The sequence below is a fragment of the Nonomuraea sp. NPDC050786 genome (assembly GCF_040654115.1).
In the GTDB taxonomy this organism is placed as follows: Bacteria; Actinomycetota; Actinomycetes; order Streptosporangiales; family Streptosporangiaceae; genus Nonomuraea.
In genome coordinates this window covers 1-55421 of the sequence record NZ_JBFAHJ010000035.1, presented here as the reverse complement: position 1 = coordinate 55421, position 55421 = coordinate 1, and the positions used below count along the sequence as shown (strand labels likewise).

The 55421-nt window shown below is 68.9% G+C and carries 55 protein-coding genes and 5 pseudogenes; 25 read left to right on the top strand and 35 right to left on the bottom strand.

Annotation, left to right across the window (positions count from 1 at the left end; all coding sequences use genetic code 11):
• Positions 1–57 precede the first annotated feature (57 nt).
• The gene (locus AB0H84_RS43675; protein WP_357618137.1) at positions 58–906 is read left to right on the top strand and encodes a LysR family transcriptional regulator; all 849 of its coding nucleotides are present in this window, start codon (positions 58–60) and stop codon (positions 904–906) included.
• A gap of 85 nt (positions 907–991) precedes the next feature.
• On the opposite strand, the gene AB0H84_RS43670 is transcribed toward AB0H84_RS43675, so the two are convergent.
• The 5 genes and pseudogenes from AB0H84_RS43670 to AB0H84_RS43650 all read right to left on the bottom strand — a co-directional run.
• The gene (locus AB0H84_RS43670) at positions 992–1387 is read right to left on the bottom strand and encodes a VOC family protein (protein ID WP_357618134.1); all 396 of its coding nucleotides are present in this window, start codon (positions 1385–1387) and stop codon (positions 992–994) included.
• 367 nt (positions 1388–1754) lie between these two features.
• Entirely contained in the window at positions 1755–2210 is a 456-nt protein-coding gene (locus AB0H84_RS43665; protein WP_357618132.1) for an SRPBCC family protein, read from the bottom strand.
• Between the two features lie 137 nt (positions 2211–2347).
• Entirely contained in the window at positions 2348–3229 is an 882-nt protein-coding gene (locus AB0H84_RS43660; RefSeq protein ID WP_357618129.1) for a helix-turn-helix transcriptional regulator, read from the bottom strand.
• A gap of 5 nt (positions 3230–3234) precedes the next feature.
• Positions 3235–3654, bottom strand: a complete 420-nt coding sequence (locus AB0H84_RS43655) for an FCD domain-containing protein (protein WP_357618304.1) — start codon at positions 3652–3654, stop codon at positions 3235–3237.
• 62 nt (positions 3655–3716) lie between these two features.
• A pseudogene (locus AB0H84_RS43650) lies at positions 3717–3896 on the bottom strand (GntR family transcriptional regulator); the annotation flags it as partial.
• 243 nt (positions 3897–4139) lie between these two features.
• Here AB0H84_RS43650 and AB0H84_RS43645 point away from each other — a divergent pair.
• Complete coding sequence (locus tag AB0H84_RS43645) at positions 4140–4562, top strand: MerR family transcriptional regulator (RefSeq protein ID WP_357618126.1); 423 nt, start codon at positions 4140–4142, stop codon at positions 4560–4562.
• 448 nt (positions 4563–5010) lie between these two features.
• Here the strand turns inward: AB0H84_RS43645 and AB0H84_RS43640 are convergent, their stop codons facing one another.
• Both AB0H84_RS43640 and AB0H84_RS43635 read right to left on the bottom strand, forming a co-directional pair.
• Complete coding sequence (locus AB0H84_RS43640) at positions 5011–6681, bottom strand: MBL fold metallo-hydrolase (RefSeq protein WP_357618123.1); 1671 nt, start codon at positions 6679–6681, stop codon at positions 5011–5013.
• Positions 6678–6995, bottom strand: coding sequence for a hypothetical protein (locus AB0H84_RS43635; RefSeq protein ID WP_357618120.1), 318 nt, complete (start codon positions 6993–6995; stop codon positions 6678–6680). The genes AB0H84_RS43640 and AB0H84_RS43635 overlap by 4 nt, the downstream gene beginning before the upstream one ends.
• 104 nt (positions 6996–7099) lie before the next feature.
• Here AB0H84_RS43635 and AB0H84_RS43630 point away from each other — a divergent pair, with 104 nt between their 5' ends.
• The 3 genes from AB0H84_RS43630 to AB0H84_RS43620 all read left to right on the top strand — a co-directional run bounded on the left by AB0H84_RS43630 (position 7100) and on the right by AB0H84_RS43620 (position 10546).
• A complete protein-coding gene (locus AB0H84_RS43630; protein WP_357618118.1) occupies positions 7100–7738 on the top strand; it encodes a helix-turn-helix domain-containing protein in 639 nt (212 codons plus the stop codon).
• Positions 7739–8712: 974 nt separating this feature from the next.
• A complete protein-coding gene (locus tag AB0H84_RS43625) occupies positions 8713–9861 on the top strand; it encodes an aminotransferase class I/II-fold pyridoxal phosphate-dependent enzyme (protein WP_357618115.1) in 1149 nt (382 codons plus the stop codon).
• A gap of 31 nt (positions 9862–9892) precedes the next feature.
• A complete protein-coding gene (locus AB0H84_RS43620) occupies positions 9893–10546 on the top strand; it encodes an O-methyltransferase (protein WP_357618112.1) in 654 nt (217 codons plus the stop codon).
• Positions 10547–10811: 265 nt separating this feature from the next.
• On the opposite strand, the gene AB0H84_RS43615 is transcribed toward AB0H84_RS43620, so the two are convergent.
• The 3 genes from AB0H84_RS43615 to AB0H84_RS43605 are packed head-to-tail and all read right to left on the bottom strand — an operon-like array spanning position 10812 to position 13014.
• Positions 10812–11774 (bottom strand): hypothetical protein, encoded by a 963-nt coding sequence (locus AB0H84_RS43615; RefSeq protein ID WP_357618109.1) that lies wholly within the window; start codon positions 11772–11774, stop codon positions 10812–10814.
• Positions 11771–12616: an ABC transporter ATP-binding protein gene (locus AB0H84_RS43610; protein WP_357618106.1), complete on the bottom strand. Its 846-nt coding sequence runs from the start codon at positions 12614–12616 to the stop codon at positions 11771–11773. The genes AB0H84_RS43615 and AB0H84_RS43610 overlap by 4 nt, the downstream gene beginning before the upstream one ends.
• Positions 12613–13014, bottom strand: a complete 402-nt coding sequence (locus AB0H84_RS43605; RefSeq protein WP_357618103.1) for a GntR family transcriptional regulator — start codon at positions 13012–13014, stop codon at positions 12613–12615. Before AB0H84_RS43605 ends, AB0H84_RS43610 begins: the two co-directional genes overlap by 4 nt.
• Before the next feature lie 162 nt (positions 13015–13176).
• Here AB0H84_RS43605 and AB0H84_RS43600 point away from each other — a divergent pair, with 162 nt between their 5' ends.
• Together AB0H84_RS43600 and AB0H84_RS43595 are read left to right on the top strand one after the other, a co-directional pair.
• A complete protein-coding gene (locus AB0H84_RS43600; RefSeq protein ID WP_357618101.1) occupies positions 13177–14727 on the top strand; it encodes a serine hydrolase domain-containing protein in 1551 nt (516 codons plus the stop codon).
• Between the two features lie 114 nt (positions 14728–14841).
• Complete coding sequence (locus AB0H84_RS43595; protein ID WP_357618098.1) at positions 14842–15627, top strand: MerR family transcriptional regulator; 786 nt, start codon at positions 14842–14844, stop codon at positions 15625–15627.
• Between the two features lie 6 nt (positions 15628–15633).
• Here the strand turns inward: AB0H84_RS43595 and AB0H84_RS43590 are convergent, their stop codons facing one another.
• From AB0H84_RS43590 to AB0H84_RS43570, 5 genes are all read right to left on the bottom strand, one after another.
• The gene (locus AB0H84_RS43590; RefSeq protein WP_357618095.1) at positions 15634–16587 is read right to left on the bottom strand and encodes a CU044_5270 family protein; all 954 of its coding nucleotides are present in this window, start codon (positions 16585–16587) and stop codon (positions 15634–15636) included.
• Positions 16580–17209, bottom strand: coding sequence for an RNA polymerase sigma factor (locus AB0H84_RS43585; protein WP_357618092.1), 630 nt, complete (start codon positions 17207–17209; stop codon positions 16580–16582). The genes AB0H84_RS43590 and AB0H84_RS43585 overlap by 8 nt, the downstream gene beginning before the upstream one ends.
• Positions 17210–17275: 66 nt before the next feature.
• Positions 17276–18541, bottom strand: a complete 1266-nt coding sequence (locus AB0H84_RS43580; RefSeq protein WP_357618089.1) for an FAD-dependent monooxygenase — start codon at positions 18539–18541, stop codon at positions 17276–17278.
• Positions 18542–18845: 304 nt separating this feature from the next.
• Positions 18846–19280, bottom strand: coding sequence for an ester cyclase (locus AB0H84_RS43575; RefSeq protein WP_357618086.1), 435 nt, complete (start codon positions 19278–19280; stop codon positions 18846–18848).
• A 541-nt stretch (positions 19281–19821) separates the two neighbouring features.
• On the bottom strand, positions 19822–19995 hold the full coding sequence (locus AB0H84_RS43570; protein ID WP_357618315.1) for a hypothetical protein: 174 nt from the start codon (positions 19993–19995) through the stop codon (positions 19822–19824).
• On the opposite strand from AB0H84_RS43570, the pseudogene AB0H84_RS43565 reads away from it, so the two are divergent.
• Positions 19948–20133: pseudogene (locus tag AB0H84_RS43565) on the top strand (FAD-binding protein); the annotation flags it as partial. The gene AB0H84_RS43570 and the pseudogene AB0H84_RS43565 overlap by 48 nt on opposite strands.
• Positions 20134–20153: 20 nt before the next feature.
• Here AB0H84_RS43565 and AB0H84_RS43560 read toward each other — a convergent pair.
• Positions 20154–20327 carry a hypothetical protein gene (locus tag AB0H84_RS43560; protein ID WP_357618313.1) on the bottom strand — a complete coding sequence of 58 codons (174 nt, stop codon included), beginning with the start codon at positions 20325–20327 and terminating at the stop codon, positions 20154–20156.
• 39 nt (positions 20328–20366) lie between these two features.
• Here AB0H84_RS43560 and AB0H84_RS43555 point away from each other — a divergent pair.
• Positions 20367–20686 (top strand): annotated as a pseudogene (locus tag AB0H84_RS43555) (response regulator transcription factor); the annotation flags it as partial.
• A gap of 36 nt (positions 20687–20722) precedes the next feature.
• Here AB0H84_RS43555 and AB0H84_RS43550 read toward each other — a convergent pair.
• Entirely contained in the window at positions 20723–21709 is a 987-nt protein-coding gene (locus tag AB0H84_RS43550; RefSeq protein ID WP_357618084.1) for an aldo/keto reductase, read from the bottom strand.
• 33 nt (positions 21710–21742) lie between these two features.
• On the bottom strand, positions 21743–22072 hold the full coding sequence (locus AB0H84_RS43545) for a carboxymuconolactone decarboxylase family protein (RefSeq protein ID WP_357618081.1): 330 nt from the start codon (positions 22070–22072) through the stop codon (positions 21743–21745).
• A gap of 464 nt (positions 22073–22536) precedes the next feature.
• Between AB0H84_RS43545 and AB0H84_RS43540 the strand changes: the two genes are divergently transcribed.
• Positions 22537–24621, top strand: a complete 2085-nt coding sequence (locus AB0H84_RS43540) for a prolyl oligopeptidase family serine peptidase (protein ID WP_357618079.1) — start codon at positions 22537–22539, stop codon at positions 24619–24621.
• A gap of 311 nt (positions 24622–24932) precedes the next feature.
• Here AB0H84_RS43540 and AB0H84_RS43535 read toward each other — a convergent pair whose 3' ends face one another.
• The 3 genes and pseudogenes from AB0H84_RS43535 to AB0H84_RS43525 all read right to left on the bottom strand — a co-directional run.
• Complete coding sequence (locus AB0H84_RS43535; protein WP_357618075.1) at positions 24933–25379, bottom strand: hypothetical protein; 447 nt, start codon at positions 25377–25379, stop codon at positions 24933–24935.
• A 26-nt stretch (positions 25380–25405) separates the two neighbouring features.
• Positions 25406–25552, bottom strand: a complete 147-nt coding sequence (locus AB0H84_RS43530; protein WP_357618072.1) for a hypothetical protein — start codon at positions 25550–25552, stop codon at positions 25406–25408.
• Positions 25553–25972: 420 nt separating this feature from the next.
• Positions 25973–26143, bottom strand: a pseudogene (locus tag AB0H84_RS43525) (transposase family protein); the annotation flags it as partial.
• A 520-nt stretch (positions 26144–26663) separates the two neighbouring features.
• Here AB0H84_RS43525 and AB0H84_RS43520 point away from each other — a divergent pair.
• Both AB0H84_RS43520 and AB0H84_RS43515 read left to right on the top strand, forming a co-directional pair.
• Complete coding sequence (locus tag AB0H84_RS43520; RefSeq protein WP_357618069.1) at positions 26664–27098, top strand: hypothetical protein; 435 nt, start codon at positions 26664–26666, stop codon at positions 27096–27098.
• Entirely contained in the window at positions 27091–28710 is a 1620-nt protein-coding gene (locus tag AB0H84_RS43515) for a multicopper oxidase domain-containing protein (RefSeq protein WP_357618066.1), read from the top strand. Before AB0H84_RS43520 ends, AB0H84_RS43515 begins: the two co-directional genes overlap by 8 nt.
• A 179-nt stretch (positions 28711–28889) precedes the next feature.
• Here the strand turns inward: AB0H84_RS43515 and AB0H84_RS43510 are convergent, their stop codons facing one another.
• Positions 28890–29354 carry a MarR family winged helix-turn-helix transcriptional regulator gene (locus AB0H84_RS43510; protein WP_357618063.1) on the bottom strand — a complete coding sequence of 155 codons (465 nt, stop codon included), beginning with the start codon at positions 29352–29354 and terminating at the stop codon, positions 28890–28892.
• 136 nt (positions 29355–29490) lie between these two features.
• Between AB0H84_RS43510 and AB0H84_RS43505 the strand changes: the two genes are divergently transcribed.
• From AB0H84_RS43505 to AB0H84_RS43490, 4 genes are all read left to right on the top strand, one after another.
• Positions 29491–30846 carry an MFS transporter gene (locus AB0H84_RS43505; protein ID WP_357618060.1) on the top strand — a complete coding sequence of 452 codons (1356 nt, stop codon included), beginning with the start codon at positions 29491–29493 and terminating at the stop codon, positions 30844–30846.
• A 14-nt stretch (positions 30847–30860) separates the two neighbouring features.
• Positions 30861–31508 (top strand): nitroreductase family protein, encoded by a 648-nt coding sequence (locus AB0H84_RS43500; protein ID WP_357618057.1) that lies wholly within the window; start codon positions 30861–30863, stop codon positions 31506–31508.
• A 203-nt stretch (positions 31509–31711) separates the two neighbouring features.
• Positions 31712–32311, top strand: coding sequence for an RNA polymerase sigma factor (locus AB0H84_RS43495; protein WP_357618054.1), 600 nt, complete (start codon positions 31712–31714; stop codon positions 32309–32311).
• A gap of 2 nt (positions 32312–32313) precedes the next feature.
• Positions 32314–33210, top strand: coding sequence for a CU044_5270 family protein (locus tag AB0H84_RS43490; protein WP_357618051.1), 897 nt, complete (start codon positions 32314–32316; stop codon positions 33208–33210).
• Positions 33211–33265: 55 nt separating this feature from the next.
• Here the strand turns inward: AB0H84_RS43490 and AB0H84_RS43485 are convergent, their stop codons facing one another.
• Positions 33266–34063 (bottom strand): hypothetical protein, encoded by a 798-nt coding sequence (locus AB0H84_RS43485; RefSeq protein WP_357618048.1) that lies wholly within the window; start codon positions 34061–34063, stop codon positions 33266–33268.
• A 105-nt stretch (positions 34064–34168) separates the two neighbouring features.
• On the opposite strand from AB0H84_RS43485, the gene AB0H84_RS43480 reads away from it, so the two are divergent.
• A complete protein-coding gene (locus tag AB0H84_RS43480) occupies positions 34169–35089 on the top strand; it encodes an aminoglycoside phosphotransferase family protein (protein WP_357618045.1) in 921 nt (306 codons plus the stop codon).
• 155 nt (positions 35090–35244) lie between these two features.
• On the opposite strand, the gene AB0H84_RS43475 is transcribed toward AB0H84_RS43480, so the two are convergent.
• Positions 35245–36549, bottom strand: coding sequence for a vanadium-dependent haloperoxidase (locus tag AB0H84_RS43475; protein WP_357618042.1), 1305 nt, complete (start codon positions 36547–36549; stop codon positions 35245–35247).
• Between the two features lie 9 nt (positions 36550–36558).
• The gene (locus AB0H84_RS43470; protein ID WP_357618039.1) at positions 36559–37263 is read right to left on the bottom strand and encodes a hypothetical protein; all 705 of its coding nucleotides are present in this window, start codon (positions 37261–37263) and stop codon (positions 36559–36561) included.
• Positions 37264–37504: 241 nt separating this feature from the next.
• On the opposite strand from AB0H84_RS43470, the pseudogene AB0H84_RS43465 reads away from it, so the two are divergent.
• A pseudogene (locus AB0H84_RS43465) lies at positions 37505–38170 on the top strand (cytochrome P450).
• A gap of 15 nt (positions 38171–38185) precedes the next feature.
• Here AB0H84_RS43465 and AB0H84_RS43460 read toward each other — a convergent pair.
• A complete protein-coding gene (locus AB0H84_RS43460; RefSeq protein ID WP_357618037.1) occupies positions 38186–38977 on the bottom strand; it encodes a phytanoyl-CoA dioxygenase family protein in 792 nt (263 codons plus the stop codon).
• A 101-nt stretch (positions 38978–39078) separates the two neighbouring features.
• Between AB0H84_RS43460 and AB0H84_RS43455 the strand changes: the two genes are divergently transcribed.
• The gene (locus AB0H84_RS43455) at positions 39079–40005 is read left to right on the top strand and encodes an AraC family transcriptional regulator (protein ID WP_357618034.1); all 927 of its coding nucleotides are present in this window, start codon (positions 39079–39081) and stop codon (positions 40003–40005) included.
• On the opposite strand, the gene AB0H84_RS43450 is transcribed toward AB0H84_RS43455, so the two are convergent.
• Positions 39978–40712, bottom strand: coding sequence for an aminoglycoside 3'-phosphotransferase (locus AB0H84_RS43450; RefSeq protein ID WP_357618031.1), 735 nt, complete (start codon positions 40710–40712; stop codon positions 39978–39980). The two genes, AB0H84_RS43455 and AB0H84_RS43450, sit on opposite strands and share 28 nt — an antisense overlap.
• Between AB0H84_RS43450 and AB0H84_RS43445 the strand changes: the two genes are divergently transcribed.
• Complete coding sequence (locus tag AB0H84_RS43445; RefSeq protein WP_357618028.1) at positions 40711–40890, top strand: hypothetical protein; 180 nt, start codon at positions 40711–40713, stop codon at positions 40888–40890. The genes AB0H84_RS43450 and AB0H84_RS43445 overlap by 2 nt on opposite strands.
• A 21-nt stretch (positions 40891–40911) precedes the next feature.
• Here the strand turns inward: AB0H84_RS43445 and AB0H84_RS43440 are convergent, their stop codons facing one another.
• From AB0H84_RS43440 to AB0H84_RS43415, 6 genes are all read right to left on the bottom strand, one after another.
• Complete coding sequence (locus AB0H84_RS43440) at positions 40912–41685, bottom strand: alpha/beta hydrolase (RefSeq protein WP_357618025.1); 774 nt, start codon at positions 41683–41685, stop codon at positions 40912–40914.
• Between the two features lie 185 nt (positions 41686–41870).
• Complete coding sequence (locus tag AB0H84_RS43435; protein WP_357618022.1) at positions 41871–43061, bottom strand: hypothetical protein; 1191 nt, start codon at positions 43059–43061, stop codon at positions 41871–41873.
• Positions 43062–43459: 398 nt separating this feature from the next.
• A complete protein-coding gene (locus AB0H84_RS43430) occupies positions 43460–44722 on the bottom strand; it encodes a cytochrome P450 (RefSeq protein WP_357618020.1) in 1263 nt (420 codons plus the stop codon).
• A 43-nt stretch (positions 44723–44765) separates the two neighbouring features.
• Positions 44766–46169 carry an FAD-dependent oxidoreductase gene (locus tag AB0H84_RS43425; protein ID WP_357618017.1) on the bottom strand — a complete coding sequence of 468 codons (1404 nt, stop codon included), beginning with the start codon at positions 46167–46169 and terminating at the stop codon, positions 44766–44768.
• Positions 46166–46384: a ferredoxin gene (locus tag AB0H84_RS43420; protein ID WP_357618014.1), complete on the bottom strand. Its 219-nt coding sequence runs from the start codon at positions 46382–46384 to the stop codon at positions 46166–46168. Before AB0H84_RS43420 ends, AB0H84_RS43425 begins: the two co-directional genes overlap by 4 nt.
• 317 nt (positions 46385–46701) lie before the next feature.
• Positions 46702–47349 carry a TetR/AcrR family transcriptional regulator gene (locus tag AB0H84_RS43415; protein WP_357618011.1) on the bottom strand — a complete coding sequence of 216 codons (648 nt, stop codon included), beginning with the start codon at positions 47347–47349 and terminating at the stop codon, positions 46702–46704.
• 329 nt (positions 47350–47678) lie between these two features.
• Here AB0H84_RS43415 and AB0H84_RS43410 point away from each other — a divergent pair, with 329 nt between their 5' ends.
• The 5 genes from AB0H84_RS43410 to AB0H84_RS43390 all read left to right on the top strand — a co-directional run bounded on the left by AB0H84_RS43410 (position 47679) and on the right by AB0H84_RS43390 (position 51858).
• Positions 47679–47939, top strand: a complete 261-nt coding sequence (locus AB0H84_RS43410) for a hypothetical protein (protein ID WP_357618008.1) — start codon at positions 47679–47681, stop codon at positions 47937–47939.
• An 86-nt stretch (positions 47940–48025) separates the two neighbouring features.
• On the top strand, positions 48026–48793 hold the full coding sequence (locus AB0H84_RS43405; protein ID WP_357618005.1) for a HAMP domain-containing sensor histidine kinase: 768 nt from the start codon (positions 48026–48028) through the stop codon (positions 48791–48793).
• Entirely contained in the window at positions 48790–50007 is a 1218-nt protein-coding gene (locus tag AB0H84_RS43400; RefSeq protein ID WP_357618003.1) for an ATP-binding protein, read from the top strand. The genes AB0H84_RS43405 and AB0H84_RS43400 overlap by 4 nt, the downstream gene beginning before the upstream one ends.
• Before the next feature lie 241 nt (positions 50008–50248).
• Positions 50249–51280, top strand: a complete 1032-nt coding sequence (locus AB0H84_RS43395; RefSeq protein WP_357617999.1) for a tyrosine-type recombinase/integrase — start codon at positions 50249–50251, stop codon at positions 51278–51280.
• 314 nt (positions 51281–51594) lie between these two features.
• Positions 51595–51858, top strand: coding sequence for a hypothetical protein (locus tag AB0H84_RS43390; RefSeq protein WP_357617996.1), 264 nt, complete (start codon positions 51595–51597; stop codon positions 51856–51858).
• 61 nt (positions 51859–51919) lie between these two features.
• Here AB0H84_RS43390 and AB0H84_RS43385 read toward each other — a convergent pair whose 3' ends face one another.
• Together AB0H84_RS43385 and AB0H84_RS43380 are read right to left on the bottom strand one after the other, a co-directional pair.
• The gene (locus AB0H84_RS43385; protein WP_357617993.1) at positions 51920–54943 is read right to left on the bottom strand and encodes a Tn3 family transposase; all 3024 of its coding nucleotides are present in this window, start codon (positions 54941–54943) and stop codon (positions 51920–51922) included.
• A 162-nt stretch (positions 54944–55105) separates the two neighbouring features.
• On the bottom strand, positions 55106–55327 hold the full coding sequence (locus AB0H84_RS43380) for a hypothetical protein (protein WP_357617990.1): 222 nt from the start codon (positions 55325–55327) through the stop codon (positions 55106–55108).
• Between the last annotated feature and the right edge of the window lie 94 nt (positions 55328–55421).

The window sequence follows — 55421 nt, the reverse complement described above, 5'->3', positions numbered from 1 at the left end:
CAGGACCAGGGCTGACGCGCAGCGATAACCTGACGGCATCGTCGCAGGGGAGGGCCGGTGGAACTACGGGCGTTGCGGTACTTCGTCACGGTCGCCGACGAGCTGCACTTCGGCCGGGCCGCCGACCGGCTGCACATCGCGCAGCCGGCGGTCAGCAGGCAGATCGCGCGGCTGGAGCGCGAGCTGGGCGTCCGGCTGTTCGACCGCTCACCGCGGCGGGTCCGGCTCACCGCGGCCGGGCACCGGGTGCTCGACGCGGCGCGGGCGGCACTCACGGCCGCCGACCGGGTCCGGGTCGTTGCGCGTGAACAGGCGGGGGTCATGCGCATCGGGATGGGCACCGGGCAATTCACCGCCCGCTTGGAACGGGGGATCGACGCGTTGCGGGAACAGGCCCCGGCGTTCGACGTCGTGCTCGTCGACCTGCCGCCGACCGCGCGCCTGAACGCCTTGCGGCAGGGGGACATCGACCTGGCCCTGGCGCGGGGGGTGCGTTCGGCGCCCGGAATGCGGGTGTTGCCGGCGTGGACGGAGTCCCTGTTCGCGGTGGTGTCCGCGCGGCATCCCGGCGCCGGTGGTGAGGTCGTCGGCGTGGCCGAGCTGGCCGCCGGTCCTTTTCGGACTTCCCAGGACCACGACCCGGCGGTGGTCACTGCGCTGCGGGAGGCCGGGGTGCAGGTGCGGCCGGGCCGCCGCGCGGGGACCGTCCAGGACACGATCGTCGAGATCGGCTCCGATCCGCGCAGCTGGACGGTGCTGCCCGCCGATCAGGTGGCCGAGATCCGGTCCACCCGGGTGCGCGCGATTCCGCTGGTGCCGCGTACGACGATCACGGGCAGTGTCGCCGTCCCGGACGATCTCCCGCTCACCTGCGTGGCGGCCCACCGGTCGGCCTTCGGCGACTGATGCCGTGCGCCACCTGGTCGCCCCCACCGACCGTCTGGCCCGAGGGAGGCAACACCGCCGGAAAGACCTTGTTTGCCGAGGAGTATCACCGAGGGCGATGGGCCCGGATATCCACAGGGCGTCCATCGGGATCGCGAGCCGTCATCGTCCATTGCGTGGGCAGTGTCTCGATCTCTCCGACCGGCCGCCCGGCATCCAGAATCCGTTCGCGAAGCTCACACAGTTGTGCGTAGGTGCCCACGCGCAGTCCCCAACCCGCCCGGTTCAGAGGATCGAGACCGAGGGCGGGGACGGTGGCGGTTTCGACGATCATCAGATGGTCGGCCCCGCCGACATCGAGGACTGCGATCCGAGGATCAGCAGAGGTAGCAGCGCGCTCGAACGCGAGCGTTGCTCCGAGCAACTCCGTGTAGTACGCCACGAGCCGGTCGAGTTCGGTCGTGGACAGTGTCAGATGGTTGATTCCGAGCAGATTGGTCATGATCAACCGACCGTAGCTCAGCCAGATCACGATCTTGCATTCGGGATCGAAGACACCCGCTTAGTGGGCGTTTTGGCCCCAAACTTGGGCATATAGCAGTGTTTGTTCCGCAGTTTGATCACCGGATCGGTGCACGCTTCAACCCGTTTCGGTACTGCACGGGCGATTCAGGCCAGCGCATCACGCCCGTCTGGCCCTGAAAGATCCTGTCTCATCCCGAAGGGCGACGCGCTCGACAACGCCCTGATGGAATCGCAGATCGGCCTCTACAAGACCGAGCTGATCAAGCCCCGAGGCCCCTCGCAGAGGCTCGTGGGCTGGCGTGGTTGGCTCGGCCTCGTTGGCTGCTCGTCGATCTTGGTGTCGGTCAGGTGGGTGGCTCGTGCGGCAGCGTCGCCGCGTGGGCGGCGAGGCCGTCGGCCATCTGCTGCATGACGCGTTGCATGACGCGCTTCATCAGCCAACCCAGCCCCCAGCGGGCGTTGTAGGTGCCGTGCCAGTGGATTGCCGTGCCGCCGTCGGATGTGGGTGTGAGGTCGATGACCGCCCGGTAGTTGCGGATGGTCGGGTTGAACGCGTCCTCGTAGGTCAGCTGCTTCTCCTCGACGAGTCCGGTCAGCCGTTCGCCGGTCACCGTCCGCCCGGTACGGAACGCGCGGACCGCGCCAACGGGGTCGTGGCCGTCGGGATCGAGGCCGCTGGACCGTTCGACGACCAGGCTGTCCACGGCCGACCAGATGGGCCAGGTGCGTGCATCGACGAGCAGGCGCCACACGACGGCTGGAGGTGCGGTCGAGATCGCGGTCGCGTCGTAGCTCAACATGTCGTGAGTTCTTTCGTTCCTCGCCGCGCCCCTCGGAACTGCCCGATGGGGGCTCGGCGGTCATTTCGGAAGACGTCACTCCGAAAACTAGGCGACCCGTGCGGTGCGGGAACATGCGCCGGATTGGCGAGGTTCGATCAGATCTTGCGGTACACGGACGGACGGACGCCGACATGCCCCAGGAAGGCCGTCGACAGCGCGCCAGGACTGGCGAAACCGCAGCGCTCGGCGATTTGCCCGATCGTGAGGTCGCTGTCGGTCAGTAGTCCGCGTGCCCGTTCGATCCGGAGCCTGGTGAGGTACCGGTAGGGCGTCTCGCCGGTCGCCGCACGGAAGACGCGGACGAAGTGGTACACGCTGAGGTGGGCTTCGGCGGCGATGTCGGCCAGTGTCAACGGCTCGGCCAGCCGGTCGTGCATCACGGCGATGCCGATGCGGACGGCCGCGTGTTCGGGGCCCGGCAGGCGCTCGTGTCGGCCCTTGGTCAACAGATGGGTCGTGAGGAACTCCGCGGCGGACTCCGCGTAGACGTCGTCCGCGCCACCGGCCGCGGGTAGTGCCCGGACGAGATGTTCGACCACGGAATCGCCTGCGGCCGCCACCTCTGCCGACAGCGTTTCGAAGTCCGGTGCTGAACCGCCGAGCCGGGCCGCTGCACGAGCCACGGTCGCCGAGGGGATGTGGATTTGGATGGTGCGCATCGCCGACGCCGTCCGATAGTCGCGCACGGTCTCCCGGCCGGGGACCATGAGTTCCAGAGCGCCCGGAACTCGGCGTCCGCGCACCGGTTTCCCGTCGGAGCGCGTCCGCATGGCCACATCCCCGGCCACGTAGAGCACCAGATGCAGGTCGGACACACCGGGCAGTTGAACGTGGTCGGCCTCGGGAGCGTGGTCGAAGCACTGCACGAGCAGCGACCGCCAGCCCGCGTCGTCCCAACTACAGAAAGTGCGCCGCACCAGCCCCGACGTGTCCAACTCCGCGTACGGGGCGAGATCGAAATCGGGCGAGTCGAACACTGGTATCAGGCTTCCTTCCGGGGGGCCTGGCGGTGAATGCTTCTGGTCAGCCCTGCCGCGGTCAGGGTCAGATGCTGGGCCAGCGCGTCGGCCGCGGCATCGGCGTCGCGGGCCAGTGCCGCCTCCTCCAATCGACGATGCTCGGAAATGCCGTCCCGGCTGGGATTGCGGTGCGTCGACCAACGGCGAGCCAGCTCGCTCGCGGTCCACAACCGGTCGAACGTCTCCAGCAGGACGGGGTTGCAGCAGCCCTCCAGCAGCGTGCGGTGAAAGAGCCGGTGAGCTTCGGACCAGGCGTCGCTGAGGTACTCCCCCTCCGGCCCGAACGGCGGGGTGCGGGCCAGCCGGTGGTGGGCAGCTCGCACGCAGGCCTCCCAGTCGAGGTCGCCACGCTCGATGGACATGCGCAGCACAACCGGTTCGATGGTAGGCGGGCCTCCCCGATCTCCTGCCAGCGGCGGTCGGAATACGAGGGGACGACGAACCCGCGGTTGGGCAGCCGGTCGGCCATGCCCTCGCCGACCAGCCGCACGAGCGCCTCGCGCACCACGGCCAGACTCACGTCCTGCTTCTTGGCGAGGTCCTGCGGCTTGAGTGCCTCGCCGGGGGCGAAGTCCCGACGCATGATCGCGTCCCGCAGGTGGGCGTAGACCTGCTCGGAGAGCATCTGCTTCCTCGACGAGGTGCGAACCATGTCGCTCATCATAGACGATCAGACGAGTAATCGATTATTTCTCGTATCGTCGATAGTCGCACAGCCGAAGGACTCACACCATGAGCGCCAACAACTCGTTCGCCTGCTTACCAGGGCCAGACCGCGCCGCGCAGACCAACCCACAACCCCTCGTGATCCGAACCACGAGCAAGCCGCCCTAGAGCCGACTCTAGATCAAGCCCTAACCTTGACCTCATGTCGGAAACGAACCCGGGCCTGAGCATTGGGCAGGTAGCCGAACGCACTGGCCTGAGCGTCCACGCGTTGCGCTTCTACGAGCGCGAGGGCATCCTGGCCGCCCCCGTACGGCGGGGCCCGGGCGGCCGGCGCGTCTACAGCGACAGGGACGTGGAGTGGCTCCACCTCTGCGTCAACCTGCGCGCCTCCGGCATGCCGCTACCCGCCATCCGCCAGTACGCCGACCTCGTAAGGCGGGGCGCGGGCAACGAAGAGCACCTGCTGAACCTCCTGAGGCAACACCGGGACCAGGTCGTCGCGCAGATCGAGCAGCTCAACGAGTCGCTCGGCATGGTCGCCCACAAGATCAGTGCGTACACCGAGCAACTGGCCGAAGGCGTCACAGGCCCGATCACGTGCACCGCTCCGCAGAGCCGCTGACGGAATCCCGCGGGCACCATGCTGGATAGACATCCCGTGCTGTGGTAGGCGAATGGCCGGCAGTCCCACGAGCGCGACCGCCACGCCCGCCGCGCGCTGGAACAACGTCTTCTCGGCCACCAGGCTGTCCACTCTGGTCAGCGCGGAGTGGCGGTTCCGGTCGGAGTGAAGCCGAGCACGCTCACCCTGGAGATCTCCTACGACGACGGCCGCACCTGGCTGCCCACGCTGGTGCACCGGTCGGCCATGGGCGGCTGGTCCGCGCACCCCTGCGTCCGGCAGGGGTGCGCGGGAGTTCGCCTCGCTGCGCGTCAAGGCCGTCGACACTGCCGGTACGCCTGCACCGAGACTGTCGTGCGGGCGTACCAGATCAAGGGACATGACCGCAGTCAACCCGGCGGCGGATCACCGGCCGCGGTGCGAACTCCATGCGTCAGCTTGAAAGGGTTCAGTCGGCTGGTGCCAGTTCGAGGTTGGCGAGTGCGGCGTAGTGCATGAACTTGAAGGGGTTGAGCACCTGGTTCTGTGCGACAAGCGAGTCCAGCAGGCTCTTTCGCCGGCTGACGAGTTCGGGAGCGTCGGGATGGGCGAGCAGTCCCAGATCGACGACGTGGAGCGCAAGTGCCTGCTGGCCACGTCGGTCCAGTTCGAGAGCTGTGGCGCTGAAGGCGGTGGCGCTCTTGCCGCCCAGCAGGTCCAGCGCGGCGGCGAGTTCATCGGATGAGAAGCGCTCGATGCCCTCGCCCCGGTGGTGCCAGTAACCGGTCCGCTGGCGATACACGCGTTGAATGAGGCTGTCACGGGTGACGAGATAGGGCATGACCGCGGCAGGCTGGTGTTTCAGGACGTCGGGTAGGTGGTTGAGCCGCAGGATTTCGACGAGTGTCAGCCCGTTCGCGATTTCGGCCGTGATGACCTGTTCCAGGTCGCGTAAGGCCGCCAACAGCCCGGGGAAGGCCTCGATCGTGAAATTTTCGGTCAGCGAGGGGTGTCCGTGGATGAGCAGCCGTGGTCGTAGGTCTATGACGATCTGCATCGCTTCGAACAGGCCTTGAGCGGAGCCTTCCGCGAGGGTCGGCGAGCCCAGGTAAGGCATGCTCATGTCGCCGGTGAAGACGACGTCCAGGCTCGGGACATGGATGACCAGCCCGTCGTCGGTCTCTCCTCCTGGGATCGGGATGAGGGAGAAGTCCACGCCACCGATCGTCAGCTGCTGCCGTTCGTCCACCAGCTGGTCGGGTTTGACATGGGCGACGCGATGGCTGTGCCCGCCCGGAAGGTAGTATCCGATCGGCGGCGGGCCGGAGTTCTGATGCGCGAGTTCGTGCGGGAAGTTCGCCTGCGCGATCACCGTGGCGCCGTCTGCTGTAAGGGCCTCGAGTCCTCCGACGTGGTCCCAGTGGGCGTGTGTGAGTATCACGTGGGTGACAGGCAGTTCGGTGATGGTGCGAAGTTCGCGAAGGGCCGCGGCCGCGTGCTCAGGTGTACTCGCGGCGTCGATGGCGACCACCCCCTGGTCCGTGACGACAAAGCTGACGTCGGCGAAGTCGTAGCCCTGCGCTACGAATACGCCCGGCGCGCGTTCGACCAGGCGCCGGGGTGCGAAGCGGAATCCGTCGCGGGGATTCGCCCAGTAGTCGGTGATCAGGTGGCCGGCTCGGCTGCGCGCTTGCGCAGCCGCATCAGCGCGGCCGAGTTGGACGTACGCTCGCGACAGCGCCGCGTGGACCGGCCGCATGAAGCCCGGTGGAAACTGGTCCTTGACCATGAGGACGAACTCCAGGTCCGCGACCACTGTCTCCGCGCGGCCTGCGCACTCGGCCAGGCCGGCCAGTGAGATCCCGCGGTAGTAGTGGGGCAGGCCCAGGTCCAGTGACGTGGCGGCGTCGAGCTTGGCGATGGCCGCCTCCGCCTGGCCTTCCAGGCGGGATTGGAAGGCGCCGGCGATGGCCAGCAGGAGTGCGTCGTCCTGTGCCTGGTCCGACAGGGCCGAGAAGAAGCCAAACCCCTCCTGGTCGAGCCCGGCGGTCATGAACTGGCTCGCCAGCACGATTTTGGTGCGCCGATCGGCGTCTGGCCAGGTCGCGACCTGGGCGAGCGCTCTGATCTCCATGTTCATCTCTGTTCTCCGTCCAAAGATCGCACTGTGTTCGGCGCGGCGGTGGTGCCCGGTGGGAGTGGGGAGCCGGGTCGTCGGCGGATGGGGGCGAGGGCGAGGGCGGCGAGAGCCACCGAGGCGAGCATGAGCCAGCGGGTGTCGGCGTATACGCCGATCACGGTTGACCTGGTCGGGGTGCCGAGGACAGCGACGAATGCGGCGACACCCAGGGTCGAACCGATCTGGCGAAACATGGTTTGCGCGCCGATCCCGGTGGACAGCTTCGCCGGTGCCAGCGTGGCGGTGGCGGATGCCTGAGCACCGATGTCAGCCATGACGCATTTCTAAAGCAGGTAGACAAGAAAATCAAGCTACTACCTGATTATCTAAAGCTAAATGGTAAGCTGGCCGCATGCGCTCCTACGGTCAGTACTGCTCCGTGGCCAAGGCCCTCGATGTCGTCGGCGATCGCTGGACGCTGCTGATCGTGCGCGAGCTCCTGGCCCGCGGGCCTTCCCGCTACACCGACGTGCGTTCCGGCCTGCCGGGAATCGCCACCAACCTGCTCGCCGACCGGCTGCGCGAGATGGAGGCCGCCGGCCTCGTGGACCGCGAGGACGCCCCGCCCCCGGTCGCCACCACGTTGTTCCGGCTCACCGATCGCGGCGCCGCTCTGGGAGCGGTGCTCTTCGAGCTCGGCCGCTGGGGCGTGCCACTGATGGTCGACTATCAGCCCGACGACGCCTTCCGTGGCCAATGGCTGCGCCTGCCCGTCCGGATGTTTCTCGCAGACCACGAACCCGACCAGGCCCCCTCTTCGATCCAGGTCTGCGCCGAGGATCAGACCGTGGTGATCGACGTCGGCGCCGGCCAGGTCTCACTTCGCCTGGGCGCCGACCCGGACGCCGATGCGACCATCAGCGGCCCGCCACCGCGCATCCTGGCCCTCTTCAGCGGCAACCTCTCCCTTGCCGACGCAGAAGGACAAGGCGTGCAGGTCACCGGATCCCGAAAGGTCGTCCAGCGCGTCCTGCCCCGCGCCGAGGCGCCGATCGACCGGCAGACAACGCCGAGATAGCGGACCTGCCAGTCGATCCCCCTCCCACCCCCGCCGTATGACCGCTCCCTGGGTTTCTCCCGGTGAAGCCCAGGGCCAGGAGAAATCCAGGGTGCGTAAGCGTTGCGCCGCATCGTCCGGATGACCTCAGCGTCCCGATCCCGCATAGCCCACCCGGCCGGCGACCACATCCGGTTCGTGTGCGGTCGCGACGACGCCCTCACCCGGGTCAAGCGGGTGAGCCGGTACGCTTCCACACCCTGCACCGCACCACCGCAGCCCTGACCTTCTTGCGGACCGCGGCCGAAGACCCGCTGGGCAAATGCATCGACGAGGCTCTGCACCGGGCCGGTGGCTACCTGGAGCGCGCGCAGAAACGCCGACGGAGGCTTCGGGCATCAGACAGGCGATGCCAGCGGCGGAGCAAGCGCGCCGCCGTCGTCTCCTTCACCCAATGGGCGGTCCGCCATGACCTCCTGAACGCTGACCCGATGGAGCGGGTCGACACCGTCAAGGTGCCCAGGACGCTGCCCCAGGTCCGCCTCGGCGGCAGACGTCGCCAAGGTCCTGCTGGACCTGCTCCTGGACGACGAGATCAACGCCTTTTGGGGCTCGCGACACGTTTCTTACTGGCACCCCTGACTACGGCGGCCAGATCGGCGCCGCCGACCTGCACGCCCATCCCGCCGCCCAGTTTCTGATCGGCGGCGGGTTCGTCCTGCGCGACGCTGACGGCACCGAGCACGCCATGACCGCCGCGCTCATCCCACGAACACGCCCCATGCGATCGTGCACGGCACAGCCGATGGCCTGCCGGCCCTCATTGACCCCAGCGCGACGGCCGTCATCTCGTTCGACTGGGAGCATCGAGGGCGCCGACGCTTGGCGGATTTACGACATTGTCTGGCTTTATCTCGGAAGCGGGACGACTTCTGCGGCCCCGATCATCGAGGGGTGACACGAGACCAGGTTTTTGGATCACCCCGGCGGCCTCGATGACCGGCGCCCTCCCCATTCCTCCTGTTGCCGAACTGAGGAAGCGCCAGAGCGCGAAGTGGCGAACGTTCCCCGACGACGTCCTGCCCCTTCCGGTCGCAGAGATGGACTTCCCGCTGGCCGAACCGGTCGCCAAGGCTCTGCGCGAGGCGGTCGACCGGTCCGACACCGGCTACGCGGCACCAACCCGCGACCTTGCCGACGCGGTCAGCCGCTATGCCCGGCGCGAATGGGACTGGAAGATCGATCCCGATGACGTGCGGACCGTCACCGATGTCGGCATGGGCATCGTCGAAATTTTGCGTCGCGTCGTCAGCCCCGGCGACCGTGTGGCGATCAGCCCGCCGGTGTACGAGCCGTTCTCCTGGTGGATCCGCGAGGTAGGAGCGCATGTCGTTGAGGCGCCGCTGGCCGAAGGACCGCAGGGATGGCAGCTCGACCTGGAGGCCCTGGAACGCGCGTTCGCTGACCATGTCACGGCATACGTGCTGTGCAATCCGCACAATCCCGTCGGCCTCGTGCACCGGCGTGAGGACCTGGTCGCACTCGCTGGACTGGCCGACAAGTACGGCGTGTACGTGCTCTCCGATGAGATCCACGCCCCGCTCGTCCTCCCCGGGGCCGAGTTCGTCCCGTTCCTGTCGGTGTCTGACGAGGCGAGGCGTTGGGGATTCTCGTTCCTGTCGGCCAGCAAGGGCTGGAACCTGGCCGGACTCAAAGCGGCCACCGTCATCACCGCCGACCCGGCGCCCAAACGGTACGTCGACCGCCTGTCGCCGCATTCGCTCTACCGCACCGGACACCTCGGAGTGATCGCCACGGTAGCCGCGTTCAACCTCGGTGACCCATGGCTCGCCGAGGTCCTTTCCGCGCTCGACCACAACAGGAAACTGCTGGAGGAACTGCTGGCGAAGCTGCTCCCCGACGCCCGCTACAGACAACCGCAGGCAGGCTTTCTGGCCTGGATCGACTTCCGCGCCCTGGGCTGGGGCGACGACCCCACCGACCACATCCTCTCCGCCGCCAAGGTCGCCCTGAACGCCGGACACCGCTACGGCCCCACCGGGATCGGCCACGCCAGGCTGAACTTCGGCTGCTCGGCAGAGACGCTCACCGAAGCCATCACGCGCATCGCCGCGCTCTCCTGAGAGAGCTTCCAGTTTGGAAAGGGACCTCACCATGTTGCAGACCTGGACAGCCGTCGACGACTACTTCAACGGCCTGCAGATCGAGCAGGACTCCGCTCTGCTCGCGGCCGGCGAGGGCAGCGAGGCAGCTGGGTTGCCGCCGCACCAGGTCGCCCCCAACCAGGGCAAGCTGCTGCACCTGCTCGCCCGGATCCAGGGTGCCCGTTCGATCCTGGAGATCGGCACCCTGGGTGGCTACAGCACCATCTGGCTCGCCAGGGCACTTCCGGAGGGCGGGCGCCTGGTCACCCTGGAGGCTGACGAGCACCACGCCGCGGTCGCCGCCGCCAACGTGGCGCGTGCCGGACTCGACCACGTCGTCGGCCTCCGCGTCGGCAAGGCCCTGGACACCCTGCCGTCGCTCGCGGGGCCGTTCGACCTGGTCTTCATCGACGCCGACAAACCATCCAACCCCGACTACCTGGACTGGGCACTGAAACTCACCCAGCCCGGCAGTGTCATCGTCGGCGACAACGTCGTCCGCGACGGTGCCGTCACCGACCCGGCCAGCACCGACCCGCGCGTCCAGGGCGTTCGCCGGTTCACCGAACTCATCGCCGAGCACCCCAGGCTGACCGCCACCACCATCCAGACGGTCGGTGCCAAGGGCTACGACGGCTTCACTCTCGCCCTTGTCACGGCGTAGCGGAGAGCCGGACATGGCTCGAGTCGCCGAAACGTCGTACTGCCCCTCGAGGGATGCGCCGGCGGGTTGAGGTCCCCTGGTCCAGGGGAGGCGGGGACGTGCTGTTCCTGAGCTACCTCACCGCGTGCCCTCCGGCGGATGTGGCGCCGCGCAGCCCGTCCAGGGTGTCCTGGGCTGCGGTCGAGGAACCGGCGATAGCAGTAGCGTGGGCGCCGCGTTGACGCCAGATTTCGTGCCACATCTCTCCGACCCCCGAATCGGCCTGTCAGCCGGGACGGCGGAGGGTGCGGCGCACGGCCAGGCCGCCGAGGGCCGCCGACGCGAGCGCCAGGATCCCGGCCTCGGTCCACTGGAAGCGCCAGAACCTGGACGGCGCATGGTAGTACACCGCGTACCGGTAGCCCTTGCCGAACAGGCACGCCTGCCACGCATCGGTGTTCTTGCTGCTCTGCCCCACGTCCACCCGGCGCGGGCAGCCGCTGACCGACGGCTCGGCGACCTCCCTCCCGGACGGCTCCACCCAGGCGGCGCCCACCAGCCGGGCGTCGGGATCGTCCAGCTGCACGGTGCCGGACAGCTCGGTACGCGCCGGCTCGGCGTAGTAGTCGCTCAGCTGGAACAGGGTGAACATCGTCACCGTCACACCGGCCACGACCAGCGCCATCGCGGGCAGCGTACGCCGGAACAGGGTGCCGGCCGCGGTGCCCAGCGCGAACGCGTACAGCCACCACGCCGCCGGCTCAACCCCGACCATGTTGAACACGCCGATATTGCCGAACGTGGAGTCGACCCCCGCCCTGAACACCGGCCGCCACAAGCTCACCATGAGCGACAGCAGCAGCCCGCCCGCCACCACCGCCGCGCCCAGGACCGACAGCTTGACCGCCAGCCACCGCCACACGGGCACGGCCTGAGTCCAGGCCAGGCGGTGGGTGCCGCGCTCGTACTCGCGGCCCAGCAGCGGCGCGCCCCAGAACGCCCCGATCAGTGCCGGCGCCACCAGCGGCATCCAGCCGAACACCGAGTACACCGCGTCGTAGCGCTGCCCGAGCGCCACCGCCAGCTCTCCGCACGCCACGGCGGGCCCCGGGCAGCCCGGCGGGGCGTGCTCGGCGACGTACCAGCTCGCCTCCACCGCCGAACCCAGCAGCAGAGCCCCGAGCAGCGCCAGGAGACCCGCCGTCACGAGGATCTGCGCCCGGTGCTGGCGCCACGTCACCCAGATCACGCGCCCACCGCCGTCAGTCCCGGGAGCGCCGCCGACCCGGGGCTGCGCAGGTAGCCCATGACGAGCTCCTCCAGCCCGGGGCGCCGCGCCTGCCAGCGCGGATCGAGCGGGGCCGCGCCTTTGACCAGCATGCTGACCTGCCTGCCGGTACGGCTCGCGCCCACCACCTGCGTCCCCGCCGCCGACGCCTCCTCCGGCCCGGTGAGGACGAGATGCCCGTCGAGCAGCTCGTCGATGTCACCGCTGACCTGCAGCCGGCCCCCGTTCAGCACGACGAGCCAGTCGCAGGTCTCCTCCAGGTCGGAGACGACGTGCGAGGACAGCAGCACGGTCAGCTCCCGCCCGGCCACCTCCGCCATGATCGCGCGCATCACGTCGTGGCGCGCGAGGGGGTCGAGGTTGGCCAGCGGTTCGTCCAGCACGAGCAGGTCGGGCCGGCAGGCCAGCGCCAGCGTGACCGCCACCTGCGCCTGCTGGCCGCCCGACAGCCCGCTCACCTTCCGCTCCAGCGGGATGCCCAGCCCGGCGAGCCGGTCGGCGGCGGCGTCGTCGTCCCAGCGCCGGTTCATGCGGCGGCCGAAGGTGAGCATCTCGGCGACGGTGAAGTTGTCGTACAGCGGCTTGTTCTGCGCCACGAACGCCGCGTCGCCGGCCACGCGGACGCTTCCCAGCTGCGGCCGCATCAGGCCCACGGCCGCGTGCATGAACGTGGTCTTGCCCGCGCCGTTGGGGCCGACGAGCGCCGCCACGCGCCCCGTGGGCACGGAGAGCGAACAGTCGCGCAAGACCCATGTGCGGCGATATCGGACCCCCAGCCCGGTCGCCTCCAGCGCGGGACTCATGCCACGCCCTCCTTCGAGGCGTCGGCCAGCACCACGGTGAACAGCGCCCGCAGGTCCTCCCGATCGAGCCCGGCCGCGAGGGCGTCGCGCACCCACACCTCCAGGCCGCGCCGCAGCCGCGTGTGCTCGGCGAGCGTCGCACCCGCGATCCCCTGCCGGACGAACGTCCCCATCCCCGGCCGCCCCTCGACCAGCCCTTCGCGCTCCAGCTCCCGGTACGCCTTGAGCACGGTGTTGGGGTTGATGGCCAGGCTCTCGACCACCTCGCGGGCGGTCGGCAACTGGTCGCCGGGCCGCAGCGTACCGAGCCTGAGCGCCTGTTTGACCTGGTGAACGAGCTGCAGGTACGTCGAGACGCCCGAGCTGCGGTCCAGGTTGAACTCGATCAACCAAAGCACCCTTTCACTAATCGATTAGTGAAAGGGTGCTGGATCGGGCTGTCCGCTGTCAACCCATGGTCCTTTCCGCCAGGGGTTGAGGTTGACCTTGGGTCAGGGTGGAAGCTCCTCGCAACGGCACGACGCCGACCGGACATAAAAGATTTGAAGGAGCAGACCACCATGCCCATCACCCTCTCCGACCAGGACAAGAGCACCCTGCGGACCGCCGCGTACGGCGCCGTGTCGCTGATGGCCGCCGCCGGTGCCGCCGGCAAGCCCCGCCAGATCGCCGCCGACGGCAGCATCGCCCTGGGCTCGGCCACCGGCCTGGTCGGGCACGTGCTCGCCGAGTACCCCAAGGGCAAGGACCTGGGCGGCAAGTCCGTGGCCGAGATCGCCGACCGCGTGCTGCCGGCCCTGACCGCGGCTATGAACCTGCTGCAGAAGGAGGATCCGGCCGAGGCCGACAACTTCCGCAGCACCGTCCTCGTCGCCGTCGAGACCGCCCGGATGCACCAGGACCGGCCGAGCCCCACCACGGCCGAGATGGCCCGCAAGATCACCGCCGCCCTGGACACCACGGAGAGGGCGGCCGTGCCGGCGGCGGCTGCCGGGCAGGATCGCCCGGAGCTGCGCAAGGCGCTCGAGGAGATCGTCGACTCCGGTTTCGTCGGGGTGTCGCTCCGCGTGAACGACGAGCGGGGCGAGTGGGTCGGCAGCGCCGGGGCGGCCGAGCTGGGCGGGGCCGCGAAGCCGCCGACGAACGGGCATGTCCGGATCGGCAGCAACACCAAGACCTTCACCGCGACCCTGGTGCTGCACCTGGTGGCCGAGGGCAGGATCGGGCTGGACGCTCCGGCGGCGGACTACCTGCCCGGGTTCGGGCTGGACGAGCGGATCACGGTGCGGATGCTGTTGCAGCACACCAGCGGGGTGTTCAACTTCACCGGCGAGGTCTACGCGGACGGGACGATCGTGCCGGGGATCCCCATCCCCTACGGCACCACGGGCAAGGAGTGGATGGACAACCGGTTCAGGACCTACCGGCCGCAGGAGCTGGTGGAGCTGGCGCTGTCCAAGCCGGCGAGGTTCGAGCCGGGGACGGGCTGGAGCTACTCCAACACCAACTACGTGCTGGCCAGGCTGCTGATCGAGAAGGTCACCGGCCGCTCGTACGCCGAGGAGATGCAGCGGCTGATCCTGGGGCCGCTCGGGCTGTCGGGCACCGTGGTGCCGGACGCCTCGCCGGAGATCCCCGAGCCGCACGCCCACGCCTCCTACCGGTACGAGGAGGACGGCGAGCAGAAGACGATCGACATCACCCGCCAGAACCCCTCCTGGATCTCCACCGGCGGCGACATGATCTCGACCACCCAGGACCTCCACACGTTCGTCTCCGCGCTGCTGGGCGGCCGGCTCCTGCCGGCCCCGCTGCTGGCCGAGATGTGCACCCCGCACCCGACGGGCATCCCGAACATGGACTACGGCCTGGGAGTGTTCGTGGTGAGAACGGAAGACGGCGGCACCCTCATCTCCCACAACGGCGCCGCCGTGGGCCACGCGGCGCTGATGTACAGCACCCCCGACGGCAGCAAGACCCTGATCGCCGCGCTGAACTGCGTGGACGACGCCGGCCTGTCCATCGCCACAGCGTTCCAGAACGCCCAGCGAAGGCTGGTCAACCAGGTGTTCCGCGGTGGGCAGGCCGATCCGGCCCAGCCGGCGGACTGAGCACCTGTGACCGACCGCTTCCGCTCGTACATCAGGTAGAACGTGACCGGTCCAAATGCCCGGCCGTGGAGTGCGGATTCACGGCCGGGCTCGAGCATGAGGCAGGCTGAGCAGATGAGGAACGGAGTCACGATCGGGCAGGCGGCGGCATTCGTCGGCGTCACGGTGAAGACGGTGCGGCATTACCACAAGCTCGGCCTGGTCGAGGAGCCGGAACGCGACAGCTCCGGCTACCGGCGGTACGGATCCGCCGAGCTGCTCCGGCTGGTGCAGGCCCGGACGCTGGCCGCCGCCGGGGTGCCGCTGGCCGAGATCGGGCCCCTGCTCGACGCCGATGCCGAGCTCTTCGCCGCCGCGCTCGCCGACGTCGAACGGCAGCTCACCGAACGGATCGAGGAGTTGATCGCCCGCCGTGACACGCTGCACCGGATCGCCGACGGCAATCGGGCCCTGCTGCCCGACCGCGCCGTGGCGCTGCTGGAGCGGATGCTCGGCCTCGGATTCTCCGCGGACGAGGTGGCGGCCACCAGGGAGGGCTGGGTGCTGGCCAAGGCCCTGGTCTCAGAGGGCTTCGACGACTACCTCACCCATGTGGAGCACGCCCTCGAGGACCACCGGTTCGTCGCCTTGATCAAGCGCGGCGCCGAAGCCGCCGCCTGGGAACCGGACGACCCGCGCATCGCCGAGCTCGCCACCGCCATGGCCGACCACTTCCTCGCCAACCCCGCACATCTGAAGATCGTGACCGGCCTGCAAGCCCGTACGGAGGCCGCGACCCGCTACGAGCTGATCGCCCTCCACGGCGAAGAGCAGGACTCGGCCGCGGCCCGGGGGGTCGCGCTCATCGAGAACAAGCTCCGCTCCGCCGGCGTCCACATCCCCAGACCGGGCTCCGCCTGACCTCGCCTAGGGAACCTCGCCGGGCCTGTCCACGATGCCGGCCGCCAGCCACACATCAGCGAAGACCGCACCCTTCCGGAACGCCACCTCCCCGTCGATCACCTCATCGCGCAGCCAGATCGACTGGTCGGCCATGGCCCGATAGGTGCGAGGATCGAGGATGAGGTAGCGCCGTTGGCCTTCTTCCCCGGCAGTGGACCGGAACAGGCCGAGCCCCGTCCGTCCGGTCGCGTCCTTGACGTTCTGTTCGATCTGCACCCCTGGGATCTTCGCCAGCGCGCGGAAGATGGCCGCCTCGAGCTTGGGCGGCATGACCGCCTGCTGCGTCAGGTACAGAGAGAGAATGCGGTAGGCGCGCGAGTCCGCGTCCTCGACCCGCTTGGACTCCTCCTTGGGATAGTCGATCCAGTGCCGGTCGCCGGCGACGTGGGCGAGCAGCTTGTCGGGATCGCTGGGGAGCTTGAGCAGTTTCTCCCGGTATTGCTGGGGCGACAGGTCGTCATCGTCCGGATCGGGTGGAACATCAGCCACGTGGAAGTTCCCCTCCGGATCCCGTCCGGCGCTCTGCTTGCCGTCATAGCGCAGCCAGCTCTCGTACGTCTCGGTCCGACCGTCCGCAGGCTGGACATTGAGGGTCTTGGTGTACTGCCACTGATCAGGCCGGGGCTCCGGCACGGGGGCCCGCTTCTCAACGGTCCTGGCCGCCTGCTCCAGCACGGTCTCCGAGTTCAGCAGGATCGTCTCCACGGCGGGCATGGATCGTACCTCCGGCGGCCGCCGGAGCGCCGGGACCGCCACCAGTACGAGCGCGACCACCGCCACGGCGGCGACCAGCAGCGATGGCATGATCACGAGCTTCCGTCCGCGCCGTGTCACCCGGCGGCGGAGCCTACGCAGCCGCTCGGGCTCGGGTAGCGGCGCGTCTGCCCGCATGTCGGCGAGGATCTCCAGGTCATCCACGGTCTGCCTCCTGCTCGTCCAGAACGATGGCGGACGGATCAACGCCGCCCAGCGCCGCGCGCGTCTTCTTCCTGGCCCGATGCAGCCGCGAGCGAACCGTGCCGATGGGTATGCCAAGGGCGAGGGCCACTTCCTCATAGCTGAGATCCGCCCAAGCGATCAACAACAGGACCTCGCGGTCCTCCGCCGACAACTCCGCGAGCGCCCCCGCGAGATCGCGCTGCGCCGCTGACGCCGACACCCGCGCCTCGACCCGATCGGCGTAGCTCTCCGCCACCTCATCGACGCCGGTCCTCGCCAGGGCCAGGTAGAACCGCTGTTCTTTGCGGAAGTGCTTGCCGATCAGGTTGGCCGCGATGCCGTACAGCCAAGGACGGGCGTCGAGGTGACTGACGTCGTAACGGGCGCGGCGCCTGAAGGCGGTCAAGAACGTCTCCGCCACGACGTCGTCGGCCAGCGAGGCACCCAGCCGCCGCGTCACATAGCGGTGCAAGGCGGGTGCGTGCCGGTCGAACAAGGCCGCGAAAGCGGCGGGATCGCGCCCAGAGCGCTGGATCAGCTCGGCGTCCTCCAGGCTCCTGTCAACTGTCAAGCCTGTGCTCCGTTTCTTCGGTGCTGTCACCCTCTTTCACCCGAAGCCCCGGTCCGGGTTCTCGCAAGAGCTGTCCGCGCGGTCAAGCCGTCGGCCTCAAGCGGGTACGCGGACGGGCTCAGCGGGGCCGGGGCGTGCGAAGTCAGGGTGGGAGAAGTCCATGTCCTTCATTCGAGCCGCCTTGCCCTTGGTCCGCCACCGGCGCAGCAGCGGGGAGGTGACCGGCATCTTGCTCATGCGGACCATCACCTTGCGCCGCGCGAGTTCGAAGCGGGTGGCCGGGACGAACAGGCTGCGCATCTGCATTCCGTTGCCTTGGAGGTAGCCGATGGAGGGGCGCAACTGCCGCTCCCATTCAGTCAGTGCCTGCGCCACGCTGCGCGGGTGACGGGCCAGCATGGTGCCCAGCAGGTCGGCCCCGGCCAGCCCGCTCGAGGCTCCCATCCCCGCGTACAGGGTCACGCACCAGGCCGCGTCACCGACGAGCACCACCCGGCCGCGATGCCAGGTGTCCATGTGCACCTGCTCGACCGAGTCGAACAGCACCTCCTCGGCCGACTCCAGCACGTCCAGCGCCGCCCCCAGCACCGGGCCGGCCGGCTCCGGGCCGAACACCGCGCGCACCCGATCGACCATCGGCCTGGTGAACTCGGCGTCCACATCGTCGGTGTGGTAGCTCAGCAGCGCGGTCGGCGGACGGTCCTTGAACGGGAAGATCCACATCGACCGTCCGGGTTCTGCGAGGATGACGGAGTCGGTCTGGTCATGACCGGGGAGCGCGCCGGGCAGCTGATACGCGACCAGCATGTAGTTCATCCGGCGCAAGTACTCCTCGTGCGGCCCGAACACCAGCCGCCGCACCGTGGAGCGCAACCCGTCCGCACCGACGACCAGATCGAAACGCTCGGTGACCGAGGTCCCGCCGGCGGTGTCGGCCAGCGTCACGTTCACCCCGTCGGGGTCCTGCTCGATCAGGGTCGGCACGGTGGAGTAACGGATCTCGACGTCGGACGGCAGCGCGGCGAAACCGGCCTCCTCCACGTCTCCTCGCATCATCATCCACGGCCGGCCAGGGAAGTCCTTGAAGCCGAGCCCCGGCCGACGATTGCCTGCCCGGTCGATGTCGTACGCGGTGCCGTCGGGGCCTCGATCGGCCAGCCTGTCCAGGATGCCCAGGCGCCGGGCGGCGGCACGGCCCGCGCCGAACAGCGCGATGAAGTACCCACCGGACCGCCTGCCGGGGCTCCGCTCGACGATGACCGGCGTCCAGCCGATCTGCCGCAGCCGCAGCGCCGTCGCGATCCCGCTGATGCCCAACCCGACCACCAGAGCCCGGCGGCCACCGTTGTTCCTTGTGTTCATGAGGTTTCTCCTTTCAGGGTTGCCGGTGACTCCGGTCGTGAAGCCGGAGTACCGATTGCGTTTCGGGTGAGGGTGACCGGGGACGTAGCTGACCGCCGGCGATGTGGGACGAGCGACGTCGTCCGAGAGGCCGGTCCCCCGCTTGTACGGAAGCAGGGCAGCGGTTCAGCGGGCGGGAAGCGCGGTCGCGGTCCGCGAGCGCGTCAGGGTTCCCCGGGTGTATCGAGGCTGGACTTGATCCAGTTCGGCGCTGCCGACGGCCCACCTCGACGGCGATCTGCCGGAGGATGTGGGCGACGAGGTACTACGCCTGGATGAAACCGAGCTGCCGCAGCTGCGAGTAGACGTCGACGACTCCCCACAGGTCGATGATCTGGCCGTCGGCGAAGCGCGCGATGAAGATCTCGTTGTAGGTGACGGACTTGCCGGTCGGGGGCATGCCTCGGTATTCACCGGAGTTGGTCCCGGTGACCGTCTGCCGGGCGACGATCTTGTCGCCCTCGGCGAGCAGGTCCTCCACCGTCACGTGAATGTCGGGGAACGCGCGCAGCAGGATCTCCCATATGCGCTTCTGCGCCTGCACCGCGGTCATGTCAGCCGGCTCCGCCGTGTGGAACCGCCCGTCCGGGTGAATGTACTCGTCGATCGCCTTCGAGATGACCTCCAGATCGCCGCTGTTGATGGCGTCGTGGAAGTGGTGGTACGTCTCCTTGTTACGTGCTTCCTGCTCTGTTGACATGTCGCCTCTCCTTGGCTCGCAATGACACCTGGTGCGGTGAAACTGGCGTCTCGACAGTTACGACGAAACGGCCCCGCGGATTGTGATGCCGGCGCGTCGCCAGGTTCCGCGGTGGTGGGGGCACCGGTCAGCCGTCCGGTGGGGCGGATCAGCCGTTCGGTGGGGCGGAGGATTCAGCCGTCGATTCATGACATGGGCTGATGTGTGCCTCGCTGCTGGATTGAGAGCCTGACTCATCCAGCCGGAAAGGAACGAGACACATGCCAGAACTGAGCGACGGGAGCACGCGCCGATCGGACGGCGCAGCGGTGAGTCGTCGTGGGCTGCTCGCCGGTGCGGGTGCCGCGACGGTCACCATGTTGGGCACTGCGGCGGCCGCCACGTGGGATGCCGGTGCCGCCGCCGCGGCCGTACCGCAGACGACGGGATTCGGGCCGGTGACGGTACGGCCGGACGACTCTCGCTACGACAACCTGCTGCGTGGCAACAACTTCCGCTACGTCGGCCGGCCGGAGGAGATCTGCGTGGCCGGGTCGACCGATCAGGTGGTGCGTGCCGTGTCGGAGGCGGTGCGGACCGGCCGGCGGATCGCGGCGCGCAGCGGCGGGCACTGCTCGAGAACTTCACCGCCGATCCGGCGGTACGGGTGCTGCTGGACCTCTCCCCGATGGACGAGGTGGGCTATGACGCTGATCGGCGGGCGTTCGCGGTGCAACCCGGCGCCACCCTCGGGCACGTCTACCGGACGTTGTTCAAGGGCTGGGGCGTGACGATCCCGGGAGGCGGTTGCCCGGAGGTGGGCGCCGGTGGGCACTTCGCGGGCGGCGGGTACGGGCCGCTGTCCCGGTGGTACGGCTCGGTGGTGGATCACCTTTACGGCGTGGAGGTCGTGGTGGTCGACCGCGACGGCACCGCCCGCGCGGTGGTCGCCACCCGCGAGCCGGACGACCCGCACCGCGACCTGTGGTGGGCGCACACCGGCGGTGGCGGCGGCAACTTCGGCGTGGTCACCCGGTACTGGTTGCGCTCCCCCCGCGTCGCCGGCACCGACCCCTCCCAGCTGCTGCCGGCGTCGCCACGGCGGATAAAGACGCTCCCCGTGATGAGCTGCTGCGGGCGGTCCGGGCGAGGCGGTGCTCGCGCCCTCGGCGGCGGCCCTGCTGATGAGCCGGGTACGCTCTTCCACCCCGGGTCCGCTCAGCCGGCGCGAGCTCGAAGTGCTCCAACTCGTCGCGGCGGGGGCCACGAACCGCGAAGCGGCGGCGAGGCTGTTCATCACCGAGGCCACGGTCAAATCTCACCTGCTGAACATCTACGGCAAGCTCGGTGTCGGCGACCGTGCCGCCGCCGTCACCGAGGCGTTCAACCGGGGACTGCTCATCCAGCGAACACCGGACCGGCCCTGACGCCGTAGCGGTGCGTGTCCGGCGGCGGCGCTCGGTTCAGCGCCCGACCATTTTAAGGTGCGCCGCGCCGTACCGGTCTCCGGCCACCCCCACGCGACCGGCCAGGGCGTCCAGGTCGGCCCGCTCGTCTGCGGACAGCGCCACCCCGGTGGCGGCGGCGTTCTCCTGCAGGCGGGACAGGCGGCGGGTGCCGGGGATCGGCACGATCCAGGGCTGCTGGGCCAGCAGCCAGGCGAGGGCGACCTGTCCGGGCGTGGCGCCCTTGGCCTCGGCCAGCACGCGCACGTGATCCACCAGAGCCTGGTTGGCGGGCAGGTGCTCGGCGTCGAAGCGCGGGATGGTCGCCCGGATGTCCCCGTTCGCGAAGGAGGTGTTCGGGTCCACAGTGCCGGTCAGGAACCCCTTGCCCAGAGGGCTGAAGGGCACGAAACCGATGCCCAGCTCCGCGCAGGCAGGCAGCACCTCGGGTTCGGGGTCACGGGTCCATAGCGAGTACTCCGACTGTACGGCGGTGACCGGGTGAACGGCGTGGGCCCTGCGGATGGTGGCGGCCGCCGCCTCTGACAGGCCGAAGTGCTTGACCTTGCCGGCTCGCACGAGTTCGCCCACGGTGCCGGCGACGTCCTCGATCGGCACGTCCGGATCCACGCGATGCTGATAGAACAGGTCGATCGCCTCCACCCCGAGGCGCCGCAGAGAGGCGTCGGCCACCTTGCGGATCTGCTCGGGCCGGGAGTTCAGGCCGACGGATCTGCCGTCCTGGATGTCCCAGCCGAACTTCGTGGCGATCTGCACCTGGTCCCGGATCGGGGCGATGGCCTCCCCCACGAGCTCCTCGTTGTGGTACGGCCCGTAGACCTCCGCGGTGTCGAGGAACGTCACCCCGGCGTCCAGCGCGGATCGGATCACGCCGATCATGTCCTCGCGGGTGCCCGGATTCGGGCCGTAGCTCTGCGACATGCCCATGCAGCCCAGCCCCACCGCCGACACCCGCAGACCTTGTCCCAGCGTCCTGATGTGCATCACCAGCTCCTTCGTATCGACGGACCGCTCCTGTCAGGCAGCCCCTGTTTCCTCGACGATGGCCTTCAGTTGCGTGACCGCGCTCATCGCGGAGGGCCAACCGGCGTAGAAGGCCAGGTGGGTGAGGGCCTCGACCAGCTCGTCCTTGCTCAGCCCGTTCGCCGGCGCCGTACGCAGATGGAAGTCCAGCTGCGCGGTGCGGCCCAACGCGGCCAGGGCGGTGACGGTGATCAGGCTGCGGTCGCGTGCCGACAGCTCCGGCCGCTCCCACACATCCCCGAAGAGCACCTCATCGGTCAGCTCGGCCAGCTTCGGCGCGAAGCCGCCGAGCCCGCTCCGGTCGGTGCGCGTGTTCTGCGTCATCTTCTCTGCCTTTCGATAGGTACGTGGTGAGGCTCGGGGAGGCGGCGGGCGGCAAGCACAACCCCGGCATCACCCAGCCAACCGCGACGGAGACCGGCCAAACAGTCCTTGCTCTTCGGTGTACTGGCAGAACACCCCACGGCATGGCTGCCCCCGGGGAAAGCCGGTCGTTCGAGCCGCAGAACGCGTTCGGCGCCCCGAGCACTCCATCACCTCGATCGCGCGCCTGCTCGGCGTGAGCCCCGGCACGCTCTACAACCACATCCCGGACCTGCGCGAGCTGCGAGCCAGCCGACCGTCGGCACTGGAAGGGGGCAGACCAAGTACGCCGGGAAGGGTTAATAGGGCTGGTCAGAGGCCATGACTGTGGCTTACTCGGCATGGCCGTCGGGCGAGCCCGGCGGAGGGGCGCGTGATCCAATGTCCGATAAGTCGCTGGATCTCCGGCATATGATCATGCGCATATGAGCGACATCACCGAACCCCCGATCGCCCGGGTGGACGTCGTGCGCGAGACCCTTCACGGCATCACACTTGAGGACCCCTACCGGTGGATGGAAACCGAAGGCGAGGAGTTCCACCACTGGCTGGACGGCCAGGCCAGGCACGCCCGCGAGCACCTGGACGCCCTGCCGCACCGCGCCGGCCTGCTGACCCGGATCCGCGAACTGGGCAGCGCGCTCACGCAGTACTTCGGCCTCGCGATGGCAGCCGACAAGATCTTCGCCCTGGTACGCGAGCCGGACGCCCGCGTGCCGGTGCTGATGGTGACCGAGGCCGACGGAGCGAGCAGGGTCCTGTTCGACCCCGGCACGGTGCCCGGCGACGGGCACCGCGCCATCGACTGGTACGTGCCCTCCCCCGACGGCCGCCACGTCGCCTGCGCCGTCTCCGACTCCGGGTCGGAGGACAGCTCCATCCACGTGATCGACACCGACTCCGGCACCCTCCTGGACACGATCCCGCCCACGACGCGTTTCGCCTTCCTGAGCTGGCTGGAGGACGGCCGGTCGTTCGTCTATCACCGCTACGCAGAGCAGCACCTGTTGGACAGCCGCTCCTTCCTGCATCACCTGGGCGCCGACCCGGCGCAGGACACGGTGGTGCTGGCCCGCGGCCTCAACCCCCACATCGAGCTGACCCCGCGCGACCGGCCTTTCCTGGTGGTGCCGCCACACGGCGAGTGGATGCTAGCGATCATCTCCCACGGCGCGCTCAGCCCGTGGCCCTGGACCAGTGAGCAGCTGAGCGACTGCACGATCTACGTGGCGCCGCGCGCCGGGCTGGCCGACCCGGCCACCTGCCCGTGGCGGAAGGTCGCGGGCGTAGCCGACGGCGTGACCACCTTCGCCACCAGCCACGACACCCTCTACCTGGTCTCCCACCGGGACGCGCCGCGCTCCCGCGTGCTGGCCGTTCCGCTTGCCGCACCCGATCTGTCCCGAGCCCGGGTGGTTGTGCCCGCGGGTGAGCGGGCGGTGGAGTCGGTGCGGGAGGTGGGCGACCGGCTGCTGGTGCGCGATCTCGACGGCGGCGTCAGCCGGATACGGCACGTACCCCTGTCCGGCGGCGAGCCCGCCGACCTCCCGATGCCGGTGGACGGCACCATCCTGGAGTGGACCACCCACCCGACGCGGCCCGAAGCCCTGCTGCTGGTGGCCGGCTGGACCGACGCGCCGCGGCTCTACCGCTACGACGGCCAGTCCCTCCAGGACACCGGGCTGGCGCCCCGCTCACTGGTGGACTTCGGCGACGTGCGCGTCCGTACTCTGCACGTGCCCGCGAGGGACGAGACGCCGATCCCGCTCACGGTCATCCACCACAAGGACCTGGAACTGAACGGCGACAACCCGGCCATGCTCACCGGCTACGGCTCCCACGGGTTCATCGACCTGCCGGAGTTCCGTCCCGAGATGCTCGCCTGGTACGAGCGTGGCGGCGTCTACGCCGTCGCGCACCTGCGCGGCGGCGGCGCCTACGGCCGCGAGTGGCACGAGGCCGGGCGCGGCGAGCGCAAGGAGGCCACCATCACGGACTTCATCGACTGCGCCGAGCATCTCATCGCCCTCGGCTACACCCGCCCGGGACGGCTGGCCGCCGAGGGCGCCAGCAGCGGCGGCATCCCCACCGGCGGCGCGCTGGTGCGCCGCCCCGATCTGTGGGCGGCCATGGCGATCCAGGTGCCGACGGTGAACGCCACGCGCAACGAGTTCACCGAGAGCGGCCCGATCAACGTGCCAGAGTTCGGCAGCGTCACTACCGAGGAGGGCCTGCGTGCCCTGCTGATCATCGACGCCTACCTGCGGGTTCACGACGGCGTGCCGTACCCGGCGGTGCTGCTGACCACCGGCCTGCGCGACGCGCGGGTGCCGCCGTGGCAGCCGGCGAAGCTGGCCGCCCGCCTGCAGGCGGCCACCGCCTCCGGCCGGCCGGTGCTGATGCGCGTCGAGGAGCACGGCGGGCATGGCGCCGGCTCGACCCGAGACCAGGAGCAGGCACTGCTCGCCGATGTGCTGGCCTTCGTCCTGCACGCGTCCGACGGGTCATGATGACGACAGACATGCCGGGTACGGCACACGCACGTGCCCTCAGCGACGTCACGGCCCGGTCGATCCCGGCCTGCGTGTGACGCTCAACTTCCATCCCGACCGCCTGGTGGGCGAGCTGGCAATCCTCGACAGGCCGGCAAGGACGGCGTCAACCTGCCCCAGTTCGTCACTGGGACCTGCCACGGGGGCCTGCCCATCCCGGCGGGGACAGATGGCGCTGGAAGAGCCGCATCTTCGCGCTGGCGCCTGCGACGAGGCGCCCGCGCGACAAGGTTGAACAGGCCGTCACCGCGTGGGGTGGCGGCGCGCCGTCACGACGTCGGTGCGCTCCAGATCTGTAGCAGGTAGTCCTCCACCGGCTCGTCCGCCACGCCGCCGATTCTGGTGTCACGTCCTCTCGCGTAGACGCGCAAGCGATAGTGCCCGGAGCCTTGCCAGGCGAGGTTTCCGAAGCCCTCCGGTGGGTCGAGCATCAGTCCGGTCAGACCGAGTCTGCCGGTGGTGGATTCCAGCGAGATGTCAGCGATCTCATCCCAATCTCGGTCATGATCAATGGCCGGAGGCGAGTTGTGCAACTCCACGGTTACGTTGACCGCCCTGGTGTGGATTCCGGTCAGGATGACAACCGCGTCCGGCCAGGCAGCCACCAGTCCGTTGAGGCTCCTGGTCGGATGCGGGGCGCCGATCTTGCCGTCCACCAGCAGAAGTTGATGGTGGGAGAGGCTGACGGGACCGCGCCATGTGATGGAAGGCTCCATCCCGGTCAGCGTAGGAGCGTCCGCGTCTAGCGACAATCGTTCTTGTTCGGCGGTGACGAGGTGTACGGGATGGTGAATCCGACGAAGAACGGATCCATGTTCAGGATGCGGTTCTCGTTGTAGAACGTGCTGAGTTCAGCGCCGCCCTGGAAGTTCTGGTCGTGATTGATCACGGCAGCTGTAGTTGCTTATCCCGTACGCTCCGCCCTCGTTGGTGCTGGCCATTGGGTATTCATCACATGACATATTCGGGATCGTCGGAGGGGAGGGGGCATTCTCGCATGAGCTGTCGCGATTCTCCTTGATCTGCGCGTCGTCGTAGATGCGGTGGAGCGGATAGTCGGTGAGAACTGCGCCGGGAGCATCGAGGCTCATCTGCGCGAACGCGATGTGGTCGGTGAGTTCTTTGAGGTTGGTAGCGGCCGCCTCCGAGGCGTCACGGGAAAGGCGTGGAACAGCCTGTCCATCAGCTTTTCACCCGGAGAGCTAGGGATCTGCGGTGATCCCTGGCCTGCGGCACTACCCGCCGGGTAATGGCCCGGCACGGGGAGCGGGTGGCAGGATGCGGGCATGTCGGACGCGATCACCGGTGCGCCGGCCTCCTCCAGCGCGCGCAGGATGCCCCAGATCCGGGCGGCACTCAGGTCGTGCGTCTTGCCCGGCAGCGCTCCGGAGGTCCACAGGATCGTCCCGCCTGGTGAGGCGATGACCTGCACGTTCATGCCGTGCACACGATGCTTGCCGGGGAATTAGGGCCGGTCGGCGTTGTCCGACCCTTTGAGTAGCTTATTACCGCATCGAATCGGCTTGTCGTGAAGCGGGCCGGCGAGTATCGGAGCACACCGTCGCGGCACGCAGGTCCGAGCTCGGCTTGGCCGGCCAGTCGAGTACGTGCACCGCCACCGGTTCCGCACCAGGGCCGAGGCTCGTCTGAAGATGGCGACCTGGATCGCGGATTTCTACAACACCACCCGGCGGCACAGTGCCAACGACGGCTTGTCGCCCATCACATTCGGGCGTCACATGAGCGAGAAGAGACAAGCTTCATCAGCCCTGCTGAGGACCGCTGTGGCATGGGACCGTCTCCACGTTTTCAGGGGATTGACAGTGGCCCTGGTCAAGCAGACCGACTGGAACGGCACGGAGATCCCCTTCAAGGGTCCCCACTGGTGCCATCATGCCTTCCCGGACATAACAACATAGCAATATTAATCTTAGACAACATAACCACTGGGCCATAGTGTCGGGGCGTTTGCAAATGGGACAGAGTGAGGAGGATCCCTCATGCTTACCGTGGCCAACCGCCTGGGATCCGATGCTGCGCATCGGACGACACCCACGGGGTGGACACTACGGGCCATCGCCAGCGCGCACGTGGTGGCGATCGTCGGCCAGCCGGTGTTCGCCGGGGCGTACCTGACCGGTGACTTCGACAGTCTGCGCTGGCACGCGCTCGGCGCCGACGTGGTCACCTCCATCGGCTACCTGCAGGCGATCGTGGCGATCGTGGTGTGGATCCGACTGCGTCAGGTCTGGCCGTTCCTTGGCACGATGGCGGTGGTGGCGGCCGAGACCGTACAGTACTTCGCCGGGTTGGGCGGCGCGCTGTGGTTGCACATCCCGTTGGGCGTGATGACCGTCGTCGCGGTCGTCCTGCTGTTCATCGCCGTCTGGCGCCAGCCCCTGCTGCGGCGACCGCGGGAGGCCCGCGATGCGTGAGCGCGGCATGACCAGGCGGCAGGCGCTGGGCATCGGCGGGGCGCTCGGGCTGTCGGCGGCCACCGGGCTGTCGGCCTCGGCGGCGCTCGCGCGCATGCCGTCGAGCACCGGTGCCGAGTTGCGCAGTGCCGTACCGCTGCCGCCGCCCTTCCGGGTGCCGCTGCCGATTCCCTCCGTGCTGGCGCCGGTCAGCACCTCGGGCGGCGTCGACCGATACGCGATCACTCAGCGCGAAGCGAGCGCGGAGATCCTGCCCGGCGTCAGGACGCCGCTGTGGACCTATGAAGGCACCTTCCCGGGGCCGACGATCGAGTCGCGCCGTGGCCGGCCGGTCACCGTGACGCACCGCAACGAGTTGCCCGTACCGACCGTGGTGCACCTGCACGGCGGCCGGACCCCGGCGGCTTCCGACGGCTACCCGACCGACCTCGTCCTGCCCGAGGGCTGGCAGGAGGCCGCCATGCCCATGGGGCACGGCTCCGGACACGACATGCACGGCATGCAGGGCATGCAGGGCATGCAGGATCCGCGTGCGGTGGTGACTAGGCTGACGCGGGACTACACCTTCCCGCTCGACCAGCGGCCGACGCTCCTGTGGTACCACGACCACCGGATGGACTTCACCGCCCCCGCGATCTGGCGCGGCCTGGCCGGGCTGCACATCGTCCGCGACGACGCCGAAGAAGCACTCGGCCTGCCCGCGGGGCAGCGCGAACTCCCCCTGATGATCGCCGACCGGGCGTTCGCCGCCGACGGCAGCCTCGCCTACCCCGCACTCGACCCCACCCTGCGGGGGCAGCCGGGCGTGACCGACCCGTATCTCGCCGGTGTCCTCGGCGACGTCATCCTCGTCAACGGCGCGCCCTGGCCCGTGCACGAGGTCGACGCGGCCCGCTACCGGCTGCGCATCCTGAACGCCTCCAACGCCAGGCACTACGAACTCGAAGCGGTCACCGACGACGGGCGCCGGCTCGATCTCGTCCAGATCGGCGCCGACCAGGGACTGCTCGCGGCGCCGGTCACCCACCGCGTCCTGCCGCTCGCACCGGCCGAACGCTACGACGTGATCATCGACTTCTCCGGTGTCGCGATCGGCAGCCGGGTCAGAGTCGTGAACCGGCTCGGCTCCGGCCGTACGCGCGACGTGATGGCCTTCCGGGTCGCGCGCAAGGCCACCGACGGCAGCCGCATCCCGCGTACGCTCTCGCACGATCTGCCGGCCTGGCGCAGGTCTGACGCGGTCAGGGAGCGCAAGTTCTCCTTCCGCACCGGGCGGATGCGCGGTGGTCACGGGTGGCTGATCGGCGGGCTGCCGTTCGACCCCAGCCGCTCCGATGTCACCGTCGGTCTGGGCGATGTCGAGGTGTGGCGGCTGGTCGCCGACGTCCATCATCCCGTCCACCTGCACCTGGTCGGCTTCCGGGTGCTCTCGCGCAGCGGCCGGCCGCCGCTGCCGCACGACGCGGGGCTCAAGGACACCGTCTCCCTACGGCCGGGCGAAACGGTGGAGATCATCACCCGTTTCGACGGCTACCGCGGCCGTTACCTCTTCCACTGCCACAACGCCGAGCATGAGGACATGGGCATGATGGCCAACCTCGAGGTCGTCTAGGAGCATGCGCATGCCCAGCCGACCTGGGCATCCTGCTCGAAGAGCTTCAGCGTCAGGCCGAACCCCCGGACGGGCCGCCCTCGTCCTGCTCCAGTCGCCGTCCAGCGGCGCCCACGCCGCGATCAGCTCCTCCGGCTCCCCCCTCCCGGCGCAGCCGAACACGTCGCGACGCCATCGCGTCAGGCGCCGATCCCCAGGAGTTTGCCGAGAAGCGTGCTCAATTGGTCGCGCTCGTCGGAGGTGAGGGGCTGGAAGGTGTCCTCAAGGAAGGCCGGGATCGACGCCTGCGCCTGAGCCAGCCGCCGCCGGCCGGGGTCGGTGATGGTGACGGCGTAGGAGCGGCGGTCGTGGGGGTTGCGCTCCCTGCGTACGAGGCCCTCCCGTTCGAGGTCGTCGCAGACGCTCACCATGACGCTGCGGTCGATGCGCAGTTCTTCGCTGAGCGTCTGCTGGGAGCACGGGCCGACGGCGTCGAGCATCTGGAGCACGAGGTGCTGGCCGACTCCGAGTCCTTCCGCGCCGGCGTGGGCGTCCGCGGCGCGGGCCACGGCGGCTGAAGCTCGGCAGAGCGCGATGTCCAGCCGCTCGGCCGCCAGTTGCGGGAAGTACGTCGGTCGTACGCGGTCGGCGGTCTTGGTGGCCATTGGTCTCCCCTTCGCTCTGCCCATCACCCTACACCGCATTCATCTTGTGGCAGACCGTTTGACAGCAGACGATTTGCAGGCATACGGTCCCGAATCGTCTGCCAGCAAATTGTTTGTACTCAGATGGAGAGTGGTCGTGTCACGAACCGATGGCCGCAAACAGACGGCCCTGGTGCTGCTGTGCGCAGCGGTGTTCCTGGATTCGATGGACCTGTCGCTGATGGGCGTGGCCCTGCCCGCCATCGGCCGCGACCTGTCGCTGCCGGAGAGCACGCTGCAGTGGCTGATGTCCGGCTACGCCGTCGCCTACGGTGGATTCCTGCTGCTCGGCGGACGGATGGCCGACTTGTTCGGCCGGCGCCGTACCTTCCTGCTGTCGCTGGCGGTCTTCGCGGCGGCGAGCCTGGCCGGCGGACTGCTCTCGGCGGGATGGCCGCTGGTCGTCACCCGGGTGGTCAAGGGGCTGGCGGCCGCGCTCACCGCGCCCGCGGCGCTCTCGCTCATCACCACCACCTTCGCCGAAGGGCCGCAACGCAACCGGGCGCTGGGGGTCTACTCGCTGGCCGGGGCGACCGGCTACACCGCCGGGCTGATCGCCTCCGGCCTGTTGACCGAGATCAGCTGGCGGCTGGTGTTCTTCCTGCCGGTCCCGGTCGCGCTGCTGGTCCTGGTCGTGGCGCCGCTGGTGCTGCCGTCCGGCGTACGGGCGGACGGGGCGCGCGAGGAATTCGACGCAGCCGGCGCGGTCGCGGTCACCGGCGGGGTGCTGCTGCTGGTGTTCGCGCTGACGGAGCGGAACTGGGCGGCCGGTGTCCTGGCCGTGCTGCTGCTGGGCGCCTTCGTCCTCATCGAACGCCGACGGTCCGCGCCGCTCGTCCCGCTGGAGGTGTTCCGGTCCGGTACGGTGGCCCCCGCCAATCTCGCGGCGCTGGCCTGGGCGTGCGCGACGATCGGCTGGCAGTTCGTCGCCGTGCTCTACCTGCAGGGCGAGCTCGGCTACAGCGCGCTGGCCACCGGGCTCGGGATCGTCCCGATGGGCCTGGCCATCGTCATCACCGCCAACCTGACCGGCAAGCTGATCGCCCGATGGGGGCTGGGCCGGGTGGCCGCCGCGGGGATGCTGGTCCAGGGCGCGGGCATCCTGCTGTTCCTGCGGGCCGGAGCCGGCGGCGACTACCTCACGGTGCTGCTGCCCGCACTGGTCGTGCACGGCGTCGGCAACGGCCTGTCGTTCCCCAGCCTCAACATCGCCGCCGTCGCCGACCTGCCGGACGAGCGGCAGGGCCTGGCCTCGGGGCTGGTCACTTCCGCCGTCCAGATCGGCGCCGGGATCGGCGTCGCGGTGCTGGCCGCGGTCACGACCTTGGGTGAGTCCGTGCTGGCCGGCTACCGGATCGCGTTCCTGGTCGCGGGTGGCTTCTCCCTGGCGGGCGCCCTCATCGCCGCCTACGGCCTGCGCTCGCGCCGCCCCGCACCCGTCCCCGCCGCCTGACAAGGAGACCCATCGTGACGCTGAACCTCACCCCCGACGAACTGCTCAGCACCACCCGCGCCGTGCGCAAACGCCTGGACTTCACCCGGCCGGTGCCTCGCGAGCTGATCGAGCAGTGCGTGGACCTGGCCGTCCAGGCGCCCACCGGACGCAACCGGCAGCGCTGGCACTTCATGGTCGTGACCGAGGCCGAGCAGCGCCGGGCTGTGGCCGACATCTTCCTGCGCGCCCTGCCCCGGGCCACGGGGCAGCCACTGACCAAGCAGGATCTGTGGCGCATGAACTACCATTCCGGCTCCACCGAGCGGGTCTTCGATGGCGTGCGGTACCTGGCCGCCAACATCCACCGGGTGCCCGCGTTCGTCATCCCCGGCGTGGAGGGCCGCACCGACCATGAGCCGGTGGCCGCGCAGGCGGGCACGTGGGGGTCGATCCTGCCCGCGGTGTGGAGCTTCATGCTGGCCGCCCGGGCGCGCGGCCTCGGCACCGTGTGGACCACCGCGCAGGCACCGCTCGAACGCGAGCTGGCCAAGGTACTCGGCGTGCCGTACGAGGAGGTCATGTTGGCGGCCTTCATCCCCCTGGCCTTCACGCTCGGCACCGACTTCAAGCCCGCTCCCCGCATCCCCAGAGAGAAGGTTCTGCACTGGGACCGATGGTGAGCACACCGGCCAGGCCACCCTGACGAGGGGTGGCCTGGCCGGCCTCGTCTCACGCCCGGGCACGTTCACATCTCGCAGGACCGGCACCGCTGCGTACGTCCCGATGCTGCCACGGCGGGCGGTGAAACACTTGTCCGTCCATCGGCGAAGGAGGACAACCGGTCAAGCTAGAGAAGGCAGACGATGACACGAAATAGATGGATATGGCCGCAGTGACCCGGGCGCTTCCTGACGAGGAGGTCAGCGATGCGGCGATCATTGAGCAATCCTGGCGAGCCCCGGACCGCTTCGCCGCGGTCTTCGACCGCTACTACTTCCAGATCCACGGGTTCGCCGCACAGCGGTTAGGGCCGAGCCTGGCCGACGACGTGGCCGCAGAGACGTTCCTGATCGCGTTCGACCGGCGCGACCGCTACGACGTGTCCCGTGAGGATGCCCGGCCCTGGCTCTACGGGATCGTCGCCAACCTGATCGCCCGGCATCACCGCGCGGAGGCCCGGTGGTATCGGGCCCTTTCCCGGACGCCTCTCGCGCAGGCCGACGACGGCCACGACGACCAGGTTGCGGGCCGTGTCGACGCCGAAGCGCATCGGGCGTCCCTGATAGCGGCGCTGGCGAAGATTCCCCGCTCCCACCGGGAGGTGCTCCTGCTCGTCGCGTGGGGAGGGCTGAGCTCGGAGGAGGCGGCCGAGGCGCTCGGCATCACCGGCGCCGCCGTCCGTTCCCGGCTGCACCGGGCTCGCAAAGTCCTGCGCGCCTCGCTGAACGGCGCTGAGCCGACAATCCTCGGAAAGGACGGCTGACCATGGACGACCTCGAAATGCTGCACGCTGCCCGCCCGCAGCCCGACGCCCCCTCGCACGCCGCCTACACGGCCGCCCGCGCGGCCCTGCTGGAACGGGCCGCCGGTGGCCCGTCGCCCACGGCGCGCCGGCGCGTCCTCTGGCGGCGGGCGCGGTGGGTCCTGATCCCGGCGGTCGCCGCGGCCGTCGCCGCCGCACTCGTGATCGTGCCGAATGGTTCCGGCGGCTCCCGGTCGCCGAGCATGAGTTCGCGGGACGTCCTGCTCGTCGCCGCCGACACGGCGGAGCGCACCCCTGAGGGCGCCGGTACGTACTGGCACATCACCATCACCAAGCAGGGGTCACCGACCCAGGAGTACTGGTACCGGCGCGACGGTCATTTCTGGATCAAGGGCGAGGGGATGAAAGGTGACGGCAAGCTCTTCGAGTGGCCCTTGAAGCCTCAGCCTTTCGCGGTGGGGCCACTGCGCATGAGCTTCGAAGAGCTACGGTCGCTGCCGGCCGACAAGGACGCCCTGTACACCCGGCTCTGGTCGGCCGTTCCCGGAAGTGGCGTTCGTATCGATGCAGGACCGATGACGGCCGCCGAACAGGACGGTCTCGCCATGTACGCGCTGCTCTCGCTGATCAGTGAGGCGCCGGTCTCGCCCCAGGTCCGTGCCGCCGCCTACCGAGCGGTCGCCTCGCGGCCGGGAGTCGTCGACCTCGGCGAGACCAGCGGCGGGCGACACCTGCAGGTCCCGGTGGCTTTCGGCAAGGGCACCATGGTCGTCGACCAGGACACCGGGCGGATCCGCGAAACCTCCGTATGGGCTCCCCTCGGAGGCGGAATAGCTTTTACCGAGGACGGCATGGTGACGATCGACGCTGAGTGGACGGACCGGCTCCCGCCCGAGTGACCTGCGCTTGCTGCTCCCCGCGCTCGGCCACCGGGCGCGCCCACCCCTCGCGTCGTCAGCCCGGAAGACGCAAATTGCAGATGCCGTGGATGCACAGCTCGGTGGTCGTCGCGCGCGGGTCCGGCGCCTTGATCGATACCTTGTCGCCCCACTGGCTGTAGCGGGTGTCGACGTAGAGGGTCTTGCCCACCAGTTCGTCGAGGCCGTCGGCGAACGTGAACGTGCTCTGCACCCTGCTGACCAGGCCCGCGGAGGTCAGCGTGACGGTGTAGCCGAGCCTCGTGTCCGGATCCCAGCCGGCGTGAGTAGAGTGGTCCGCCCAGCGGGAGACCTGCTCAAGCTTCTTGAAGGTGATCGCGCCGGTGACGGTATCCCCACTCTGCTGCCCGTTCTTCAGCAGGGCGGCCAGGGTCGCGGGCTCGGCCGGGTTGACGAGCTGCTCATCGTAGCCGAGCAGCTCGGTGTGCCAGAGATGCAACTGATGAGAATCCTTCCACCAGATCTTGCCCTTCTTCAGCCATTTCGCTACGAGGCCGCCGGACTGATAGCTGGTGCCGCCAATGTCGTGGTTGAAGCCGATGACACGTTCGCGACCGTACTCACCCCCGGTGGTAGTGACGTCCAGGGCTTTGACGCCGCCCTTGGCATCGAACTCGAAGACCCCCTTGCGCCGGCGTTCCGCCCGTTCGTCGGCGCCGTCTAAAAAGGTGGTTGTCTCGGTGAAATACATGCCGTGTCCGGCCGCCAGAACGGCCTTCAGCGCCTGAACGGGATCCTTGGTCACTGCCTGCGCGGAAGCAGCGCCCGCCAGCAGAGCACCGCAGGTCACCAAAGGGGTGATCGCCCTTCTCATGATGTGATCCTGCCGCGATCGGATCACGTCCGGAACACGGGCCAGATCCGACCACGCTCCAGCAGCCGAAAGGAGTCGGCTGCCATCCGGCTACTGTTGCTCCGCATGACGCATACCGAGATGGAGATCACCGCGGAGCTGGTGCGGGATCTGCTGCTCGACCAGCACCCCGACCTGGCCGGTCACCCGGTGAGACTCGGCGCGCGTGGCTGGGACAACCAGCTGTGGCGGCTCGGCGACGACCTCGCCGTCCGCTTGCCCTGGGCGACGCAGGACGCGGACGAGCTGCTGCTCAAGGAGCACACCTGGCTGCCCATTCTCGCCCCGCGCCTGCCGCTGCCGGTGCCGGTCCCGCAACGCCTCGGCGAGCCCTCCGCGCGGTTCCCGCGCACCTGGATCGTCACCACCTGGGTGCCGGGCGAACCCGCTGACCGCGCCCCCGTCACGCGCGGCGCGGAGGCGGCCGACGCACTGGCCGCCTTCCTGGCCGCTCTTCACCAACCCGCGCCCGAAGGGGTGGACACCAATGGCCGGGGCCGCGGAGGGCCGCTGGCCGGCTCTTCCGAGCGGGTCGCCCAGCAGCTCGCCGAGGCCACTGAGATGGGGCTGATCCCCGACCCGGACGCCGTCCGCGCGGTCTGGGACGACGCCGCCGCCGCGCCCGGCTGGGACGGCCCGGCGCTCTGGCTGCACGGCGACCTGCATGCGGCCAACGTTCTCACCGCGGACGGCACCATCTGCGGCGTGATCGACTTCGGCGACGTGTTCGCCGGGGATCCGGCCGTCGACCTCGCCGCCGCCTGGACCCTGCTGCCGGACGGCGCCGTCGACCGCTTCCATGACGCCTACCAGCCGGTCCCGGACGCCGCGACCCTGCGCCGCGCCCGCGGATGGGCCGTGATCCGCGCCCTCACCGGCATCCTCATCGGCGAAGCCGGCGTACGCGGCCGCCGAGGCGGCAAGGCCACGTGGGGCCCACCCGCCCAGGCGGCGCTACGACGCCTCATCGCAACGGCCCATCGCTGATCGATCCCCTGTCCGCTCAAGTTCGTTCGACAACCCAGATAACGACAGTCCGTTCCGGCACGATGAGGTCCGTCGGATCGCCACCCTTGATCAAAGTCATGTGTACGGCTCTGAGCGGGATGCGGTTTCGCGGGGCCGCGCGGGTGGCGAGGTCATTACTCCTTCGGTTTGAAGTAGTGCGCGACCATGTAAGCGGTGACCTTCTTGCCGATCTTCGCGCCTTCGACGTCGGCAGTTCGAGTATGGATTCCGCCCCAGATGCGGGCTTCGATGACCTCGGCGAGCGCCTGCGAGAAACCGCGGAAATACCTGGTGGTACCCGAGGCGGCACTGTACCCGCTGAAGGGGATGTCGTCGCGGCCGAAGAAATGCGCCAGCGCCGACATGCTCGCCGCCGTGAAGCAAGTATGTCCGGACGTGTAGTCGGGGTGCGGTGGTGTGACGAGCAAGGGCGTCCAGTCGGGATCGGCCGCCGTTCGCGGATTGCCGTCGGTGTCGGCCAGGCGGATCGCGGTGACCGGCCGCCAGAAGTTCCACGCTGCCTTCTCGTTGTAGCAGGCGATCGTGGCGTCGGCTTCGGCCAGGTCGACCATCGCGAACATCCGCGCCGTCTGCAACGTGTTCAGTCGCTGCTTCGTCGCCAGCTGGCGCTTGATCTCCCATTCGGCCAGGTGCCGGTCGTGCCACCAGATCGCGGCCTGCGTCTGGTCCGGCGTCCGGACCGTGCTGGTCGCCGAGCCGATGGCCTTGACCTCGTTGAAGTCACGGGCGTACCGGTGGCTGGTGAGCGATGGCGGGCCGGACGTGCGGAACACGGAGGCGCTGCGGATCAGGAATGGTTTGACGCCACCGACCCAGGCTCCGTCGGAGGCGAACGCGGGCGGCGCCGGCCGCCACTGACCGGGCTTGGTGCCCACGGTCCAGGTCTGGTTTCCGAACGCTCCGTCGTTCTGCCGTGCCGCGTTCATCGCAGAGGCCGCCTGGGCGCCCACGGTTATTCCGCGCTGCTTGGCGGTACCGTCGGGAATCGCGGCCAGCGCCTCGTCGTACTGCGTCTTCAGCCTCGCCTGCTGCTCTGGGAACAGAGCGTTCAGCACGAGGAAACCCGCGGTCGCGACGGCCGCGTCCGTCGACTCTGTCCCATCGGAAGGCGGCGCGATCAAATACGGCTGATAGGGAGTGCCGGCGATCGCATTCACGGCGTCGTAAACGGCTCCGTGCACCATCGCGAAGCTGCGCGCCTGGACCTGCGGTTGCTGGCCGGCAATGTCCCATATCGCCGTCTGGGCATTCTTGTCCCAGAGGATGACGGCATTGGGAGGCGTGTCCGAAGTCGACGCGTGCGCGAATGACGAGCCGAGCCCGACCGGAGACCCGACAGCGATGACCCCGGCGACGGATAAGCGTACGGCCTTGCGCGGAAGGACGCCTGCCCATCCGGGGTAGCGTAATTTGACCATGCTGGGAAATTACTCCGGCCCCACCGATCGAGCCAGCGCCCGAACAGGCCGACTGTGCTGAGAGCCGTTCGGTAAAAGTGGCAGCGTGGGTTGGGGGAAGGTGACTCTGGTCGGCTCCTCGCTGCCACCGATGACGAGGGGCCTGCTCCAGCCCGATGCCTTCTGTATTCGGCGGAAGGCGCCAGGGGTGGTTTGGGTGTGGGTGGGTGTGGCGAGCGGAAAACTTGCCGAAGTTGGTCGGGTCCGTGAAGCCGAGGCGGCGGCCGATCTCTGCGACGGGGACCTCGGTGTAGGCGAGCAGGCTTTTGGCTCCAGGACGACGCGGGCGTCGATGAGGTGTCTGGCCGGGTGGCCGGCAGCGGCGACGCACGCGCGCGTGAGGTGTTTGACGGTGTAGCCGAGGCGGGCGGCGTAGTGCTCGGTGGAGCGGGTGATGGCGTAGGAGCGTTCGAGCTCGGCCTGGAACCGGGTGAAGAGTTCGGCGGTGGCGGAGTCGACGCGGCGGTCGTCCTCCGTTGGCAGCCGATCGATCCGCAGGAGCAGGACGGTTGGCAGGTGGCGGAGCAGAGCGACGGACATCGCGTCGGCGGACGCGGCGCGTTCAGCGGCGATCTGGTCGATCGTGGTGGAGACAGCGGTGAGGTCGGGTCCGGCCGAGGTCCAGCGGGGAGGGGTGCGCCTGTCCCCTGGGTCGCGCCCGACTACTGCCAGCACAACCCGGAGGCCGCCGACGGCCTGGACGGCTTCGGCGCGGCCGCCCCAACTGGGCCGCTTGTGTACGCGGCGACCTGCGACGATCAGTCCACTTTGGGGCTGGGGCCACGCTCAGGAGGAGGACGCCGTTCCCGAACGTCGTTGCCCCGGTGCGGTGTAAGGCGCGGGTGGCGCTCTGTGTCGGGTCTGGGGGTAACCATCTGCCAGGCGCTGGCGCCGGTGGCCAACGTGCTGGCGAGCCATGCGGCACGCTGGGTGGGGCCGTGTGATCGCCCTGGTCAGCGACATGACTATCCCTTTCTTTCGTACTTGGTCTGCCCCCCTCATCAGCCGCCTGCTCACCGAGCGGGTCGCCAAGGGCGAGCTCAGCCGCGAAGAAGCCGCCATGAACGGCATGATCCTGCTGTTCGCCGGGCACGAGACCACGGCCAACATGATCGGCCTGGGCACGCTGGCACTACTGCAGAACCCGGATCAGGCCGCCCGGATCCGGGACACCGACGACCCGGCCGTGGTGGCGAATGCCGTCGAGGAGCTGCTGCGCTATCTGTCCATCGCCCAGGACATGATCGTACGGGTGGCCACCTAGGACCTCACCATCGGCGGGCAGCTCGTCCGGGCCGGCGAAGCGGTGACCGTCAACCTGCCCGCCGCCAACCGGGACACGGCGTTCCTCGACCGGCCGGACACCGTGGACCTCGGCCGCAACACCCGCGGGCCTCTGGCCTTCGGCCATGGCATCCACCAGTGCCTCGGGCAGAACCTGGCGCGGGTGGAGCTGCAGGTCGCACTGCCCGCGTTGCTGCGCAGGCTGCCGGGGCTGCGTCTGACCGTGCCGCTGGAGGAGGTGAAGTTCCGGCACGACATGTCCGCCTACGGCGTGCACGAACTGCCGGTCGCCTGGTGACGATCAAAGACCAAGCTAAGCCCAGGGACGCGGGAAAGTGTCGCCGTCCAGCCGGTCGCCCACGGCGAGTCCGAGAGGATCGGTCACGATGTGCCCGGTCCCGTGATAGGTGGTCGCCTCGTCCATGTAGATGATGACGTGCGCGAACCTGGCCTGGTCGGTACGGTTGGGCAGCGCCATGTGGCCGGTGTAGCCGCTGTGGAAGGTGCAGTCGCCGGCACGCAGCGGCACGGTGACGCGGGGGATCCAGCGCAGCGACGGGTCCATCGTGAACAGGTCTTCCTCGTGATGGAGGTCCTGCGGGAGCAGGCCGGTGCGATGCTGGGTGCCGGGCAGAAAGGTCATGCAGCCCCGCTCCGGCGGAACGTCGACCAGCGCTATCCATGCCGACAGCGGGAGCCGATCACCCGCGTGCGGCCAGTACGGACGGTCCTGGTGGAACTCCGTGGCGGCGTTGTTGTGCGGCTCCTTGACCAGCATCTGGTCGTGCCAGAGCCGCAGCCGGAACCCGGCCAGCTGTTCGGCGATCCGGCCGAGCCGCGGGTCGAACGTGAGCTCCCTCAGCGTCTGGTCGCGCTGCCAGACGTTGACCAGCTGGCTGAAGACGCCCTGCTTCTCCAGGCTCTCCGCGCGATGCGCCTCCAGGAACGCCTCGGCGCTCGCTCGGAAGCGCTCGACCTGGTCAGGCTCGAGCACACCTCGTACCCGGACGAAACCGGATTCGCGGTACGCCGCCACAAGCTCATCCGACACCCGGCCGTCGGCACCGACGTCGCTGCCGGACTGCTCGGTCGTGGTCGTCGCCATCGCTGACCTCCAAAGTTCTCCCTGTTGGAACACCTCCAGCGTCGTCCCGATGTGCCGCTGGGGGCTAGGCCGATCCCGGCGCGTACTCGTACGATCCCGACATGCCTGCCACGCTGCACGAGCACGCGCTGTTCGCTGGAGGCCCGGTCCTCGCGGGTGTCCACCGCCTGAATCCCGACATCGAGCCGCACGCGCACGACTTCCTGGAGATCGCGGTGGTCGGAACCGGTGACGGCCGGCACGTGAGCAGCCAGGGCGAGCGCCCGCTGCAGCGCGGTGACGTCATCGTGCTGCGGCCCGGCGCGTGGCACGGGTTCCGGAACTGCACCGACCTGACCGTCGCCAACTGCTGCCTGTCCGCCCAGGCGCTACGAGCCGAACTGGCGGCGCTGTATGACATCCCGATGCTCCGCCGGATGCTGTGGACCGACCCGGTGGCATCCGGCACGCACGGCGTGGCGATCATGACCGTTGACCCGGCCGCCGCCGAAGAGGCCATCGCGGAGATCGGCCTGCTCGAACGCGACCTCAAGGCCGCTCACGACCGGCCGGGACGCGTGCTGGGCCGGCTGATCACCGTGCTCGGCATCCTGGCCGACGGCCGTGCCCCCGACCGGAAGACGCTCGAGGCCGCCGTCCACCCCGCCGTCGCCGCCATCATCGCCCGTCTCGAGGCGGCGCCGGCCCATCCGTGGCGGCTGGATGATCTCGCACGGGCGGTCAACCTCGACCCCGCCTACCTCGGGCGGCTGTTCAGGCAGCACGTCGGATTGACGCCGCTGGGTTTCCTGGCCAGGCTACGGGCGGAACGCGCTGCCACCCTACTGGCACACTCGAACCTGCCGACTGCCCGCGTCGGCGCCGCCGTCGGCTGGGACGACCCGACGTACTTCGCCCGCCGCTTCCGGACGCTGGTCGGTCTGACGCCCACCGAGTACCGGCGGCGTACCCGATCAACCGCCCCCCACATCCAGCTCAGCATCCCGGCGCGGCAGCTGGGTCAGAGAAGCTCGTCCAGCAGCCGGTAGTAATACAACCGCTCATCATCGACCTCGTCGACGAGGCCATAGGCGACAAGGAACCCCTCCCACGCCGCCGGGCCGTGCTCCTCGGACAAGTCCCTATGGGCGATGGCGAGGTCACGGTATCGGTCGGCCACACCCAATGCCGGGACGTCGATGACCACGGGCTCTCCCGAGGCGGGCAGCAGCACGTTGGAGGGGGTGTAGTCCCCGTGCGCGACGACGAGATCCTCGACGCGGGGACGCGCGGCCAGCAATCGTTCGTGAACCGCCTCAGGGGTGAGCCCGAGATGGTCAGCGTCGAAGTCGTCCGGATCCACGAGGCCGCCACGGACGTTGGCGCCGGCACGTTCGAGAACCGCCGGCAGCCGGCCGTCGAAGGGGCATTCAGTGACGGGCAGCTGGTGCAGCATGCGCAGCGTCCGCCCCAGGACGGCGCCTACGTCGGCGGGCGCGGCGGCTTCCAGCGACGGAGCGCCCACATCGGCAAGAACGAGAACAGGGTCCTCGAAGGCGACCACCTCAGGAATGGGCACGCGTCCGTGCAGCCAGCCCAGCCGCAGGTGCTCGGCCCTGGCCAGGGGGCCGAGCTTGACGTAGAAGACCTTCGATCCCGAGCTGACCCGCAGGGCCGTACCACTGGCTCCTTCGTGATCAGCCGACCAGGAGGCGTCCTGGTGGATCAGCTGGCGAAGTTGATCTGAGAACTGCATGGACCGCATTCTCGTCCGATCTGATGCGTCGCAGGTGCGATACGCGCGCCAGGGCGGCGTGGCGATGCGTGAGCGCGCGCATCGCCGCGCCGGGGGCGGCGTGGCGATGCGCGCGCTCACGACCGCGCCGGCCGGCCCGTCGATTGACGCGGCGATCTCCAGCGCCGCCTCATGGTGATCGGCCAGGATCTCCCCGTTTTCACAGGAAGCGGGAAACAGCCGCCAGCCACGCCTCCGGCTGGTCTATGTGTGCCATGTGGCCTGCCTCATCCAGGACAACCGCATCCGTGCACGGCGTAAGTGACACCAAAGAGGCAGGGAACGTCATGTCATACCGTCCATGCAACAGGAACAGCGGGATGCCAGACAGACGTTCGACAGCGTCAGGACAGCGGGCGGAAGGAAAGCGGCCCTCGCGCCAGGCTTTCAGGTACGTCCCGGTGAACACCACCCGCTCCAGGCGCCGGTGATATTCGGCCAACGACTGCTCTCGCCACACATTGAGCGGTGCGGTCCGGAACGCCTCAGCCCGGACGAGTTCGGCACCGTCCAGGACCGAGTTGTCCCAGAGAGAGGGATGAGCAGCGGTGCGGCGCTCGTACTCCTCCCATCCGTCGAAGGCGTCGGCAGGCACGGGCAGGACACTGCTGGAGGCGACGATCAGACGTCGGACCAGATGCGGAGCCTGGATGGCCAAGCGCTGAGCGATGAGGCCGCCATAGGAGAAACCAAGCACGTCCACAGGCGACGACCCGATCAGCTCTACGAGATCGGCCACCATCGCGTCGGGCGTAAGCGGATCAACGGCAGGAGAGCGACCGCACCCGCGGAGATCGGGAAAGAGCAGGCGGCGCTCGCCCGCCAACTCGCGGAGCGGCTCGAGCAGGTAGCTGTGGTCCCAATCGGGCCCACCGTGAATGACCAATAGCGTGCGTTCGGCAGAACCATCGAATTCTCGAACATAGAGACGCATGCAGGAGATGCTAATTGAGCGTGAAGAACGTCCGCCTACCTGGAGAAGCTTCTGGCCGTCCACGCAGAGCCGTCATCCCCGGACACCGATCAGGAGGCCCTCCGCAGGAAGCGCGGTTCCCACCGCGACCGCCTCATCCATCGGACCAAGGAGCGGCGCGGTCCGGTCTGAAGTCTTTCCAGGCTCTAAGAGGAGGAACGAAGTTCGGCTGCCACCGCCCGCTCCCGCAACTGCGCCGCCTCCGCCCGTACCGCCTCCAGCTCCGACCGCATGTCCTCCAGCCGTACCCGCTCCAGCCTCAACTCCCCCAGCAACCGATCCCGCTCCTTCGCTGCGGCGTCAGCCCGCGACTTCTCCCGGGACACCTGCTTCCGCTCCCGGGCCAGCGCCGCCGAGGACTCAGCCACCTTCTCCTCCAGCCGCTCCACCTCCGCCGTCGCCCGCGCGGCGTCCTTGAGGGCCACCGCCCGATCCCGCTCTGCCTCGGCCGCCGCGCGCTCGGACATGACGGCCCGCTCCACCGCCCGGTCCCGCTCCTGCGCCGCCGCCTCGGCGCGGGCCTGCGCGCCGACCGCCTCCCGCTCGGCCTGCTCGCGCGCCCGCAGGGCCGCCGCCGTCTCGTCCCGGGCCCGGTCACGTTCTTCCCGTGCCTGGTCGGCGTCCTGTTGAGTCCGTACGGCCTGCGCGCGAGCCTCGGCGGTACGCCGCTCCGCCAGCTCCACCCGTTCGGCCAGCTCCTGAACGGCCTGATCCCTGGCCTGCTCCGTCAGCTCCACCTGGTGGAGCGCCTCCTCGGCCCGCTGCTCTGCCGCCTCCGCGCGCCGCTGCGCCTCCTCGGCCGTCTGCAACGCCTGCCGCTCGGTGCTCGCCGCCTCCCGCAACGCCGCCAGCGCCTGCTCCCTCGCCCGCTCGGCATCCCCCAGCGCGGTCTCCCGCTCGCCTTCCGCCTCTTCCAGCCGTGCCCGCATCTCGGCCGTCTGCCGGCGGGCGTGCTCGGCGGCCTCCCGCGCCAGCCGTACCTGCTCGAATGCCTGCTCCCGCTCGGTGCGCGCGATCGCGACCCGCGTGTGCGCCTCGGCCTGCACCGCGCTCAGCTTCGCCTCGACCCCCGCCGGACTCAGCTCCTCGGCCAGCGCTCGCGCCAGCGGTTCGATGGCAGCCGCCAGCCCGCTCTCCATCCGGTCGTACAACTGCTCGGCCCTGGCCAGGGCCCCCTCGAGCCCCGGCGTGGCCCGCCGCAACTCCCGCTCCCGCTTGGCAGCCGCCTGACAGTCCTTCTCGGGGCAGTACGCCTTGGGCCGCCCTCTCCCCCGCCGCTGCTCGATCGGCGCTCCGCAGTGCTTACAGGGCGTCACCACGCTGGTCTCAACAGTCACTGTGACAGCGTACCATTTTCGATTTTCTAGAAAATAGAAATCAGAAATTGAGATCCGTTGCGAGGCGACGCGATCAAGGTAACTTGCGAGAAGGCAACATTCCCGCAAGTTACTCCACCCGGAGCGATCCCCCGCCACCGGACGGTGCGACTGTCGGCTCGCAGGTGATCCCACAGCCATGAGCGTCGAAACTCTGGAGCGCCTCGCCGCGCGTCACCGCCTTCCCAGAATTGACGATTTCGTCAATCATGAACAGTATCGTCATTTACATAATGACTCGCCCAAGGAGAAGTGAGGGTTCCGTCACTCTTGACGAGATAGACGGCGAAAGCGCCGCAGTGGCAGACGCCATCCGCGAGGTGAAGACCCGAGCGGCGATCCTTGTGCCGCAATCCGGGTCAGTCGCGAATTCCGTCGATGTCGACCAGGACGTGGCGCGGGCCGCGGAAGATCTGATTGTGGCGGTAGGGCGGCGGGTCGGCGACGAGCCGCGGGTTCTCCACGCGCCGGACGAACTCCGCCACCGCCACCTGGACCTCCAGCCGGGCGAGCGGAGCGCCGAAGCAGAAGTGGATGCCCTGGCTGAAGCCCAGGTGCTCGTTGTCGGGGCGTTCGAGGTCGAGCCGGTCGGGGTCGGTGAAGCGTTCCGGATCGCGGTTGCCCGAGCCGTACACCAGGAAGATCGGCGCGCCCGCCGGGATGGTGGTGCCGGCGATCTCGATGTCCTCGACGGCGGAGCGGGTGTGCCAGAACTGGACCGACGACTCGAACCGCAGCAGCTCTTCCACCGCGGGCACGATCAGGTCGGGGCGGCGACGCAGCTCCTCCAGCGCCTCGGGGTGCCGCAGCAGGGTCAGCACGCTGTGGGCGATCAGATTGACCGTGGTCTCATGCCCGGCGAAGAGCAGCAGCACGGCATTGCTGGCGAGCACGCCCTCGGACATGCGCCCGTCCGGGCCGCCGTCATGCGCCATCGCCGAGAGCATGCCGGGGCCGGGCCGCTTGGCGTACTGCTCGAGCAGCCCGGCCATGAACTGCTCGAGCTCCTTTACGCTCCGGCGCGCGTCCTCCTGCCGGCGCCGCATCTCCTCAGAGGCCGCCTCAGGGCCGAAATCCAGGGCGTCCAGGGCGGTCTCGATCCAGGCGTGGAAACGCGGTTCGGCTTCCAGCGGCACGCCCAGGACCTTGCAGATGAGGGTCACCGGCAGGGGGTAGGCGAATTCGTCGACGACGTCGATCCGGGTCTTGCCCCGCATCCTGTCCAGCAGGTCGGCGACGATGCGGCGGATGTCGGGCTCCAGGTCGGAGATCTGGTGCGGGGCGTGGGGCGGGCCGAAGAAGTGTCGCGTCATCGTGCGGCGGTCGCGGTCGTGCTCGGGTGGGTCGCAGGTGATGATGTTCGGCTTCAGTTCGATGACGGCCTCGGTGATCGGCTCGGCCCCCGGCTCCGCTGCTGCCGGGGCGCGGGCCGGGAGCTTGCGGACATCGGAGCTGACGCGGGGATCGTGGAGCAGCGTGACGATCTCCTGGTAGGTGCTGACGACGTAGGTGCCGTCCGGCTGCCGGGCCACCGGGGTCTTGCGGAGCTCGGCGTAGAAGGGGTACGGATCGGCACGGTTGGCGTAGCGCAGCGCCTGCTGCCAGGGTGTCTCCTCGGCCATGCTGTTGCGCTCCTTCCTGCCGCTCTCAGCGGCCTCGCGGCTCTCAGCGGCCTCGCGGCCGGAACTCGGCCCTGCGCTCGTTCGGGTCGTGCCCGGTGAGGACGACGTCGGGGATCGCCGTCGGGACACCCGGCGCCGGGAACTCGGCGGGCACCGGTTTCATGACGTCCGGCCGGTCCCAGCCCGGCGGCGGGGGCGGGAACGGGGCCGACTCCTCGATCAGGTGCGCGTAGTACTCCAGCCACTTGCCGTGGTCGAAGGTGACGGCGGCGACGACGCGCCCCCGGCGGCCGTAGGCGGCCGCGAAGCAACGGTCCTTGACCGACCCCTGCGTGAAGACGATCTCGTCACCGAACGGCGGCACGCCGACGGACTTGATATTGACGCCGAACTGGCCGGACCAGAAGCCGGGCAGCAGCAGATGCGGCCGGTAGTGCGGTTCGAGGTTGACCATGTTGTGGGCCGCCACCTCGGCGCCGAGGACGGCGTTGTCCCAGTGCTCCATCGCGAGGAACTGGTACTCGTACAACACGTGTGGCGCGCGCGCCACGTCTCCCGCCACGTAGACGCTGTCGGTCACCACGCCGTTGATGTCGAAGGCCCGGCCGCCGGCGTCGCAGCCGACACCCCAGAAGCCAGCCGCCAGCCCGGAGCCCTGCAGCCATTCCACGTTACGGATCGACCCCAGCGCGGCGAGCACCACGTCGGCCTCGACGGTGCTCCCGTCCGAGAGCCGAGCGCGCCGGACATGTCCGGCCGCGTCGCCCTCCAGCGACGACACGCTCACCCCGCAGCGCAGGTCCACACCGTGGTCGCGCTGCATCTGCGCGGCGATCTCACCGATCACCCCGCCCAGCGCCCCGACCAGGGGAGCCGAGCCCCGCTCGGTGAGGGTCACCGGGATGTCGAGTTCCCGGCAGACGGAGGCCACCTCCGAGCCGATGAACCCGCCGCCGATGACCAGCACCCGCGACGGCCGCGCGGCCAGCGCCTGCTGCAGCCGCGCGGCGTCATCACGCGAGCGCAGCGAGAACACACCCTCCAGGGCGGCCTCGGCAGGGTTGGGCCACTGCCGCGCGCGGGTCCCCGTGGCGATCAGCAACCGGTCGTACGGGACCTGCTCGCCGTCGGCCAGGCGTACCTGCTTGGTGGCCCGGTCCAGCCCGGTGGCGGCGACGCCGAGCCGCCACTGCGCGTCCACTTCGCGAGCGCGGGGCAGCACGGTGTGGTCGGCCGGCACCCAGCCCTTGAGCACCTGTTTGGACAGTGGGGGACGGTCGTAGGGCTCGTACGGCTCGTCCCCGATGATGGTCAACGACCCGCTGAAGCCCTCCTCGCGCAGGGCTTCGGCGGCCCGCAGCCCCGCCAGGGAGGCGCCGACGATGACGATCCGGCCGTTAGCCTTGAAGTCGCGCACCAGCTCGGCAAGCGTCGCCGACAGCGTCATGACCCCGCACCCCGCTCCGTGCCGTCCAAGCGGTCGATCATGATCGCTTGCACCGGGCAGGCCGCGGCGGCCCGCTCCACCTGCAGGCGCCGCGCGTCGTCGGGGTTCGGCTCGTAGGTGAGCGCCTCGGTTCCGTTCAGCTTGAAGACCTCGTGGGCCAGATACACACACTGCGCGTATCCCTGGCACCGGTTCAGGTCCACGACGATACGCATGGGCGGCCCCTTTCCGTCCGCGACTGCCGCCCCACGGCGACCCTCGACGAGGTCATTCGGCTACACGGCTATCCGGCCTTCTTCAGGTGATCCAGACTGGACAGCCCCATCATCATCGGCGAGTGTCATGGCCGGGGACTCCGGTCCCCACCCGACGGCGTCGGCACCCAGGTGCCGCCCGGCCGATCCGTCACCTGACCACTCTCCGCCCCGACTCCCATGACCCACAACCGCCATCAGGTAAATCATGGTTGGTGCCGGACATTACGGCCGACACGGGCGGCGTTGCGCGGTAAACGCTCCATCGACGGGCGCTGCTACGCCGTGGCGTAGGGGAGCCGGTCGAGATCGGGCAAGGGAAGTTGGCAGATGCGGTGGGCCTCGTCGGCGGGGATGCCGAAGGTGCGCAGCAGATCTTCGGCGATCTGGTCGGTGGCCCGGGCGTCGTCGCGGTCGGGCTGAGTGTGGAGCAGTTGGCCGAGGCACAGGGTGGCGCCTGAGGACATCACCAACGCCAGTTCCGGATCGCCCACGGTGAAGCGCCCGGCTTGGATACCGGCTTGGATGTCGCGTCGGGCCCGGGCGGCAAGGCCGTGCTCGGAGATGGCGATGGTCAGGCCGGTGTTGAGCAGGACCTTGCTGAGCTGGGGATGGCGGCGGTGCAGGCGTCCGGTCAGCCGGAAGCTGCAGGCGAAGACCTCGGCCGGGTCGTCCATGCCGCGGGTCAGCTCATCCAGTGCCGCGCCGTGCCGGTCCAGGGCGTCTTCGACGGCCGCTTTGAAGAGTTCGTCCTTGCCGGAGAAGTGGTTGTAGAACGAGCCCATGCCCACGTCGGCGGCCTGGGTGAGCTCCAGGATCGCCACATTGGTCTTGCCGTCGGCGATGAAGGTCTGAGCCGCGTGGACGAGCGCGGCGCGGGTGCGCGCCTTGCGCCGGTCCAGGCGGCTTGGTGCGGCGTCGGTCATCTGTTCTCACTCCTGTCGCAGCGTTCCCGCTTCACTGTAGTCCGCGCCGTCAGGAGTGACGAAATGCTCACTATGGATTTGGCGAAACATGGCATTGCTGACGATATGGTCCATAAGTGACGATATCGTCAGAAGAGACAGGACTCCGGACAGAGCACAGCGAGGCCGTCACCGTGGCCGCTGCCCAGCGGACGTGCCTAACACCAGCACGCTCGAGCGTCGCACCAGGTCGGCAACGCCATTGCGGCCAAGAGGAGTGCGGCCTCGGCTGAGAACACAAGTCCACACCGCGCGGCGAGCGCCCTGCTGCCGCATGCTTCCCCTTCCCGATGGAGGAAACCCATGACCGACCAGCTCACCACCACCGGATTCCCGAGAACCGAAAGGCCAACGAGAGCGACATGTCTCCCCTCGATTACCCGATCGCCCGCCAGGACCCGCGCCTGGACATCACCGACCTGCACGTCTTCCGGGCAAAGCGCAGCACCTCACTCGGACGACATGCGCTGTGCGGCAGTGGCTTGCCCGTGAACGCGCAAGCTGACAACCCTCCGCCGAACCCAATCGAGAGAAAGGATCATCCGCGATGAAACGTCCCACAGCCCGCTACGACTGTGAGGATCCACACTCGCTCGGTGCGGGCCCAACCGCAGCGACGATCCCGAGCGCGCCCGACATGCTGACAGAGCTGGAGCAGGAGCTTCAGAATAAGCGGCGGTTCGCCTCCGATGCCTCGCACGAGATGCGCACGGCCGTCGCGGGACTGCGCGCCGAGCTGGAGGAGGCCCGTCTGTATCCCGACCAGACCGATCTCCACGACCTGCTCGCCAGGACGCTGAGAGGCGTCGACCGGTTGGATGCGATCCTCGCCGATCTGAGAGTCCTCGGCGAAATGGAGACAGGTCCTCCCCTGGAGCCGCAGCAGATCGACCTCGCAGAACTGGTCCGAGACGAGGTCGCCCGCCGGGTCGATCGCCTCGCCGTCCGGCTCTGGCTTCAACCCGGCGTGACCGTCCAGGCCGTTCCGATCCGGATCGCCCGGCTGCTCACCAACCTGCTCGACAACGCCCAGCGGCACGCCCAGCAGATGGTCGAGGTTCGGGTGAGCCGTGCGGGCGACAGCGCCGAGATGACGGTGACCGACGACGGAGAAGGGATCGCGGAGTCCGAGCGGGAACGGATCTTCGAGCGCTTCACCCGCCTGGGCGCGGCACGCCGCCTCGACCACAGAGGGACGGGCCTCGGTCTGGCCATCGCCCGCGATATCGCCCAGGCGCACATGGGCACCCTCCACGCCGAGGAGTCCGCAACGGGCGGGGCCTGTTTCGTGCTGCGGCTTCCCCTCGCGCGACCAGCTCGTCCAGCAACCCCGGCGCGCGAGGCAGATGTCCGAAGAAGGCTATGGGTCATTGGCTCTGCCGCGCATAACCGGGAGGGAACATGATGCGACAGAACGTTGACTACGCCGCCGTGTTCGCGGCCGTTCCGACCCCGTGCCTGGTCATGACGCTGGATCTGACCATTGCGGCGGTCAACCAGGCATACGTCGACGCCTGCGGACTGCAGCGAGAGGAACTGCTGGGCCGTTACCTTTTCGACCCGTTTCCCCGTAACCCCGCCGATCCCAATGAGATCCGCGCGCTGCGGAAGCTCGAAGCCTCGCTCTGCCGGGTCCGAACCACCGGACGGTCCGATGTCATGGCTCCGCACAAGATCGCCATGCCGGTGTCCGGCAGTGCGGACGCGTTCGAGGAACGGTACTGGAGCGCGAGCAACACTCCCGTCCTCGGCCCGGACGGAGCGGTGATGCTGTTCCTCCACTTGGTCGAGGACGTGACCGCATTCCTCACCCCGCGACATCAGGCAGGCTCGCGGGCGAGCGCGTCGGACACCCACGAGCCAGCGATGAAGGTGGAGCAATACGGCCCTGCCAAGGAACTGCAGGAACTGAATGAACAGCTGAGAGAGGCGAAAACGCACGTTGAACAGCTGTTTGACCGTCAGCGTCAGTTCGCCGCTGACGCCTCACACGAGCTCCGTACGCCGATCGCCGGCCTACGCCTGCAACTGGAGGCAGCGCAACTGTATCCAGACGACGTCGACCTGCCCCATCTCCTGAACCATGTCATGCATGACCTCAATCGGCTGGAGAACATCACCAATGATCTCCTCCTTCTGGCCCGGCCACAGGCCGACACCGGGAGAATCCTCCAGGATGTAGACCTAACAGAACTGGTCAAGACAGAGGCAGCTCGCTGGGCCGACCGATGCAACCTGCGACTCGACCTCGACCCCGCGGTGACGGTGAACGCCGCCCCGAGCCAGATCGCCCGATTGTTCGCCAACCTGCTCGACAACGCCCGACGTCACGCCAACCACATGATCGAGATTCGCCTGCGCCGAACAGGCGAACATGCCGAGCTGGCCGTGACTGATGACGGCGAGGGAATTGCCCCCGCCGACCGCGAACGCGTATTCCAGAACTTCGTCCGGCTGGACACCGCCCGCAGCCGCGACCGCGGCGGTGCCGGCCTCGGGCTGGCCATCGCACGCGACATCGCCTCAGATCACCACGGCACTTTGCACATCGAAGACGCGGAGACCGGCGGCGCGTGCTTCGTCTTCCGCATTCCCCTCGCCGGTCGGCAACGGGCCTGATCCGGTTCTCCGGACATCGATCGAGCCCTGCTCACCACAACCGCTCACCCCCGCCCCTCACCATGAGCCTGAGCTTTCCCCGGCCAGCTCGACCAGCACAACGGCCCATCTCACGACCGCAGTAAATACCGGATTTACTGCGGCAGCCGCCTGCGCCGTGCCATCCTGAGCTGGATCACCGACATCAGTGATCATCATCGAGGTGTACGCATTTACTGCGGCAGAGATGAAGGGTGAACGCGTGAGCTTGATCGCCGCCGACGTGATCCCGCTCGGACATGACCGGCCCGGCACCTACGCCGACGCGGTCGAGGCGTATCTGCGTTCGGCCGGGATCGCCTCCTCCTCCCAGCGGATCTACCGGATCTCGCTGACCACCTGGGCGTGGCTCGCGCGCGGCGAGCAGCCGCCCCTGGGCAGGGCCCGCCGCGGCACTACCCCGCCAGCCGTCGGCTTCAGCACCCTGGACGGGCCGGCCACCGCCGGCGTGCTCGCCGAGGCCTTCGCGCAGCGGGCCGGGCTCGTCGACGCCGACACCGTCAACCGGGAGCTGTCGGTGTTAAAGGCCGCCATCGCCTGGTGGCGGGCCCGCGGCTGGCTCGCCACCAACCCGATCGCCGGGCTCGAACGACGTCCCGCGCCGCCGGACCGCACCCGGGCTCTGTCGCGCGGGCAGATCGCCGCGCTGTTCGAGCTGAAGGCGCCCCTGCGAGAAAAGACGCTGTGGCGGATCCTGTATGACACGTGCGCCCGCGCCGAGGAGATCCTCAGCCTCGACATCGACGACCTTCTGCTTGCCGACAAGCGCGCCCGCATCGTCTCCAAGGGCGGCGCCACCGACTGGGTGCACTGGCAGTCCGGCACCGCCCAGCTGCTGCCCCGCCTGCTCAAGGGCCGGAGTCGCGGCCCGGTCTTCCTCACCGACCGGCGGGCACCCGCCCACACGCCAACCTTCGACGTCTGCCCGGTCACCGGCCGGGCGCGGCTGTCCTACCGGCGCGCCGCGGAGCTGTTCGAGACCCTCACCCGGCCGCTGGCCCACCCCGGCATCACCGACCCTGCTGAACTCGACCGGCGCGACGGCTGGACGCTGCACCAGCTGCGGCACTCCGCGCTGACCCACGAGGCCGAAGACGGCACCAACACTCCCACCCTGCTGGCCCGCTCCCGGCACGCCTCGGTCCGCTCCCTCGAACGCTACGCCCGGCCCGGCGTCGACGCTGTCGCCAGTCACGTCGCCTCCCGCGATCCCCGAGCACGCCGCAGCACCTGACACCATGCCCGACCGGCCGCTCCAACAAGGAGGCATGGTGAGCGACAAGCAGCCCGTACGCCGGCGGCTGGCGGCCCGGCTCCTGCAGGAGGCGACGACCTCACCCGGCACGCCGGCACCGATTCGGCACCGCCCGCCCCTGCCGTGCTCGGCCATGCGTGCCAGCCGTTCATGATCGCCGAGACCGTGAGCGGGCTGCTGGACGAGCATGCCGTCCCCCGCGGTGACGCCCATGCGGTCTGCACCGACTACTGCCGGCGTGCGGTGCGCGTGCTGAGCGAGGTCCTCGGCCCCCACGTGTTGCGCCGCTACACGTGGGGGCCGCCCTGCGGGCCGACATCACCACGCTGCGCCGGGAAGGCGCGGCGGAGGTCAGCCTGGCCAGCGGCGAGGACGCCGACCGGATCACCACGGTGCTGATCACCCTCGGCGGCGCCCTGGCTGAGACGTTGACGCCGATGGCCGCCGACGAGAGCCTCCCGCCGATGATGCGAGGCGCCGCCCGCATGGCCGCAGATGCCCCGGCATCTTGTGAAGCCACTCTGGCGACACGGCGGCTGGTAGAGCGCGTTGCTTGAGTCCGTCCGGACGGAGCCAGGTCAGGCCAGCCGGTGGCTCCACCAGCTGCATCGACCACCGTCAGGCGGCCAGGTCGACGGCGGTGAAGTCGATCTCCTTGAGTTCAGGGTTGAACGCCGCCGGTTGCTCGGCGATCTCGTCGGTGGCGTAGGCGCCGAAGCGGCGGATGTGGGCGCGCAGGTAGGGCGACAGCGCTCCGAGTTCGTCCGCGGTGATGGTCCACCCCTCGGCCACCAAGGTGCGGACCACGTCCATGAGGTCCAGCGCATTGTGGAAGATCACCAGGTTGGCCAGCAAGGTATTAAGCTTGATCAGCTTCTCCTGCTCTTCGGGGTCGTTGTCGGCGATCACGCCGTTGTTGCCAAAGCCCAGCCACTGGGAGAACCCGTTGTAGGTCTCGACCTTGTTGGTCGCCGCGGTGACCCGGGCACGCAGCGCCGGATCCGCGAGATAGCGCAGCAGCGCCACCGTGCGCACGCTGCGGCCCACCTCGCGGAAGACCTTGTAGATGCGGTTCTTGCGCGAGTTGGAACGCAGCCGCCGCATCAGGGTCGCCGAGCTCAGCCGGCCCTCGCTGATGGAGAAGGCCACCTGCATCAGGTCCCGCCAGTGCCGCTCGATCAGCTCCCAGTCGATCACGTTGCGGCCCCGGTCGCCGAACAGCGCGTCGATGTGCGGGTAGCTCAACTGGGGGTCGGCGCGGAAGAAGATCAGGTCTTTGAAGTTGCGAATGCGCGGCATCAGGTCGAACCCGAAGAGCGTGGCCAGCGCGAAGACCGGGAACGACTGGCCCTGCGTGTCGGCATGCACGGTTGTCGGCTGGACGTCGGAGTTGTTGGCCAGCAGGCCCTCGATGAGGTAGACCGCCTCCCACACCCCGCAGGGTATGAACCGGGAGAAGAGCGCGACATAGGTGTCGGAAATGTAGTGGTAGGCGATGCCGCCCACGCCTCCGTACCGGATCGAGGTCTCGGCGAGCAGGTTGTCGATGTAGGTCTCGACATGAGTGCCGTCAGCGGCGACCGTGGTCCCGTCCCCCCACGCTTTGACCACGTCCAGCTCGGCAAAGGCGTTGACAACGGTCGCGATCGCCGCATTCAGCTTCCGGATGTCGATATGCCGGTTGCGAATCATCGACAGCTCCCGGGCCGACACCCCGGTCAGGTGCTTGGCCGCCTCGTACGGTCCCAAGTTGATCCCACCGGTGAACACCGCCAGCGAATAGCGGAACAGCGGATCGGAGATCTTCGGATCCGATCCGGAAGCGGGTCCGAAGTGGTGGTGCCAGCCCAGCCAGTGCGCGGTGCGCGCCACGATCGACAACAGCGACCGCTCGGGCATACGCCGCTTGATCGCCGCGGCCAGCTTCTCGACGGCCTTCAACGTCTGCTGGCCACGACGCCGCTTGACGGTAGGCACCCCATCGTCGCTGATCACCAGGTCGGAGTTGTCCTCATACCCGGCGTCCAACTCCGCGGCAGCCGCCAGGTGACTGCCACGCAGGTGCGCGACGAAGCCGCCCGCCGTGCTCGGCAGGCCGACCTGCTCGCAAAAGCCCTCCAGCAGCGGCTCGCACGCCTCCCACGGCAGCAGGTTGGCGCTCCAGTCGGCATACTCGTTCGATCCGACCACCGCGATGTCGCCGGTACGCAGCTCCTCGGCCAGATGGGTGAACACCATCGCCTCAAAATGCCGGCGCGCCACCATCCCCGGCCGGCTGCGGTCAGTGACAGCGCGCCGCCAGTTGCCAGAGGCGAACATGATCCCCGAGTCTGGATCCCTGGAACCGTCGACCGGTGGGGGCATCGGGACGAAGTCCCGTCGTAGCCCCTCATGAGCGCGGGCGTGCTCCAGCGCGGCCAGAACCGAGTCATCACGGGAGGTGGCCTTCAGCTCCAGCTTGGCGACCAGGTCGAACATCACCGCCCGGTCCCGCTTGAAGAACCGGTAAGCCAGCACCTCGTAGTTGTCGCCATGGAAGGCCGAGACCTCCTCGATGTCGGCCAGCTGGGCATCGAACCCGCCGACGCTGTTCACCGCGGCCACCGCACGCTCGGCCCCCTGGTCGGCCGCGGGGCCGTCGGGGTCCAGGTGCTCCAGCACGGTGCGGTAGGTGCCGATCAGCCGCTCGCTAACGGCGCGCTGGCGCTCGCGGATGTCCTCCAGCGCGGCCCGGGCCTTCTTCAGATTGGCCCCCACCCGCTTGCACAGCATCTCGGCCAGATCATCCCGGGCCCGCATCCGCGCCGTGTGCAGCAGACAGGCCAGCAACGCCAGCCTCTTGACGCGGTCGTAGCGAGACAGGGTGTCGGCGTCCTGAGCGGCGGCTTCCCCAGCGAAATCGATGATCTTGGTGGGGGCGATCCCCTCCAGCCATTCCCAGGTGTCACCGAGCGCGTCGATCTCGTTTAAGTATTTGACGTGGGCATCGAACTTCGCCCACGTAGGCCGCTGCGCCGGCTTCTTCAGCCGGTTGAACAGCGACTTGCCGTCCGCTCCCACCGTCGTCAGCAGTGCGCCCATGCGCTCTTGTCCCCTGAGCCCCATCCGCTCTACGACCTGGGTGAAGATCTCGGCGTTGACCCGGGCCCGGATCGTGGAGGCCATCTCGTCCAGCGTGGTGAACCCCGGAAGCTCCAGCGAGGCCTCGATCAGGCGTTCCAGCGCCACGTTGATCAGATCCGGCGGGTTGTTCTTGGCCTGGGCCGCCTCCGTGATGGCCTCGGCCGCTATGGCCCGGGCCCGCTCCTTGTCGTAGGTCACACCCTGGCGCGTCCGGATCTGCTTGCGGTGCCACTTGGCAGTGCTCGTGGCCCCGTGGTCGGGCTCGACATCGCCGGCCAGGCCCAGGCAGCGCCGTACGTGATCGACGACAACCTCGGGGATCTCCTCGCGGGCAGGAAACCGGGCCATCTTCTGAAAGCACTTCAACGCCAATACCAGCGCGAACAGCGTCTGCGGACTCCGGGCCCGCTCCTGAGCCCAGTCAATCTCATCAGCCGTCGGGGTGAAGAACACGTGTAGTACCCGCGCCGAGGTCAGGCGCTTGAACTGCGGGTAAGCGGTCCGCTCGATCGATGTCACCGGCGAGCCCTTTCCGGACGATCACCTCCAGAACCCGCACACCATAGCGGCAGATGATCACAACACACCGCATGGTTCACCAAACCGCAACCAAACCATCGCATACGGTCACACGCCAGCTGTCATCAGAGGCTCTGACCAGCCCTATTAGCCCTTTCCGGCTTACTTGGTCTGCCCCCCTCCATCATCTACGCGGTCGGCCGCGACCAGCTCGACATTGAAGGCCTGGCGGAAAGCCGTATCAAGCAGATGCTCGAGGGCGGGCTGATCGCTGACTTCGCCGACTTGTTCTTCCTGACCCGTGAGAAACTGCTCGGCCTGGACCGCATGGGCGCAACCAGCACCGACAACCTGCTGGCCGCCATCGAACGAGCCAAGAGCCAACCGCTAATGGGAGCTACCGGGTCGGCTGATCGGGCAGACTCGGTGCCTGGTAGCCGCTGGTGAGTGAGCACTTCCAACCGCTGGACCGATTTTG

Excerpts from the sequence above, each read along its gene's own strand:
- AB0H84_RS43670 (WP_357618134.1), bottom strand. The coding sequence starts at position 1,387 with ATGACCAATCTGCTCGGAATCAACCATCTGACACTGTCCACGACCGAA.
- AB0H84_RS43665 (WP_357618132.1), bottom strand. The coding sequence starts at position 2,210 with ATGTTGAGCTACGACGCGACCGCGATCTCGACCGCACCTCCAGCCGTC.
- AB0H84_RS43645 (WP_357618126.1), top strand. The coding sequence starts at position 4,140 with ATGTCGGAAACGAACCCGGGCCTGAGCATTGGGCAGGTAGCCGAACGC.
- AB0H84_RS43640 (WP_357618123.1), bottom strand. The coding sequence starts at position 6,681 with ATGAACATGGAGATCAGAGCGCTCGCCCAGGTCGCGACCTGGCCAGAC.
- AB0H84_RS43635 (WP_357618120.1), bottom strand. The coding sequence starts at position 6,995 with ATGGCTGACATCGGTGCTCAGGCATCCGCCACCGCCACGCTGGCACCG.
- AB0H84_RS43625 (WP_357618115.1), top strand. The coding sequence starts at position 8,713 with ATGACCGGCGCCCTCCCCATTCCTCCTGTTGCCGAACTGAGGAAGCGC.
- AB0H84_RS43620 (WP_357618112.1), top strand. The coding sequence starts at position 9,893 with ATGTTGCAGACCTGGACAGCCGTCGACGACTACTTCAACGGCCTGCAG.
- AB0H84_RS43610 (WP_357618106.1), bottom strand. The coding sequence starts at position 12,616 with ATGAGTCCCGCGCTGGAGGCGACCGGGCTGGGGGTCCGATATCGCCGC.
- AB0H84_RS43600 (WP_357618101.1), top strand. The coding sequence starts at position 13,177 with ATGCCCATCACCCTCTCCGACCAGGACAAGAGCACCCTGCGGACCGCC.
- AB0H84_RS43595 (WP_357618098.1), top strand. The coding sequence starts at position 14,842 with ATGAGGAACGGAGTCACGATCGGGCAGGCGGCGGCATTCGTCGGCGTC.
- AB0H84_RS43580 (WP_357618089.1), bottom strand. The coding sequence starts at position 18,541 with ATGAACACAAGGAACAACGGTGGCCGCCGGGCTCTGGTGGTCGGGTTG.
- AB0H84_RS43575 (WP_357618086.1), bottom strand. The coding sequence starts at position 19,280 with ATGTCAACAGAGCAGGAAGCACGTAACAAGGAGACGTACCACCACTTC.
- AB0H84_RS43550 (WP_357618084.1), bottom strand. The coding sequence starts at position 21,709 with ATGCACATCAGGACGCTGGGACAAGGTCTGCGGGTGTCGGCGGTGGGG.
- AB0H84_RS43545 (WP_357618081.1), bottom strand. The coding sequence starts at position 22,072 with ATGACGCAGAACACGCGCACCGACCGGAGCGGGCTCGGCGGCTTCGCG.
- AB0H84_RS43540 (WP_357618079.1), top strand. The coding sequence starts at position 22,537 with ATGAGCGACATCACCGAACCCCCGATCGCCCGGGTGGACGTCGTGCGC.
- AB0H84_RS43535 (WP_357618075.1), bottom strand. The coding sequence starts at position 25,379 with ATGGAGCCTTCCATCACATGGCGCGGTCCCGTCAGCCTCTCCCACCAT.
- AB0H84_RS43520 (WP_357618069.1), top strand. The coding sequence starts at position 26,664 with ATGCTTACCGTGGCCAACCGCCTGGGATCCGATGCTGCGCATCGGACG.
- AB0H84_RS43515 (WP_357618066.1), top strand. The coding sequence starts at position 27,091 with ATGCGTGAGCGCGGCATGACCAGGCGGCAGGCGCTGGGCATCGGCGGG.
- AB0H84_RS43510 (WP_357618063.1), bottom strand. The coding sequence starts at position 29,354 with ATGGCCACCAAGACCGCCGACCGCGTACGACCGACGTACTTCCCGCAA.
- AB0H84_RS43495 (WP_357618054.1), top strand. The coding sequence starts at position 31,712 with ATGGCCGCAGTGACCCGGGCGCTTCCTGACGAGGAGGTCAGCGATGCG.
- AB0H84_RS43490 (WP_357618051.1), top strand. The coding sequence starts at position 32,314 with ATGGACGACCTCGAAATGCTGCACGCTGCCCGCCCGCAGCCCGACGCC.
- AB0H84_RS43485 (WP_357618048.1), bottom strand. The coding sequence starts at position 34,063 with ATGAGAAGGGCGATCACCCCTTTGGTGACCTGCGGTGCTCTGCTGGCG.
- AB0H84_RS43480 (WP_357618045.1), top strand. The coding sequence starts at position 34,169 with ATGACGCATACCGAGATGGAGATCACCGCGGAGCTGGTGCGGGATCTG.
- AB0H84_RS43475 (WP_357618042.1), bottom strand. The coding sequence starts at position 36,549 with ATGGTCAAATTACGCTACCCCGGATGGGCAGGCGTCCTTCCGCGCAAG.
- AB0H84_RS43460 (WP_357618037.1), bottom strand. The coding sequence starts at position 38,977 with ATGGCGACGACCACGACCGAGCAGTCCGGCAGCGACGTCGGTGCCGAC.
- AB0H84_RS43455 (WP_357618034.1), top strand. The coding sequence starts at position 39,079 with ATGCCTGCCACGCTGCACGAGCACGCGCTGTTCGCTGGAGGCCCGGTC.
- AB0H84_RS43445 (WP_357618028.1), top strand. The coding sequence starts at position 40,711 with ATGGACCGCATTCTCGTCCGATCTGATGCGTCGCAGGTGCGATACGCG.
- AB0H84_RS43450 (WP_357618031.1), bottom strand. The coding sequence starts at position 40,712 with ATGCAGTTCTCAGATCAACTTCGCCAGCTGATCCACCAGGACGCCTCC.
- AB0H84_RS43440 (WP_357618025.1), bottom strand. The coding sequence starts at position 41,685 with ATGCGTCTCTATGTTCGAGAATTCGATGGTTCTGCCGAACGCACGCTA.
- AB0H84_RS43430 (WP_357618020.1), bottom strand. The coding sequence starts at position 44,722 with ATGGCCGAGGAGACACCCTGGCAGCAGGCGCTGCGCTACGCCAACCGT.
- AB0H84_RS43425 (WP_357618017.1), bottom strand. The coding sequence starts at position 46,169 with ATGACGCTGTCGGCGACGCTTGCCGAGCTGGTGCGCGACTTCAAGGCT.
- AB0H84_RS43420 (WP_357618014.1), bottom strand. The coding sequence starts at position 46,384 with ATGCGTATCGTCGTGGACCTGAACCGGTGCCAGGGATACGCGCAGTGT.
- AB0H84_RS43415 (WP_357618011.1), bottom strand. The coding sequence starts at position 47,349 with ATGACCGACGCCGCACCAAGCCGCCTGGACCGGCGCAAGGCGCGCACC.
- AB0H84_RS43410 (WP_357618008.1), top strand. The coding sequence starts at position 47,679 with ATGGAGGAAACCCATGACCGACCAGCTCACCACCACCGGATTCCCGAG.
- AB0H84_RS43405 (WP_357618005.1), top strand. The coding sequence starts at position 48,026 with ATGCTGACAGAGCTGGAGCAGGAGCTTCAGAATAAGCGGCGGTTCGCC.
- AB0H84_RS43400 (WP_357618003.1), top strand. The coding sequence starts at position 48,790 with ATGATGCGACAGAACGTTGACTACGCCGCCGTGTTCGCGGCCGTTCCG.